Genomic DNA, 40627 nt, shown 5'->3' on the forward strand with positions numbered 1-40627 from the left:
CCATTCCGACGAGCGTCCGCCCTGGCTGTTGCGGGCGGGCCTGTATGTTTACGACGCCCTGGCGAACCGCGACGGCCTTCCGGCATCGACGACGCTCGACATCACGCATCATCCGGTCGGTAACGCGCTGAAGCGGCCGTTCGGCATTGCCTTCGCATATGCCGATTGCGTCGTCGACGATTCGCGCCTGGTGGTGCTCACGGCACTGGATGCCGCCGAACGTGGCGCCGCGATCCGGACCGGGGCGCGTTGTGTGCGGGCCGACAGGACCGATACTTGGCGGCTCGCTGTCGTCGATCGCGGTCATCGCCGCACGATCACGGCCCGCGCGCTGGCCAACACCAGCGGCGCCTGGACGTCGATGGTCGCGGAGACCGTGCTGCGGCTGCCGCAGCCGGCCATGGCGGCCGTGCAGATGAGCCAGATCATCGTGCCCAGGTTGTTCGAGTCCGACAATGTCTATGTGTTCCAGAACAACGATGGCCGGCTGATCTTTGCCAGCCCGTTCGAGCGCGACTTCACGCTGGTCGGCACTGTCACCCATGATTTCACCGGCGATCCCGCCATCGTCGCGATGCCGGGCGCCGATGTCAGCTATCTCTGCGAGGCCGTGAACCGCTATTTCCGCGAGCGCGTCGCGCCGACCGACGTGGTGCGCACGGTCACCGGCGTCAATTTGGTGCCTGCGTCGGCGCGGCGACGCGACGGCACGACGTTGTTCCACGCGCGCCGGCGCAAGGCACCGCTGCTCACGATGTTCGGCGGCGAGATCACGACCTCGCGCTTCCGCGCCGAACGGGCGGTGACGCTGATGACGCCGTTCTATCCGATGTCGCGGCCCTGGACGTCCGGCGCAGCCTTGCCGGGCGGCGATTTCGCCTGGGATCGTTTCGAGACCGAGGTCGATCTCGCGTGCCACCGCTGGCGCTTCCTATCGGAGCCGCAAGCCCGGCGCATGGTTGCCGCCTACGGCTCGCGATTGCCTGAAGTGCTGGGCGAGGCGAAGACACGCGAAGAGCTCGGCCCAAGCTTCGGCCCCGACCTGACCGGCGCCGAGGTGCGCCATCTCATGAGCAAGGAATGGGCGCGCTTTCCCGAGGACATCCTGTGGCGCCGCTCCAAGCTCGGCCTGACCATGCCTGCCGCGGACCGCGACGCGCTGGCTGCGTTCATGGCGGGGGTCACCTAAGCGAAATCACGTTTTCCTGGCATCCCGCCCGGATCGCGGGCGCCATGGCGGATCGCATGGATGATGATCTCCTGATGCCCAATCTCGTAGAAGACGAGAAACGGGTAGGGCGTTGTGGTCAACCTCCGGATATCTGGATCGTCAGTCCGGAGGCCGATCTCGGGATGCGTCAGCAGTAGGCTGATGACGTCCCGGATGCGCTTCTGGACGCGTGCAGCTCCCTTCGGAGACGTCGCGGAAATGTAGGTCAGAATAGAATCGAGATCGGCTAGCGCCGGAAGCGTGTAGCGGATCTTCACAGGCCGTGTTTGGCCCAAGTCGCGCGGACCTGCGCCTCGGTCGCGAATTCGCCTCGCGCTGCGGATTCCTTCGACGCAGCAATCGCCGCCCTCTCATCCTCGGAGAGGGTGACGGGAGAGGCTGCTTCTGCGCCGGTGAGCTGCAGCACGATCCGAGCAATGTCGTCCTGCGCGTCCGCCGGCAGACTGCGCGCAATTTCTAGGGCCTGATCCAGCAACTTGGTCATGTCTGTGACTATACATGTTTTGGCACCCGGCATGAAGTCCGATTTGGGATGATCCGTCTCGAACCGGTTGAGCAAAGGCCGATCCGCCGCTAGCGTGCGGCGGCATTGGGGTTGGCAGGGCCTATGACTGACGAATTGCCGAGAAGGGATGCCGGGGCGAAAACGGCAGGAGATGCGTATCCGGCCGCGGGCGAGCCGCTGCTGCGCATCGAGGACGTGGCCAAGACGTTCGGGACATTCCGTGCGGTCGACGGCGTGTCGCTCGAGATCAAGGCCGGCGAGTTCTTTGCGCTGCTCGGCCCCAGCGGCTGCGGCAAGACCACGCTGCTGCGCATGCTGGCGGGCTTCGAGGCCCCGGACGAAGGGCGCATCCTGCTCGGCGGCAAGGACATCGCGCAGGCGCTGCCGCATGAGCGTCCGATCAACATGATGTTCCAGAACTACGCGCTGTTTCCGCATCTGTCGGTGCGCGACAACATCGCCTTCGGTCTCAAGCGCGCCAATATGGCGCGGTCCGACATCGCAACGCGCGTCGCGGAGATGGTCGCGCTGGTCAAGCTCGAGGGGCTGGAGAAGCGCAAGCCGGACCAGCTCTCCGGCGGCCAGCGCCAGCGCGTCGCGCTGGCCCGGGCGCTGGCGCGCCGGCCGCAGCTTCTGCTACTCGACGAGCCGCTCGCAGCCCTCGACAAGAAGCTGCGCGAAAACACGCAAGGCGAGCTGATGGAGCTGCAGCGTCGGCTCGGCATGACTTTCATCATCGTCACCCACGATCAGGAAGAGGCGATGACGATGGCCAGCCGGATCGGCGTGATGAAGTCGGGCAAGCTTGCGCAGGTCGGCGCGCCGCGCGATCTCTACGAGGCGCCGCGTTCGCGCTGGATCGCGGAGTTCGTCGGCGACATCAATCTGTTCGACGCCGAGTCCAAATTGCGCGACGGACATCGCCTCGTGGTCGGCACGCGCGATGCAGGTGCGCTGGTTGTGGCCGAGCCGCGTGAACCGGTCGGCGAAGGAAAGTTCTCGGTCGCGATCCGTCCCGAGAAGGTCAAGCTGTCGCGCCGCGGCCCGGTGAGCGAGACCGGCCACGCAACGGCGATCAATCGGCTCGACGGCGTGATCGCCGACATCTGCTATCTCGGCGGCACCACCACCTACAAGGTGAAGCTTGATACCGGCGGAATGCTGCAGGCCTCGGTCGCCAACAGTGCGCGGCTCGATGTCGATGCCTATAGCCTGAACCAGCAAATCGTCGCCTGGTTCACGCCCGATGACTGCGTGGTGCTGCCGTCATGAGCGCGCGCCGGATTTTCGCGCGGCCGGCGCGCTTCGCCGCGATCGCGCCCTATGTCTGGATGGTGCTGTTCTTCCTGGTGCCGTTCGGCTTCGTGCTGAAGATCAGCCTGTCGCAGACCGCGATCGCGCAGCCGCCTTATGAGCCGGTGTTCGACCTGACGGCGGGGTGGACCGCCATTCATGCAGCCTTTGCTGCGCTCTCGATCGACAATTTCAAGCTGCTCGCCTCCGACGACATCTATGTGTTCGCCTATTTGCGCAGCCTGACCGTTGCCGCGGCGGCGACCGCATTGCTGCTGCTGATCGGCTATCCCATCGCCTATGGCATGGCGCGACTGCCAAAACGCTGGCAGGCGGTGGCGATGGTGCTGGTGATCGTGCCGTTCTGGACCTCGTTCCTGATCCGCATTTATGCCTGGATCAACATCCTTCAGCACGACGGCCTGCTCAATCAGATCCTGCTGGCGCTGCACCTGGTCAGTCGGCCGGTGGTGTGGCTCTCCACCGACACCGCGATGTATATCGGCATCGTCTATTCCTACCTGCCGTTCATGATCCTGCCGCTCTATGCCACGCTCGCCAAGATGGAGCCGGCGCTGGAGGAAGCGGCGGGGGATCTCGGTGCGCCGCCCTGGCAGGTGTTCTGGCTCGTGACCTTCCCGCTGTCGCTGCCGGGCGTCGGCGCCGGCGTGCTGCTCTGCTTCATCCCTGTTGTCGGCGAGTTCGTGATCCCGGATCTTCTCGCCGGCTCCAGCTCGCTGATGATCGGCCAGACGCTGTGGCTCGAATTCTTCACCAACAAGGATTGGCCGGTGGCCTCAGCCGCGGCGATCGTGCTGCTCGTCGTGCTGCTGCTGCCGCTTCTGCTCTATGAGCGTCTGCAGCGTCGGCAGCTTGAGGAGCGGTGAGATGCGCAAATTCTCCCGCCTGTCCCGCTTCAATATCGCCTCGCTCGCGCTGGGGCTCTCCTTTCTTTATCTGCCGATCCTCATCCTCGTCATCTATTCCTTCAACGCCTCGCGGCTGGTGACGGTGTGGGGCGGCTGGTCGCTGCGCTGGTATCGCGAGTTCTTCGCCGACCGTGCCATGATCGAGGCGTCCTGGATGAGCCTGCGCGTCGCGGTCGCCTCGGCGACGATCGCCACGCTGCTCGGCACGCTGGCCGCGGTGGCGCTGTCGCGCGGCGAGCGCTTTCGCGGCCGCACGCTGTTCTCCGGCATGCTCTATGCGCCGCTGGTGATGCCGGAGGTGATCACGGGATTGTCGCTGCTGCTGCTGTTCGTGGCGCTGGACGCCGAGCGCGGCTTCTGGACCGTGACGATCGCGCACACCACGCTGACGATGTGTTTCGTCGCCGTCGTCGTGCAGTCGCGCCTCGGCTCGCTCGACCGCTCGCTGGAGGAAGCGGCGATGGATCTCGGTTGCGCGCCTGCGCGCGCCTTCCTGTCGGTGACGCTGCCGCTGATCGCGCCTGCGATTGTCGCCGGATGGATGCTCGCCTTCACGCTCTCGCTCGACGACCTCGTGATCGCGAGCTTCACCACCGGCCCCGGCTCGGCGACGCTGCCGATCCGGATCTATTCCGAGGTGCGACTCGGTGTGAAACCGGAGATCAATGCGATCTGCACGCTGGTGATCGCCCTGATCGCGGTCGTCATCGTCCTCGCCTCGCTCGCTTCAAAACTGTCGAGCTCGCAGGGCGAGAGCGCTGCGCCTCTGTAGAAGGATATTGGTCATGATGTTCGCCTACCAAATCCTGGTCCATACCCCGCTTTGGGTGTGGATCCTGCTGGCCTATCTGGTCTGGCAGGGCATCAAGTCGATGCAGCCGCGCAAGGCGCCGATCTGGCGCGCATTGATCGTCCCCGTCGTCTTCATCGTCTGGGGTGTTTCGAGGATCGGTTTCGGACATCAGGACAGTCAATGGCCGCTGGTCGCGTGGGTCTTCGCAGCGATCGTGCTGCTGCCGCTCGGCGTGCTGACACCGCGTCCGTTCGATGTCGATCACAAGACGGGAGAGATCATCCGACCAGGCAGCGCGTTCGCGCTGATTCGCAACCTCGTCGTGTTCACCCTGCAATACACGGTGAGCGTGATCTCCGCCATCGACGCAGGCGACCGAGCGCTCGCAATCGTCGTCGGCCGCGCCATCTCGGGCGCGACCGCCGGCTATTTCTTCGGTTCCATGATCGCGCTGCTGCTCGCCTATCGCAGGAAGCGCGCCCAGGATGTCTAGGACTTCACCGCACCCGCCGTCAGCCCGCCCACCATGTAGCGGCGGAAGGCGTAATAGACCGCGGCCGGCGGCAGCGCGTAGATGAAGCCGGTGGTCATCAGCAGCTCCCAGGGCGAATCGTCTGCGGCGAGGAAGTTGCCGAGCGCGACGGGGAGCGTGATCTCGCGGTCGTTCGAGAGCAGCAGGAACGCGTAGAGATATTCGTTCCAGGCCAGCAGCACCGCATAGGTGCCGATCGCGACCAGCGAGGGCATCATCAGCGGCAGATAGACCAGGCGGAAGATCTGCAGCGTTGTCGCGCCGTCCATCACCGCGGCTTCGTCCAGCTCGACCGGGAGCTTGTCGGAAGCCTGTTTCAGCACCCAGATCGCGTAAGGCGAGGCGATCGTCACCATCGCCAGGATCAGCGCCCAGTGATTGTTGAGCAGGCCGTAATTGCCCATGGTGCGATACATCGGCACGGCGAGGAACGCCGCGGGAATGAAGTAGGTGAACAGCGCAAGGTTCAGCACTACGCGCCCGCCGGGCACTTTCAGCCGCGAAATCGAGAACGCCGCAGACGTGGCGATGAACAGCGTCAGCACCCCCACGGCGGCCGCGATCAGCGTCGAATTCCAGAACTGAACGTAGAAGTCGCGCAGGAAATAGTGCTGCTGCCTGAACACGATTTCGAAATTGTGCAGCGTCGGATGATCCGGCCACAGCTTGCCCGAGAACGCGTCTTCCTTCGGCGAGATCGCGAACAGGAACATGTGATAGATCGGAATCATCGTCCAGAGGAAGACGGGAATGCCGATCAGCAGCAGCCGCGCTTCCGTCGCGACGTCACGGAGGGAGGGAAGCTTCATCGCGACAACCGTTTCATCATGAAGTACACGAGCGGCAGGACGAACGGCATCGCGCAGACGATGGAGGCCATCGCGAGCGAGAGCTGGTCGAGCCGGAGATAGCGGATACCGAGCGTCGACAGCACGTGCGTGAGGTCGGCCGGACCACCGCCGGTGAGCAGATAGACGCTGTTGAAATCGCCCAGCGTCCAGATCATCGAGAGCAGCGTGCAGGTGACGTAGAGCGTCTGCATCGACGGCCAGGTGATGAAGCGGAATTTCTGCCACCAGTTCGCGCCGTCGACTTCGGCGGCCTCGAACAGGTCCTGCGCGATCGCAAGGCGCCCGGTGATGAGGATCAGCGTCCAGAACGGCAGCGACTTCCAGATGTGCACGCCGATCGCCATGGTCAGCGCCACGGTCGGGTCGTTCAGCCAGTTCGGGCCGTCATCGCCGGTGAAGGCGAAGATGTAGTGATTGATGATGCCCCATTCGGGGTTGAGCATGAAGCGCACCGACAGGATGGTCGGAATCGACGGCACCGCCCAGGGCAGGATGAAGATCACCGAGAGCCATTTGATCCAGGTGCGCTGCTGCGCGAAGAAGCCGGACAGGAACAGCGCGATCAGCATCTTGATGTTGATGCCGATGACCAGGAAGATCAGCGTGTTGACCGCGGCGCGCGCGAAGATCGGATCGTTGTAGAGCGCGACATAGTTCGACGGCGCCCGCGCCAGCCACAGCCCGTAGCAGACGGGATAGACGACGAAGGCGAGGAAGACGAGCAGATAGGGCGCGAGCAGCACGATGCCCCAGACCTGCGCCGTGGTCAGCCGCGACGTCAGGGGTGGGGCGGGGATCGCCTGATCGCCAGAGAGCGTAATCGCCATTCTTTTCGGACTCTTCAAAGAGAAGCCGGCCGCGAAACGCGACCGGTGTTGTTCTTACACCTCTCCCCGCAAAGCGGGGAGAGGGACCTGCAGGACTAACCCGCGACCTGCTTGATGCGCGCGATCAGTTCGTCGACCGCCTTGTCGACCGGCACCTTCTCGCTGACCACCCGGTTCATCGCCTTGGCCCACACGTTCTCGTTGTTGAGGACCGTGAACTTCCAGTTTTTGGTGAAGTCGAACGGCGCAGTGCCGCCGGTGAACTGCGCGTGCACGGCCTTGCGGTGCTTGTCAGCCTGCCAGAACGGGCTTTCCTGGCTCGCCTTGGTGACCGGGAACCAGCGGCCCAGAGCACCCTCGATATACGGACGGACGTTCTCTTCCTGGAGCAGGAAGCTGATGAACTGCTTGGCCTCGGCCTTGTTCTTGGCCGCGGTGAAGACCAGCCCGGTCTTGACGTCGGAGCGGTAGCGAATGGTCGAACCGTCAGGCGCCTTCGGGAAGGACGCCGTGATGATGTCCTGCTCATAGGCCTTCTTGCCGGCGTCGCGCTGCTCCTGAGTGAGAGCCTGATTCTGCGAATCCTCGTACCATTTCGCCGCGATCGAGATCGTGAAGTTATGGGTCATCACGATGGTCTTGTTGTGGAAGGCGACGTTGTTGTCCGGATCCTTCCAGGTCGTCGAGGACGGCGGCGTGCAGCCCTTGATGTAGGTGTCGGTGTAGTCCTTCATCGCCTTGATCAGGTTCTCGCGAACCTTGGGATCATCGACGGTGAGCTTGCCGTCATCGTCGACCAGCTTGACGTGATAGGCGTCCATGAAGGTGTAGAACGACTGGAAAGCGTCGGTGGATTCAACGCCCATCGGCTGGCCGACGGCATAGATGCGCTGGCCGGTAGCCTTGCGGATCGCCGGCTGCACCTTGTCGCACCAGAAGCTCCAATAGCCTTCCCAGTCATTCGGAATGTCGCTCTGCTTGAAGCCGGCCTTCTCCAGCATGTCGTTCCAGATCTGGACGTGCATGCTCTGCTGCTTCAGCGGGAAGCCGTAATAGGCCTTCTTCTTGGCGACGTCGTTATAGAGGATCGACGCATCCAGCGTATTCTGCACGAACCGATCCTTGATCGGCTCCATGACGTCGGTGAGGTCCTCGAGCTTGCCCTCATAGGCCCACTTGCCCTGTACCTGCACGTCGTAGCTGTCGGAATAGGCGACGTCGGGCACGGTGCCGGCATCGAGCGCCGCGACGGTCTTCGGAATCATGTCCTGGATCGCGTACTGCGACAATTCGACCTTGATGCCGGTCTTTGCTTCGAATTTCTTGATCGTCTCGGCGAGCGCTTCGTCCTCGGACTTGTAAAAGCCCTTGACCCACCAAACCGTAATCGCCTTTTGCTGCGCAAAGGCGGGCGCGGCGGCTGCAAACAGCCCAACGGCAGCGACCGCTAGTGACACTGCGCCAATAACCTTGGATCTCACGTTTTTCTCCCTCAAACGGCCGGTGTTTTAACCGGTCGGATAAAACACTAGCCCATGGCCGCTATCCGATCTAGCGGCATGTTGTCAGACCTAGGTCGAGGGGTGCCGGGCGCTCGGAGATGCTTAACGCGCGCATCGATCCAATCGCTGCATCAATTTGCCCCGATCAATTCGCCTGATGCGTTCCGGCCTCGACTGACCATCCGCGCGCGACACAGAAGCTGCCCAGGAAAGACCTGACGGCTTGTATTCGCTGTCAGCACTCGGCGCAACGCGACGGTCGGCCGGCGCACCACGCCGAGGGAGGTCAAGAACAGGGAATGGATCGCGGAACCTGGTCCGAGGGGCCGATCATGCGTCGCTGCGCGGGGAGTTCTCAGCGTTTTCCTTTCGGGCCGATCGAAGCGGCATTCGAGCTTGCCTCGGTGGAGCGGGGCTTGTCGTGTCCACTCGTCCGGGACGGTGAGCGCCACGCCTCGAGGAGCATCTTGAGAAATTGGCTGGCATGAGGTGACAGCGTCGCGCCGCGCCTGCGCACAATACCGATCGTCCGCGACACCTCCGGCTCGATCAGCCTGATGGTGCGAATGATCGGATGACCGGCGGCGGGTGTCGCGAGCCTCGGCAACACGGCGATACCCAGTCCCTCTTCGACGAGGCCGAGCGAACCGGAGAGGTGAGCGACCTCATAGGACCAATTCAGCTGCAGACCCTGTCGCGCCAGCGCATTGTCGATCAATGCGCGATTGCCGCTGTTGCGACCGACGGTGATGACCCGGTGCGAAACAATCTCTGACCAGCTGACCTGTTTGCGTGATGCCAGCGGATGGTCATGACGGCAGGCCAGGACGAAAGGATCCTCGACGAGTTTCTCAAATTCGATTTCGGCATGCGAAGCACCGATGAAATTGATGCCGAAGTCGACTTCCCCGCGCGCGACCGCCTCCAATCCCTCATTGGCACCGATGTCCAGAATCCGGATGCGAATGCGCGGATACGCTTCGGCAAACCGGCCGATCGCACGTGGCAGGAAGTAGAACACCGCCGTCGGCACTGCGGCGACCGAGACCAGGCCCGAACTTCGTGCGCCGATATCATGGATGGCGAGTACGGAGGTCTCGAACTCGTCGATGAGGCGGCGAACCTTCGGAAGGAGGTCGCGGCCGGTCATGGTGAGATTGACGTGACGTGTCGAGCGTTCGAGCAAGGGCGCACCGAGGCTTTCTTCCAGCTTCTGAATGCGTCGACTGAGCGCCGGCTGAGACAGGTTCAGCGCCTTGGCAGTCCGCACGAAGCTTCCCGTCTCGGCGACGGTGATGAACGCCTTGAGGTCGAGCAGCTCCGCATTCATGGCTGGTCTCCTATTATACCGATTAACGCATTAATTCTTCATATATTTGCATTTTACAGAAGAGTTGCAAAGGAGGATGTTCGGTGCGCGGCAAAGACGTCGTCGAACGGAACAGCTCCATGAATGATCAGATTGCCATCCCCTGTGTGGTCATGCGCGGCGGCACCTCGCGCGGGCCGTTCTTTCTGGCGAGGGATCTCCCCGCCGATCCGAGGGCGCGAGATGCGGTCCTGTTGTCGGTCATGGGGGGCGGGCACGATCTTGGAATCGATGGGATCGGCGGCGGCAATGCCGTCATCAACAAGGTCGCGATCATCGGGCCGGGGTCGGTGCCCGGCGCCGACGTCGATTATTTGTTCGCCCAGGTGCGGGTTCGCGAGGGGATCGTCGATACCTCACCCAATTGCGGAAACATGCTGGCTGCGGTGGGACCGTTCGCGATTGAAGCGGGCCTGGTGACCGCCGCCGCAGAGCGCACCCATGTGCGTATCCACAATGTCAACACCGGCAAGTTGATTGATGCGACGGTTGCCACGCCTCGAGAGCAGGTGACCTACGAGGGCGAGGCGCGGATCGACGGTGTACCGGGAACGGCTGCGCCCATCGAATTGTCATTCCCGAACGCGGCCGGCGCACGCACCGGTCGCCTCCTCCCGACGGGACGAACGGTCGATCGCATCGACGGCATCGACGTGACCTGCATCGATGCGGCCATGCCGGTCATGCTGGTCCGCGCGGCGGATCTCGGCTGCAGCGGCCGGGAGGCACCCTCGGATTTCACCGACAGCCGCTTCCGCGCACGTCTCGAGAACTTGCGCATCGAGGCCGGTCGCCTGATGGGTTTTCCAAATCCGGCGGCAATGGTGATTCCGAAACCTGTCCTGATCGCGCCCGCAAGCGAGGCGACGTTGAACGTCAGGTACTTCATGCCGCACGACTGCCATAGCGCGCTGGCGGTGACCGGCGCCGTCGCGATCGCGACGGCCTGTGTCACGCCCGGAACGGTCGCCGCAGACATGGTGGGATCGCTCGCGCCGCCGGTGCCGATCACGCTGGCCCATCCTTCCGGCCAACTCGTGGTTCGGCTGGAGCCCGGACCGGTGGCGCGGGTGCAGCGGACGGCCCGGCGAATTTTCGAAGGGCACGTCTTCGCCCGCCGAGCGCACCTGCCCCAGTCGGTGCTGGCGGCCTGACGCCGGACTGCTCTTAGAATTTCAAGAATCAGACCAAGGGAGAAACGAGAATGCAGATGCAAGCGCTGGCTGAGCCCGCGAACGCCGAGCCGCGAAAGCCATTCTACCGGATTCTCTACGTCCAGGTGCTGATCGGCCTGACGCTGGGTGTGCTCACGGGCCATCTCTGGCCTGAATTTGGTGCCGCGCTGAAGCCCCTCGGAGACGGCTTCGTCAAGCTCGTCAAGATGATGATCGCGCCGATCGTGTTCTGCACCATCGTGAGCGGCATCAACAGCATCAGCGATTCCCGGGAGGTCGGCCGCACCCTGGTGAAATCCATGGCGCTGTTCTACCTGCTGACCGTGCTCGCCTTGCTCGCAGGGCTGATCGCGGTGTTGCTGATCCAGCCTGGCACGGGCATGCATGTGTCCGTCAATACGCTGGATCCGTCGGTGGCTGCGAAATTCACCAAGCAGGCAACCGCGACCGGGTTCGCCGATTTCATGCTGCACATCATCCCGCATTCGTTCTTTGGCGCCTTCGCCGACGGCGAAGTGCTGCCGGTCCTTCTGGTCTCCATCCTGATCGCCTTTGGCCTGAGCCGTGCCGGCGACGGCGGTGCCGTCGTGACGAAGGCGATTGAATCGTTCTCACAGGTTCTGTTTGTCTCCTTCGGCTTCATCATGAAGCTCGCTCCGCTCGGCGCTTTTGGCGCCATGGCGTTCACGGTGGGCCGCTATGGCATCCGCTCGATCGGCTCACTTGGGCTGCTGATCCTGACATTCTATGTCGCCTGCTCCGTCTTCGTGGTCGTCGTGCTCGGGACGCTGGCGCGGCTCAACGGCTTCAGCCTGTGGAAGACCATCCGCTACTTCAAGGAAGAGCTGCTGATCGTGCTCGGCACGTCATCGTCGGAGCCAGCGCTGCCTGGCGCGTTGCGCAAGCTGGAGCAGCTCGGGTGCCGGAAAGGGGTGTCGGGGCTTGTGCTGCCGATGGGCTACTCCTTCAATCTGGACGGCAGCGCCATTTATCTCACCCTCGCGTCGATCTTCATCGCGCAGGCCTGCGACATCCATCTGTCCTGGGGACAGATTGCGGCGATGCTTGGACTGATGCTGCTGACGTCCAAAGGGGCGGCCGGCGTCACCGGCAGCGGCTTCGTCGCGCTTGTCGCAACTCTCACCGTCATGCCGGATTTGCCCGTGACCGGCGTAGCGCTGCTCGTCGGCATCGACCGCTTCATGTCGGAGGCGCGGGCACTGACAAGCATGATCAGCAACTGCGTCGCGGCCATCACCGTCTCGCTGTGGGAAAACGCCTGTGATCGTGAGGTGTTGGCCCGTGAACTCGGGCAGCGCGGCACTCTCGACGTCGCGGTCGGCTCCGCGATGGGGGGAGCAAAAGCGATACAGGAGAACGGGAGTTGGATTTCGACGGCGAAATCCGCCGCTTGATGCCGTCTCGGATGAACCGGTCGTCCTGTTCTAAAGCGCGATGAGATCGGGTTGAATCTTCATCGCGCTTTAGCTCTTTGTTTGAGCATGATCACGATTTATCCTGATCGCATCGCGCTTTAGTTGGACTTCGCGTTTTCCTTCGCGTTCTCAGCCGTCGGCGATCCCTCCGGCGCCTGCCGCTTGCCGCCGGTGATGCGTTGCTTCAGAAGGTCGAGGAACGGAGATGCCGCTGGCGACTGCCGGATCAGGGCTTCGGGGTCGGGGAAGATCAGCGGATCGTCCCACGGACCCTGCACCATGAAGGGCAGTTGAAAGCCTGATGTCGTGTTCAGGCTCGCCACACCCTTCATATCGTATTCGCGCGTCGGCACCGACGCGGTGCCGGTCAGCGTGATCTTCGCCGCAGGTCCCTCGATGCGGATGTCCTCGGCCGTGGCGATCCCGTCGGCGAATTTCACTGCAATGGTGAGGTTGTCGTAAGGCGTCGAGCCGTTGCGGAAATTGCCGCCGCCGGACAGCGGCCGGCGCTCGAGCCGCTTCAGGAGCTGCTCGGCATTGAAGCCGGAGATGGCGCCGTCGTGCCCGGTCACGCTGGCGGTGCCGTCGAGCGACTGCACGAGGCCAAACGGGCTCGAGCCGGAGGCGACGAGAGACACGTTGATGTTGCCGCGGCCGGACAGCTTGTTGAGGCCGAACAGTTCGGTAGCGCAGGCCTGAAGGTCGACGTCGGTGAACTGGAATTGCGCCTTGATGTCGGCAACCGTGTCAGCGCGCGAGATGCCGAACGAGCCCTTGGCGATGCCGCCATAGACCTGGGCCTCGCCGACCGAGAGCGCCAGCGTGCCGTTGCGCAAATTGGCACCGATCGCGGTGCGGCCGAGCTTGGTCGGGCCGACCGTCAGCTTCGCCGCCGAGAGGCGCATGTCGAGGTCGGTGCTCGACAATCCGTTGAGATCGAACAGCTGCCTGTTCCAATCGCGCGCGCCGCTCGCGAGCAGGCGGAAGGTGGAGATATAAGGCGTGAAGTCGAGCGCGTCGGCAGCGAGCGTCGCCTGCAGAGTCTGCCGGCCGTTATTGACATAGGTCATGACGCCTTCGGCGGCGTTGCCGTCGAGCTCGACATTGACGTTGGTCAGCGCGATTGAGGCGCCAACGACATTGGCGCGGGCCTTCAGCGCGAAGCGGCCGAAGCCCCCGCTGCCGGGCTGCGGCTGGCCGGTCCAGCGCAGCGCGTTGCGCAAGGACGGGCTGTCGATGGTGAGCGTGCCCTCCATCATCGGGCTGGTGCGATTGGCGACGCTGCCGTCAAAGGCGAGCTTGAGCGGGCTACTTGCGATCCGCGCCCTCAGGCCGGAGCGCTCGCCCGAGAGCGCCGCGACGAAATCGGCAAAGCTGATCGAGCCGTCGACGCGTTCGCCGCGCCAGTCGAACTGCCCGGTTGCGGCGAAGGAGCGCGAGATCGAGGGCCAGGCCAGCGACAGGTCGATGTCCTCAAACTTCTCGGTGGCATTGGTGGCGACGTCCAGATAGTCGAGCAGGCCATCCTGGATCCTGATCTCGGAAAATGAGACCTGGTTGTCGGCGCCGGGCTTCATCGTCCGCGCAATGGTCTGGATGAACGGTGTCCAGTTGCTCTCGCCGTCCGGCTTCAGGCTGACATGGATATGCGGCCGCAGCAGCGTCAAGTCGGCGATCTCGAACCGTTGCAGCAGCAGCGGCAGCAGCCGAAGGTTGGCGGTGAGCACGTCGACATGGAGCGCGGGATCGGCGGTGCCGCCGCCCTTGAGGCCGACGTCATGGAAGGAGATGTAGCTCGCCGGCAGCACGGAAATGTCGATGTTACCCGCCACACTGAGCTCGAGCCCGGTGACGTCGCGGATCTGCGCTTCGACCGCCTTGCGCAGCGCGTCGCGGTTGATGAGCCAGGAGGTCGCGATCAGGGCGACCAGCACGACGCCGAGCAGCGCCGCAATCGGCGTCCCGAGGCGCTTCATTCCTTGGGCCATGGTCAATGGCATGTCCTGATCGGGTTGGTCGTTTGAGCTAGCTAAGGCGGGCCGGGAAACCTGCGCGCCCCGCGCCCAAGATCCTGTCCAAGTCCTGTTATGTTAAGTGCCGCAACTTGATGGGTTTTCTTGTCGCTTTCAAGGCCGCGGACGGTTCTGCCCACGGCGTGGGCAGCTTCTAGCACCGCCTCTCAGAACGGAGAACCCCGTATCATTGACGGCTTCGGACGATTTCGCCTAATAATCGCCACCAACAAGGGCGGGCGCGACGCCTCTCAGGTTTAAGTCGAGGGTTTTGCATGAACAAGGTCTATCCCGACGCTAAGTCGGCGCTTGAGGGCGTTCTCAAGGACAACATGATGATCATGTCCGGCGGCTTCGGCCTCTGCGGCATCGCCGAATCGCTGTCGGATGCGATCCGCGACTCCGGCGTGAAGGGTCTGACGGTCGTCTCGAACAATGCCGGCGTCGACGGCATCGGACTCTCTCGTCTGCTGGAGACCCGCCAGATCAAGAAGATGATCTCGTCCTATGTCGGCGAGAACAAGCTGTTCGCCCAGCAATTCCTCGCCGGCGAGCTGGAACTCGAATTCAACCCGCAGGGCACGCTGGCCGAGCGCATCCGCGCCGGCGGCGCCGGCATCCCCGCGTTCTACACCAAGACCGGCGTCGGCACGCTGATCGCCGAAGGCAAGGAAGTAAAGGAGTTCGACGGCGAAAAGTATCTGATGGAGCGCGGCCTGTTCGCCGACCTCGCCATCGTGCACGCCTGGAAGGGCGACACCGCCGGCAACCTGATCTATCGCAAGACCGCGCGCAATTTTAACCCGATGATGGCGACCGCCGCGAAGATCACCGTGGCCGAGGTCGAGCACCTGGTTCCCGCCGGTGAACTCAACCCCGATCATATCCACACGCCCGGCATTTTCGTGAAGCGCATCGTCGAGGTCGGCACGGCCAAGAAGCGCATCGAATTCCGCAACACCCGTCCGCGGCCCGCGGCTTAACTCGCAACCCCTTAGGAGAGTCATATGGCCTGGACCCGTGAACAGATGGCCGCTCGTGCCGCCAAGGAGTTGCGCGACGGTTATTACGTCAATCTCGGCATCGGCATCCCGACGCTGGTCTCGAACTACATTCCTGATGGCGTCGACGTCAGCCTGCAGAGTGAGAACGGCATGCTCGGCATGGGCCCGTTCCCCTATGAGGACGAGGTGGACGCCGATCTGATCAATGCCGGCAAGCAGACCGTGAGCGAGCTGCCGTCGACCTCGTATTTCTCGAGCGCGGATTCCTTCGGCATGATCCGCGGCGGCCACATGGATCTGTCGATCCTCGGCGCCATGCAGGTGGCACAGAACGGCGACCTCGCCAACTGGATGATCCCCGGCAAGATGGTCAAGGGCATGGGCGGCGCGATGGACCTCGTCGCCGGCGTCAAGCGCGTCGTCGTGGTGATGGAGCATTCCGCCAAGGATGGCCCGAAGCTCTTGAAGAAATGCAATCTGCCGCTGACCGGCGAGCGCGTCGTCGACATGGTGGTGACTGACTTGGCCGTCTTCACAATCGACAAGCACGGTGACGGCGGCATGGCCCTGATCGAGCTCGCCGACGGCGTCACGCTCGACGAGGTCAAGGCCAAGACCGAAGCCGAATTCCGCGTCGCGCTGACGAACACGTAAGGTCTTCGCGAAGGGGGCGCGCATGACGATCCGGTCTGCGCGTCCCGAGGACGCCGATTTCATCGCCAGAACTATCCTGCTATCGCAGCGCGGCTACCGGCCGCGCGGCTGGTTCGATGTTGCGCTGGGTTGGCCGGAGCAGCAGTGTCGCGACTTCATCGCGCGCATCGCGACCGCGCAGGCCGTGTCAATGTGGCACTATTCAAATTTCCTCGTCGCTGAGTGCGATGGCCAAGCTGCCGCTGCGCTCTGTGCCATGCCTGCGGTAGGCACCGGCCCCGCGGCGTGGGCTGCGATCGAGGAGGTCGGCGCGGCGACCGGGCTAACCGCGCCGGAGCTGGAGGCGATCCGCCGACGCGGCGCCTATATCCGCAATTGCTGGGTCCAGGGCGGCGAAGGCGATTGGATGGTCGAGCACGTCGCGACCGATCCCGCCTATCGCGGCCGCGGCCTCGTGCAGGCATTGATCGAATCCGCGCTGGCAAAGGGAAGGGCAGCCGGCTTCCGCCGCGCGACGATATCGTTCCTGATCGGCAATGAACCGGCCGAGCGCGCTTACACCAAGGCAGGCTTTGCGTTCGCGGACGAGAAGCGCGATCCCGCTTTCGAGGCGATCATTGGTGCGCCGGGCTTTCGGATGTTCGCGCGGATGATTTGAGCAAGCCGCGCGTGCCGTGCGGCTTGAGGGCCGGGCGCGCGCCTCAATCTCGTCATTGCGAGGAGCCCTTGCGACGAAGCAATCCAGACTGTTTCTGCGTAAAGATTCTGGATTGCATCGCTGCGCTCGCAATGACGGAGTATCCGGCTACGACCGCGCCGCCCACACCTTGCTCCATCTCGTCGAAACGTTCGCCACCCACGACCGCTCCTCGCGCACCAAACGAAAACCGAGATTGGCGGGCGGCACCCCCTGGGCGCAGCCGCCGGCGCGGGCGTCGCGGATGAAGTCGGTGACATAGGCGCGGTGCGCGCCTTCGGCGACGCGTACGCCGCAATTCACCGTCGATCTGCCGGCGTTGTCTGATGCATCGACGCGCGAGCGCACGAAGCAGGTTGAGGTCCACTCCCAGACATTGCCGGCGACATCGGACACGCCACGCTCGTTGAGGCCGAACTTGCCGAACGGATAGGCTGTGGTGTCGGAAAGATCGCGTTCGGATTCGCGCTCGTAGCGGCTGATCCAGCGCTTTGCCGGATTGTCCGCGTCCGCAGGCGCGCCGTCGTCCCTGAAGCGGGAGCCTGCCGCAAAAGCCCATTCGGCGTCGCTCGGCAGGCGGTAATGGTGGCCGGTTTTGCGCGACAGCCAGCTCGCATAGGCCTGCGCATCGTGCCAGCTCACCTGCACCGCAGGCCGGTCGGGCGCAATCGCGACGCCGCGATCGAGCGCGCGGCATTCGCCATGCTGCACGCAAAGCTGGTAGTCGGCGGAGGAGACCTGCTCGCGCATGATGTGAAGCGGCCGCGTGAATTGCAGTATGCGCAGCGGCGCCTCGGCCTGCTGCCCGGCGCGGGTGAAATCGCCGGCCTCGCGATAGGCGAAGCTGCCCGCGGCAATCTCGACGATCGCAGGCTCGCCCTGCGCGTCGCGCATCGTCATTTCGGAAACGATTGGCGCAACGGCCAGCGGTCCTGCGAAGCCGGCGGCGCAGGCGAGCAGCAATTTGAGCTTGAATGCAATCAGCATGGTCGTTCCCCGAAGAGGAGGGGCCGGTGACGACCGGCCCCTGGTCGCCTCTAGTTGGTGTTGGCGGCCGGTATGTCCGCAGGTGCCTTCACCTGGGTCATCAGGTCATCGTTCCACTTGCCCTCGATCTTGAAGTGCGCGGTGGCACCGAGGTCAGCGGCTTCGATCAGATTGTGCGTGACATAGGCGTAGATGCCGGGTTGCAGGAACTTGTACATCGCAGCTCCCGCCGAGCCGCCGCGGATGAACCAGGTCTCGAGTCCGGTCTCCGGCGGGTTGGAGAATTTTCCGGTCTCCCAGACATAGTCGCCGTGGCCGCCGATCAGGTGCGGACGGCTGTCGCGGTTGGCCTGCGAATGCACGATCAGGACGTTCTCGCCGACATTCGCCGTCAGCGCGTTCTTGCCAGTGAGCGCGCCGACCTTGCCGTTGAACACGACGTGCGAGGGGATGAGCTTCTTCATCACTTCTTCGGTGTCGGTGAAGGCTTCACCCGGCGAGTCGTAGGACTTGAAATTGCCCTTCTCGTCACGCGGCACGTACAGGTCCTGCTCGCCGACATAGTAGACCTTGTCGTATTTCAGTGCGTGACCCTTGCCGTCGTTGAGTCCGTCGCGCGGCAGCACCATCACGGCGCCGTTCATGCCGGAGACGACGTGCCAGGGAATCATCGGGCCGCCCGGCGCGCAGTGATAGACGAACACGCCGGTCCGCGTGGCCTTCCAGCGCAACACGACCTGCTCGCCGGGATTGATCAAAGTGAGCGCGGCGCCGCCGAGCGCGCCGGTGGCGGAGTGGAAGTCGATATTGTGCGGCATGGAGTTGGTGGCGGGATTGACCAGCGTCACTTCGACATAGTCGCCCTCATGCACCACCATCAGTGGGCCCGGCATCGAGCCGTTGAATGTCATGGCCTGGAAGTTGGTGCCCTTCTCGTCGATGACGACCTTCTTCTCCTCGATGGTGAGGGTGAACTCCATGATCTTGGGGCTCTGCCTGGTCGCCTGCTCGTGCGCATGCACGAAGGGCGGGGCAACCAGCTCTACCTTCTGCCGGGGCAGGTTGAGATCGCTGGCGGCGAAGGCGGGAGTTGCCAGCATCAGGGCGGTCGCGGCGGCGCTGATCAATGCGGCTCTGCGGGTAAACATCGGAAGCATCCTTCATCTGAAAAGCGTTTGATGACGGATGCAGTGTGCGCCTGTTGCGGCAAGCGTGTTTGTGCTGCGACAAGCTTTTGCCGGATTCGGCTCCGGTGAATCCCTTAACGGAGCCGAACCGCGTAGCCGGATGCATGGATTAGAGAAGCTCGATTGCGATCCAGACGGTGCCCCAGACCGCGAGCGACAGCGCGGCGAGCACGGCAGCTATGATGACCAGCATGGGCACGAGACGATTTGCGCCAGCGGCGGGCGCGACGGGGACGGGACGGAAATCGTCGAAGCGCGGGATGTGGCCGCGGATACCGGCGAGCCAGAGAACGAGATCGAGCGCAAACGACGCCATGGCCAGTCTCCCAGGAGTGATGATCAAATGCCACAATGACTGCGATCCAGCGCCGTGACTTTGAGCGAGCGCAAGGTGGCCTCGTGGAAAACGGGTCATTCTTTACCATCCAGGTTTGCCGCGACCGCGTGCAGCATCAATTTACCGATGGGTAAGACATGAGGACCGACCTCGCGGCGAGCTATGGCGAAGAGCGATTGCCGCGCTACACGAGCTACCCGACCGCGCCGCACTTCTCGGCGGAGATCGGTGCCGACACCTACGCGCGATGGCTGTCCGAGCTTCCCTCGGGCGCCAGTGCATCGCTGTATCTGCACGTGCCGTTCTGCCGCGAGATGTGCTGGTACTGCGGTTGCCATACCCAGATCGTCCGCCGCGACGAGCTCGTCGCGGCCTATCAACGGACACTCCTCGGCGAGGTCGCCCTGGTCGCCGATACCATCGGCCGCCGCATCAAGGTTGAGCACATTCATTTCGGCGGTGGTACGCCGACGATCATGGCACCGGAGGCCTTCGCGGAATTGATGGCGGCGATGCGCCACGCCTTCTTCGTGCTGCCCTCGGCCGAGATCGCGGTCGAGATCGACCCGCGGACGCTGACGTCAGAGATGGTCGAGGCCATGCGGCTCTCCGGCGTCAACCGCGTCAGCCTCGGCGTGCAGAGTTTCGATCCCGTCGTGCAGCGCGCGATCAACCGTGTGCAGAGTTATGAGCAGACCGCCTCCGTCGTCAACATGCTCCGGCAGGCCGGTATCGGGGGAATCAATTTCGATCTGATCTACGGCCTGCCGCACCAGACCATCGCATCCTGCCTGGATACGGTGCGTCGCGCGCTCGCGCTCGCCCCCGACCGCTTTTCGGTGTTCGGCTATGCACATGTGCCGGGCTTCAAGAGGCACCAGCGCATGATCAACGAGACCCATTTGCCTGACGGCCTCGCACGCCACGACCAGGCCTGCGCCATCGCCAACGCGCTGAACGAGGCCGGCTATGTGCAGATCGGCCTCGACCATTTCGCGAAACCTGGCGATGCCATGGCCGTGGCCTACGAGCAGGGGACGCTGCGGCGCAACTTCCAAGGCTATACCACCGACCAGGGCGAGGTGCTGCTCGGCTTCGGCGCCAGCGCCATCGGACATCTGCCACAGGGTTACGTCCAGAACGAGGTGCAGATCGGCGCCTATCAGCAGAGCATCGCCAGCGGTCGCCTCGCCACCGCGAAGGGCTATGGACTCAACGACGACGACCGGCTGCGTGCTGACATCATCGAGCGCATCATGTGCGAGTTCGGCGCCGATCTCGGCGACATCTGCGCGCGCCATGGCGCTGAGCCAAAGGCGATGCTGCGATCGGCGTCGCGTTTGAAGTCGCTGATCTCGGACGGCGTGGTGAGAATGGATGGCGACCGTCTCGCGGTCGCGAACGATTCGCGCTTTCTGGTCCGCAGCGTCGCCGCCGCATTCGATGCCTACCTGGATCCGGGCAGGCAGCTGCACAGCCGGGCGGTGTAGCCCCGTCATTCCGGGGGCGCGCGCCGCGCGAACCCGGAATCCATCGTGCCGCGCGTGACGTAGGGGAATGGATTCCGGGCTCGCGCCAAGTGGCGCGCCCCGGAATGACGAGTTGAGGAACTGGCGACAGCTTGCGCTTCCACAAAGAAACTGAGCCCCGCCCCGCTATCGTCTGTTCGGAATGGAGTTGTTCATGTCTTTCCGATCCGACGATCTGGTCGATGACATCATGCGCAACGCGCCGCGCACGATCCGCGTGTTCCTCGCCTTCAGGATGGCCTGTGTCGGCTGTCCGATCGCGACCTTCCACACCGTGGACGACGCCTGCCGGGAGCATGGCATCGACCGCGACAAATTCCTGACCGCGCTGAGCGATTGTGTGCCGGCCTGAGCTGGGTCGAAATCTGCGCCGGGGCGCACGTCAAGCCGCGCCGCTGTCCGGGCTCCGCTCCGCCAGCACGACGATCTTGTGCGGATCGCGCAGGATGATGCGTTGCCGACTGCTCTCGACCAGACCTTGGCTCTCCCAGCCGCTGAGGATGCGGCTGACCGTGTGCAGCGTGGTGCCGGTCATCTGTGCAATGTCCTGGCGGCTGATCGGGAAGTCGATCTCGATGCCGCGGTCGAGCTTCTTGCCGGATTGATTGGCGAGTCGCAGCAGCGCATGCGCGACGCGCTGCTCGACCTGCTGGGTCGACATTTCCAGGATGCGGGTGTGGCTCTCTTGCAGTCGCTTGCCGACGGTCTGCATCGTGTTGGCGGCCAGCGCGGGAAACCGTGCGACCAGACGCGGCCAGGCGGTCGTGGGCCAGACCAGGACGACGCTGTCCTCGACCGCGAGCGCGGTTGCCGGATAGTGCGCAGCTCCGATCGCCATCGCCAGCCCAAACGTCTCGCCGGGCGCGACATAGCGCACCACGATCTGTTCGCCGGTCGGCGTCGTCTTGGCCGCGCGGACATGGCCGTGCAGCAGCAGGAAGAACGATTGTGCGTCTGCGCCCTGCTCGAAAATGGCGGTGTTCCTGGGATAGCGCACGGAGCGGGCCTCGCGCAGGATCTCGTCGAGCTCATCAGGCTTGACACCGGCAAACAGCGGCAAGTGCGCAACCAGTGACGTGTCGACCTTGGCCATTCTGCCTCCTTGACATCAGGAGTGTGATGGCACCTGCAATCCTCTGGCAGTTTGCGATAGCGCAAAAACGCGCCAGCTGCGCAGCAGTATTTTTCCAGACACACGGTCTGAATCTGCTGGAGTTGTTCTCATGGCTGGTGCTCGATCCCGTCATTTTCAGGGCTTTCCGCTGTTTGCGAACAGCTTTCGGCCGTTCTTCCTGCTCGCCGCCATTCAGGCCGCACTATCGATCCTGATCTGGCTGCCGATGTTCTATGGCGAGCTGTCGGTGACGTCGGCCTTCGCGCCCCGCGACTGGCACGTCCATGAGCTGCTCTACGGCTTCCTGCCGGCCGTCATCACCGGCTTCCTGTTCACGGCGATCCCGAACTGGACCGGGCGGCTGCCGATCCAGGGCGCGTCGCTGGGCGCGTTGCTGGTGGTGTGGCTCGCGGGGCGTGCCGCGGTGGCGCTATCGGCCGAGATCGGCTGGCGGTTTGCGCTGGCCGTCGATGCGGCCTTCCTGACGCTGGTCGTCGCGGCTGCAACGCGCGAGATCATCGCGGGCGGCAATTGGCGCAATCTGCCGGTCGTGGGGCTCGTGCTGGTGCTGCTGTCGGGCAACGTCGCCTTCCATCTCGAAGCGCATTTTGACGGCGCGGCGGATATCAGCATCCGGATCGGCGTCGGTGTGGTCGTGCTGCTGATCTCGCTGATCGGCGGTCGCATCATTCCGAGCTTCACCCGAAACTGGCTGGTCAAGTTCAATCCCGGCCGCGTGCCGGTGCCGTTCGGACGGTTCGACGGCGTGGTGATCGGATTGAGCGCGCTGGCGCTGATCGCCTGGATCGCGGCACCACTGAATGCGGTCACTGGTGTCGCGCTGGCGCTTGTCGGCATGCTGCATCTGATACGGCTTGCGCGCTGGGCGGGTGATCGCACCACGCGTGAGCGGCTGCTTGTGATCCTGCATGTCGGCTACGCCTTCGTTCCGCTTGGCTTCATCCTCAACGCCCTGGCCGGCTTCGGCGTGCTGCCGCCGAGCGCCGGCATTCACGCCTGGATGGTGGGGGCGGCCGGAATCATGACACTCGCAGTGATGACGCGCGCGAGCCTCGGCCATACCGGGCAGGCACTGACGGCGTCGCCGGCAACACAAATCATCTATATTGCCATCATCGTCGCGGCACTGACGCGGATTGCTGCCGTGGTGCTGCCCGCACATGGCGATGTGTTGCTGCACCTCGCGGCCTGCGGCTGGATCGTCGCCTTCCTCGGCTTTGCCGTCGCGTTCGGCCCGCTGCTGACAGGCAGTCCTCGGCGGGCACTCGCCATCATGGGCGCGGCCGCCCCGGCACGCTGAGATCTAGCTTGCTGACGCCGATGTGGCGTCGGCCGCTTTTGGGAGTGGCCGCACGCCCTTGCGCCACTCCGTGATGGTGCAGCCGAAGCGGCCGCGAAACCAGCGTGCCATGGCGCTCTGCGCGGAGAAGCCCAGTTGCGCGGCGATATCCGCCAGCGGCCGGCCGGAGTCCTCGATCAGCTTGATCACGAGGTCGGCGCGTTGCGCATCGAGGATGGCCGAGAAGCTGGTGCCTGATGCGGCGAGGTGGCGGTGGATGGTGCGGCGGGTGCAGGCCAGATGCTCGGCGACGCGTTCGACCGTGCAGTCGCCGCTCGCGAGCAGGCCGCGTACGACCTCGTCGACTTTCTCCTCCCAGCCTGCGGGCCGGCTTTCCATCGCCTCGATTCGCTTGCGCAAGTAGCTGGCGATGAGGGGATGCGCGCTCGGGATCCGGCGCTCCATGTCGTGCGCCGACATCACGATCGCGTCCTCGTCCGCGTTGAAGATCACGCGGCAGCCGAAGAAGTCGCGGTAGCGCTTGCGGTCCTGCGGCGGCGGGTAGTGCAGATGCACTTCCTGCGGCCGCCAATCGCTGCCGAACAGCGACTGGATGATGCGGTGGATGCTGCCGAGCGCCATGTCGATCGATTGGCGCGGCGCGGTCGGCTGCCGCCCACGCAGATGCAAGATGATCGTCACGGTCTGCTTGTCCTTGACGATTTCGAGCTTCATGCCGTCGTGATGGATAGGAATGAAGCGGGAGAGAGCCTCGATCGCCTCGCCGACTGTCGCCTGTTCGCGCACGATCAGGCCGACCGCGCCGAAATTGGTCAGGCCGCCGCGCTCGGCCAGCCGCAAGCCAAAATCTTCAGCACCGGATTCCGCTGCCGATATCTCGAGCAGGCGACGCAGGGCCGGGACCGCAATGGGTGTATCGGGCTCGTCCAGGATGGCCAGCGGCAACCTGACCTTGCGCATCATCTGCCAGGGGTCGAGCCCGACCGACCGGGCCACGTCCGGGTAACAGCTCAAACCTGCGCTGCGAATGAGGTCGGTCATGCGACCATGTCCTGTCAGCCATTCCGCGGATGTCCCCAAATGTAAAGTTTCTGTCCCGATCCGTCAAATCCGGGAACCGGGTGCACCATACATAAGGGGAAAGCCAAGCACCGGCGCGAATGCCGTGCTGATGACGGCCGGGCGCGACGAGCCCCTTGGCGTCGCTGGCCATTTGACCAAGACATTGCTGGATCGGGATTATGCCGGGGAACATGTTTTCCAAGGGTGAAGTATTCGTCATTGAAACCGACGCTGCCTCTCGCGAACAATTGTCCAACGCGCTTCAGCAGAGCGCCTATGACGTGATCTGCTTCGCCGATGGCGCATCGCTGCTGTCGGAGGCTAAGGCGCGGATGCCGGCCTGCGTGCTGCTGGAGATGCCGGCCGATCGCTCCGCCCTCGACGTGCTCAAGCGTCTGCGCGAAGAAAACTGCATGGCGCCGGTGCTGGTGACCGCGGCGAACGGCAGCATCGCCATGGCGGTCGATGCCATCAAGAGCGGCGCGGCCGATTTCATCGAAAAACCGTTCCGCACCCACGATATCGTCGGCAGGATCGACGCCGCGATCGACGAATTTGCCCAGCCGGAATCGACCAGACATCGCTGGTTGCCGGGTTGCGAAGCTCTGACCGCGCGTGAGAACGACGTGCTCACGCATCTTGCCGCCGGCCTCACCAACAAGGAGATCGCCCGCCGTATGCATCTGAGCGCGCGTACGGTCGAGGGCTATCGGGCCAACATTTTGAAGAAGGCGGCCGCCCGCAACGTGACGGACCTGCTTCGCCGCATCTTCGGCCAAGGTTCGCCCAGCCAGGTCTGACGGGCGAGGTTCGCCTTTCGGACGAATTTGTGCCGCTGCGTGGTGACGCGCTCCGCGGCCATGGTGCCGCCGCGGCGGCGCCCCACGGAAACCCCAATCGAACCGGTTCCTTCCCTGCCGCGTCCAACCATGTTGGCGTGGCATTTGATCGCGCGTCCGGCTGGCGACGCGGCGATATCGGCAGGGAGAATTGTGATGCGCATCACCGCAAGATGTTTGGCGACGACGAGACTGGTCCTGGTGACCACAGCGCTCGCCTCGCCCTCATGGGCCGCCGATGTGGACGCCACATCGGCCATCGACACCGTCACCGTCTATCCTGATGGCGCCACCGTCACGCGCGTGATCGCGCTCGACCTCGCCTCAGGGGATTCGACGCTGGTCGTCAAGGACTTCCCGCTCTCGCTCGATCCGTCTTCGCTCCGCGTCGAGGGCGAGGCGGGTGCCAAGCTCACGATCGGCACGATCGATGCGCGGCCGCCGCGGGCGGCACCACCGGTGAATCTGCCCGAACTCGACAAGCGCATCGAGGCGCTCAAGGACGAGCGCGCCGATCTGCAAGGCACAATCGATGCGGCGGCCGCCCGGCGCAAATTCGCGCAGCGCTTTGCCGAAGCCTCTCCCGCCGGCCTTGGCGAGAAAGGCGAGGCGCGCCCGATCACTGAATGGCGCGCGGCCTTCACCGCGGTCGCCGAGGAAGTCGCGGCCGCCGAAACGGCGATCCGCGATGCCACGCGAAAACAGCGCGAGATCGATCGCCAGATCGCGCAGCTTGAGGCCGACCGGTCTGCCAAGCCGCCGGGCAAGCTCGAGGTGCGCATCGACGTCGCCTCGGCCGCCGCGACGAAAGCGACGCTGCGCGTGGCCTATACTGTGCGCAATGCACGCTGGCTCCCGCTCTATGACGCCCGGCTCGACACCGGCGCCAAGGATCGCAAGCCGCAACTCGAGCTGGTCCGCCGTGCCGAGGTCACGCAGTCGACCGGTGAAGACTGGTCGAATGTCGCGCTCGGCGTTTCCACGGTCCGGATCGCCCGCGGCGGCAGCGCGCCGGAGCTGGGTTCGCTGGTGGCGCAATATCCGCAGGTGCCGAAGCCGCTGGCGGCGGGTTCGGTCTCCGATCTAGCGCGGCCGGCCCCAATGGCGCGTCAGATGCAGTCTCCATCCTTCGCGAGCAAGGTTGCAGAGGCGGCCGAACCGCGCGAGCGGGTCGACGAGCAACAGGCAGTCGCCGAGATCGGCGATTTCCAGGCCACCTTCAAGATCCCCGGCCGCGTCAGTCTCGGTGCTGCCGAGGGCGCCAAGAGCCTGCGCATCGCCTCGATGAGCGTGGCGGCCGACCTCGCGGTACGCGCCGCGCCGGTGCAGGACCCCACCGCCTTCCTCGAAGCCAGCTTCAAGCAGACCGACGATACGACGCTGCTGCCTGGCAAGGTTGCGATCTACCGTGACGGCATCTTCGTCGGCCGCGGCAAGCTCGCAGCCTCGGCCAAGGACGACATCGTCCGGCTCGGCTTCGGCGCGGACGACAAGGTCAAGATCGAGCGCGCCGTGCTCAAGCGCAACGAAGGCTCAGCCGGCTTGATCGTGACGACCTCGAAGACCGACGAGCGCGCCTTCAAGACCACCATCCGCAACGGTCACGACTTCCCGATCCATGTCGCGATCGAGGATCAGCTGCCGGTCAGCGAGAATGACGAGATCTTGGTCGAGATGCTGCCCACGACCACGCCGCCCACCGCGAAAGACATCCGTGACAAGCGCGGCGTGTTGGAATGGTCGTTCGACGCCAAGTCCGGCGAGATCAGGGACATCAACTTCGCCTGGCGCGTCCGCTGGCCGAAGGACAAGACCATGGTGATCGTGCCGTCGGGCTAGCGGCCGCGCCACGAAGGAGATGTGCTCCCTCTCCCGCTTGCGGGGGAGGGAGAGGACCGAGGAGAGGAAAAATTATTCCTTCACCGCGCCGGTCAGCGACGAGACGTAATAATCCACGAACAGCGAGTAGAAGATCGCAACCGGCAGCGAGCCGAGCAGCGAGCCCGCCATCAGCGCGCCCCATTGATAGACGTCGCCGGTGACGAGCTCGGTCAGGATCGCGACCGGCACGGTCTTGTTGGCTCCGCTCTGGATGAAGGCAAGCGCGTAGATGAACTCGTTCCAGGACAGCGTGAAGGAGAAGATGCCGGCCGAGATCAGGCCGGGCACCGCGAGCGGCAGCGTGATCCAGCGCAGGATCTGCAGCCGCGTCGCACCGTCGACCAGCGCGCACTCCTCGAGCTCGTACGGGATCGACTTGAAATAGCCGATCAAAAGCCAGGTGCAGAACGGCACCAGGAAGGTCGGATAGACCAGGATCAGCGCGAGCGGGGAATCGAACAGACCGAATTGCACCACCACGGTTGCGAGCGGGATGAACAGGATCGACGGCGGGACGAGATAGGCGAGGTAAATGCCAAGGCCGACATAGGGGCTGCCGCGGAAGCGCAGGCGCTCGATCGCGTAGGCGGCAAGTGTGCTCGCGACCAGCGACAGCGTGGTCGAGCCGATCGCGACCATCATCGTCGTCCACAGCCAGCGCGGATAGGCAGTGTCGAACAAAAGATGCTTGATATGCGCCAATGTCGGCGAGGAGATCCAGAACGGGTTGTGCTCCCGGTAGTTCATCAGCTCCGCGTTCGGCTTGAACGAGGTGATCGCCATCCAGTAGAACGGAAACAGCAGGATCAGCACGAAGCAGCCGAGCGGCAGATAGATCATCATCAGCCGCCGCAGCCCGGAATCCCAGGCCATGGTGTCGGGCGCTGTTTGGGCGACGGAGGCTTGTGCGACAGCGTCAGTCATTGGCCTCTCCCTGCTGCCATTTGCGCCGCGCCAGGCCGAAATAGGAAAACAGCGTCGCGAACACCAGGAACGGGATCATCGACACCGCGATCGCCGCTCCTTCGCCGAGCTCGCCGCCGGCGATGCCGCGCTGGAACGCCAGCGTCGCCAGCAGGTGGGTCGAGTTGACCGGTCCGCCGCGGGTGATGGCGTAGACCAGCTGGAAATCCGTAAAGGTGAAGATGATCGAGAAGGTCATGACGATGGCGAGAATCGGCATCATCATCGGGAAGGTGATGTAGCGGAAGCGCTGCCATGAACTGGCGCCGTCGAGCATCGCGGCCTCATAGAGCGATGGCGAGATGGTCTGCAGGCCCGCCAGCAGCGAGATCGCGACAAAGGGAATGCCGCGCCAGATATTGGCGGCGATCAGCGAGAACCGCGCCGGCCAGGGCGAGCCGAGGAAGTCGACATTGCTCGTGCGCCAGTGCAGCACGTCGACCAGCAGATAGGAGATGATCGAGAATTGCGGATCGTAGATCCACCAGAACGCCAGCGCCGAGAGCACTGTCGGCACGATCCAGGGCAGTAGCACGATGGCGCGCAACAGGCTCTTAAACGGAAAATGATTGTTGAGCAGCAGCGCGAGCCAGAAGCCGAGCGCGAACTTCCCGAATGTCGCTATCCCCGTATAGAGCACGCTGTAGAACACCGCGTTCCACCACAGGGGATCGGTGAACAGATACTGGAAGTTCTCCAGGCCGATGAACTCGCCCTTGCGGCCGATCGTGGTGTCGGTAAAGGCGAGCCAGATGCCGAGCCCAAGCGGATAGGTCAGGAACACCGCAAGCAGCCCGATCGCGGGCGCGAGGCACATCACGATCAGGAACGGCTTGTAGTCGAACAGCCGGACGAGCCAGTTCGGCTGCCGGTGCACCAGCGCGGGAGAGGAGAGGGTGGTCACGGACATCAGTGTGTTGTCCTGTCTGTGAAGGTCACCACATCCGTCATTGCGAGCGAAGCGAAGCAATCCAGTCTATCGCTGCGGTGAAGTCTGACTTGCATCGTCGCAAGTGCTCCTCGCAATGACGGCCTATCGGCCGTCATTTCTGCCGCCGGAAGTAGCGCTTGCAACGCTGCTCCGCCTCCGCAGCCGCGGCTTCAGGCGTCGCAGCGCCGGTTGCGACCGAGGCGAACATCTGCACTGTGACATAGTCCGCGCGAACAGCACCGGTGGCGGTCGAAATCGGACCCTTATAGCCGGCGTAATAGTTGCTGTTCATCGTCTCCTTGAAGATCGCGACCTTGGGGTCGCCCTTCCACACCGCCGCATCGGCATAGGCTGCCAGCGGCTGCGACCAGTAGCCGCTGTTGGCGTTGAGCCACGGTTCGTACTGGTCCTTTTCCAGCATGTATTGCAGGAAGGCCTTGGCGGCGTTGGGATACGGGCTGTGCTTGAACACCATGGCATTCAGCGTCAGTCCGGACATCGGCGAGACCGGTGCAAGCCCCTTCGGCAGCGGCTGATGTTCGGAGTCCTCGGCGATGGCCGCGGTCGCCGGATCGTTCTTCAGCGAGAAGTACAGCGAGACGCCGTTGGAAGTCAGCGCGATTTCCTGCGAAGAATACGCGCGGTTGTTACTGACGTCATTCCAGGACGACGTGCCCGCGATGAAGGTTGGATAGAGCTCCTTCACGTAGTTCAGCGCCGCGATGGTTTCCTTGCTGTTGATGGTGACGTTGCCCTCTTCGTCCAGCAGTGCGGCGTTGTGCGCCCACATCATCCAGTCCGCAAAACCGTTGCCGTCGCCGACGGCATTGCCCAGCGCAAAGCCGGCGGGCTTGCCGGCCTTCTGCAGCTTCTTGCAGAGGTCCAGGAATCCGGGAAGGTCGTCCGGTGCCTTGTCGAATCCGACGGATTTGAGAACGGACTTGCGATAGATCAGCGGCCCGCCGGAGGCTCCAAAGGGGAGTCCAATCCAGGAATCGCTCTTGGCCTTCTTGCCGTAGATCTTCGCCAGGTTCTGCCAGCCGCCATACTTCTTGCCGAGATAATCGGCGACGTCGGTCAGTTCGATCAGCTTGTCGATATAGATGTGCGGTGCGTCGGAGAAGCCCATGATGACGTCGGGGCCGGCGCCGGAATTGGCCGTGACCGCGGTCTGCTGGTTGATGTCCTCCCAGCCGACGAAATCGACCTTGACCTCGACCCCGGTCTCCTTGGTGAACTTGGCCGCATTGGCGCGGAACACGTCCTCGTCGGCCTGCACGAAACGCACCGGCCGCAGCATGCGCAAGCTTGCGCCCTTCTCGATCTCGCGCTTGGGCGCCGCAACGTCGGCGGCCTTGATATTTGACGTTTGCGCCGCAGCACCGGTGGCGGCGAACGTCGCAGCGGACAGGCCCAGCGCCAAGGCATCACGACGTGTGATGTCGTTCCTCATCAGTTCCTCCCTATGATGTCTCCCTTCCCGGCGTTGATCGCCGGTGAAGGGCCATGCGGTTTCCCTGCGCGTTTGCCGCGCGGGACCGCCTTAGCTGTTCGGGCCGCGGTCCATGCTGACGGGCTGCCAGCGGCGGAGCGCGGTGTCTTGCAGCACCGACGGGTTGACACAGCTTACCGGCCACATGCCCTGCAGCACCAGTGACAATTCGTAGCCCACCCGGCGCTTGCGCGCCTCGTCGAACCGTGCCGAGGCCGAGGCGACATGGGCGGTCAGCGTCACGTTCTCCATGCCCAGGATCGGGTTGTTGTGCGAGGGCGGTTCCTTCTCCAGCACGTCGAGCGCGGCATGGGCGATCCAGCCCTCCTGCAGCGCCTTGATCAGGCTTTCCTCGTCGACTGTGGCACCGCGCCCGGTGTTGATGAAGATCGCGCTCTTCTTCATCTGCCGAAAATGCTTCTCGGTCAGCATGTGATGCACTTCGGGCCGGGCGGGGGCGTGCATCGAGACGAAGTCGGATTGCGACAGCACCTCGTTCAGCGTCGCCGGGATGACGCCGTGGTCCCACATCAGGGTTTCCTGGATGAAGGGATCGTAGGCCATCATGCGCAGGCCGAATGGAGCTGCGCGCTTGGCGACCGCACGCGCGACGCGTCCGAACGAGATGAAGCCGAGCGTCTGGCCCATCAGCCGCGGAATCTTCAGCAGCGCCGGCCGCCCCTCGGTCCATCGCCCTGAGCGCACCATCTTGTCCTGCTCGACCAGGCGGCGGAAGCCTGACAGCAATAGCATCATGGCGTGGTCGGCGACTTCCTCGATGAAGGTGTCGGGAATGTTGGTGACGGGAATGCCGCGTGCAGTTGCTGCCTTCACATCGACGCTGTCGACGCCGACCGAGCCGAGCGTGATGACCTTGCAGTCCTGCAAGCTGTCGATGATGTTTTTGGTGATCGGGATGCCCTTGGCGTAGATCGCGTCGGCATTCTTCGCGGCGGCGATGAACTCGGCCTCATTGGCCGGCGCCTCGACGATCTCGGCATCGATCGGATCGAGCGCCTCGCGCTCGTACGAATAGTCGCTGCCGGCGACCGTGAAGCTCGCGCCCTTCGGCGTCACCACCCTGTATTTCGGCATTTCCAGCTCCGATTTTGTTTGTCGGTTCTTGTTGCGACCCGCCGTCGGACGGGCCTTTACGTCTTTTACGCGAAATCGGCGTGAGTGCGTACAATTCCCGGTTGTCGCTGCGGCGATTATTTGGCGTTTTCCGCGGCAGCGTCCGGGCTTCTACGGAGACCTGTAAGGAACTTGCTAAGGGGTCCCCCACTAACAGTTAATTCAATTTCGAACGATCGACTCGCGTGCATCCCTTTTTCCGGAGCCTATCCCGTGAAGTTAAGCAATCTGAAGATCGCCCCCAAGCTTGGCATCCTTGTCGGCGTCACCTTGTTCGGCCTTTGCATCGCCGGGTTTCTCGCCGGCTATCTGATGAAGTACGAGATGGTGAATGCGCGCATCGACCAGGCCAAGGCGATCGTCGATTTGGGGCGCAACTATGCAGCCGCGCTGAAGAAGCGCGTCGATGCCGGCGAGCTGATGAAGGATGCCGCCATGGCCGAGCTTCGCCGCTACGGCAATGCGATGACCTACGACAACGGTGCGGGCTATCTGTTCGGCACGACCTATGACGGCATCACCCAGCTCGCGCCCGATCCGAAGCAGATCGGGCTGAACCGCATGGACGTCGTGACCAACGGCCGCAGGCTGTCGCAGGAGTTGATGGATGGCGTCAAGGCCAACGGCTCGATCCTGCTCTACTATGAATATGTGAAGCCCGGTCAGGAAACGCCGATCCGCAAGATCGGTTATGCGGTCGCCATTCCCGGCTTCGACATGTATCTCGGCACCGGCGCCTATCTCGACGACATCGACGCCAAGATGGGCCCGGTCTACTGGATGCTCGGCCTTGCCATGCTTGGCATCCTCATCGTCGCCGGCAGCGTCGCCTGGCTGCTCGGCCGCAGCATCAGCCGCCCGCTCGCGCTGCTCGGTGCCCGCATGAAGGATCTCGCCGACGGCAAACTTGACGGCGACATCCCCGGCGTTGGTCGCGGCGATGAGGTCGGCGCGATGGCCTCGACCGTCCAGATCTTCAAGGACAACGCGGTCCGCATCCGCGAGATTGAGAAGAGCGAAGCGGACGCCAAGGAGCGCGCCGCGGTGGATCGTCGCCGCGCGATGGAAGATATCGCCAACGACTTCGAGCGCAGCGTCAACGGCATCGTCCGCTCGGTCTCCTCGGCCGCGGCCGGCATGCAGTCGACGGCGCAGTCGATGACTGCGACCGCCAGCGACGCCTCTTCGCGCGCAGCGACCGTCGGCGCCGCCTCGCAAAAAGCCTCCGGCAATGTCGGCACGGTCGCCGCGGCTGCCGAGGAGCTGTCGAGCTCGGTGACGGAGATCTCCCGCCAGGTGACGCGCTCGACCGAAGTTGCGAGCCGCGCCGTCAGCGATGCCGAACGCACCAACGCCACGGTGCAGGAGCTATCGACCGGCGCCGAGAAGATCGGCGAGGTGGTCAAGCTCATCCATTCGATCGCGGCGCAGACCAATCTGCTCGCGCTCAACGCCACCATCGAGGCGGCGCGTGCCGGCGAGTCCGGCCGCGGCTTCGCCGTCGTCGCCTCCGAGGTCAAGGCCCTGGCCAACCAGACCGCCAAGGCGACCGAGGAAATCTCCGCCCAGGTCGCGGCGATGCAGACCTCGACCAGCGATGCGGTCGCGGCCATCGGCGGCATCACGCAGACGATTGCCGAGATGAGCGAGATCACCGCCGGCATCTCGGCCTCGATCGAGCAGCAGGGCGAGGCGACCCGCGAGATCGCCCGCAACATCCAGTCGGTCGCGGCCGGCTCGGCCGAGATCAACGCCCATATCGGCAGCGTCACTTCCGCCGCGGAAGCGACCGGCACCGCCGCCGGCGACGTACTGACCAACGCCCGCGAGCTGGATCACCAGTCCGGCGCGCTGCGCGGCGCGGTGGACGGCTTCCTCGCCAAGGTCCGCGCGGCATAAGATCTTGCGCTGAATTCGTAGGGTGGGCAAAGACGCGAAAGCGTCGTGCCCACCTTTTCTTTTTGAGTTCACGATGATGTTCAGGTGGGCACGCTTCCGCCTTCGCTCTGCGAGCTACGGTGGACAAGTCGCTTTGCCCACCCTGCGAGAGCCTTCTCTTGGCGCGGAATTACTTCACCGCCGTGAGGCGATGACGACGCCGGCGAGCACCAGTGCGTAGCCGATCAGGTGAAATGGCTGGAGCCTTTCGCCGAGCAGCAGGATCGCCATCGCCGAGCCGAATACCGGCACCAGATGGAAGAACGGCGCGGCGCGATTCGGTCCGATCAATGCGACGCCGCGGTTGAAGAAGAGATAGGCGAGCGTCGAGGGGAAGATCAGGATCCAGCCGAGCGTCAGCAGCGTCACGGTGTCGAACTGCAGCACCCTGCCGCTCCATCCCTCCCAGATCGCCGTCGGCAGCAGCATGAAGGCGCCGCAGCAGGTGGTGAAGGACAGGAAGGAGAGTTGATGAACCTTCGGCCGTCGCGGGATGAAGGCGGAGTAGAGTCCGAACGCCACCAGCGAGGAGGCGAACATGATGTCGCCCCGGTTGAACGAGATGCTCGCCAGCGCCGCCAGGTCGCCGCGCAGGATGATGATGAGGACGCCGGCCAGCGAGATCGCGATGCCGGCGAACTGCCCGGCCGTCAGCCGCACGCCAAACAACACCAGCGACCACAGCGCCACGAACAGGGGACCCGCCGACTGGATCAGCAGCGCGTTCAGCGCCTCGGTATATTGCAGCGCCCAGTACGAGATCGCGTTGTTGAAGGCAAAGCCCACCAGCGACAGGAACAGCATCAGCGGCAGGCTTTTGCGCAACGCCGGCCAGTCGCGCTTCAGATGCGGCCAGGAGAACGGCAGCAGGATCAGGAACACGCCGAACCAGCGGATCGTCGTCACCGTCAGTGGCGGCACATGCGCGCCGACATGGCGCGCGATCACGATGTTGCCGGCCCAGAACAGCGAGCTCAGGCTGAGCAGCAGATAAGGCTGGTTGTTGAGCCAGCTGGCCGGATTCGAGGCCGCTGGCGCGGGCGATGCAATCGTCATTGGCGTTGCGTACGACCTTGCGCCGGATGGTCGTCATGACACAAGTCCCGTCGCCGCAATGCTACAATGCAGGCAAACCTTACGGAGGTGCCATTGGCGGTTAATATGTTGAACATCGAGGGCCTGGAACGGCTCGACCGGCATGCGCCGGTGGTGATGCTGAACTTGATGCGTTTCCACGCCCGTTCGCGCGACGGCGACGGATCCGGCTGGGATGCGTATTTGCGCTACAGCGCGATCACCGTGCCGATGATCAAGGCGCGCGGCGGCACGCTGCTGTGGACCGGCGAGGCCAGGGCGATCGCGCTCGGCCCGCACCAGGGCAATGCGTGGGATTTCGTCGCGCTGGTGTTCTATCCGTCGGTCGCAGCCTTCCTCGACATGATGACGTCGGAGGCTTACGAGCTCGATGCCGACCCGCATCGCCTCAACGGCTGCGCCGAGCACGTCATCATCGCGACCAGCGAGGCCTACAGCAAGTTCAGGGCAAGCTAGCTCGCTTGCTTCCGCGATGCCACGAAAACGCCCGACAGCACCAGCGCGAAGCCGATGAAGTGAAAGGCCTGCGGCAGTTCGCCGAGGAAGACCATGGCCATGATCGAGCCGAACACCGGCACGACATGGAAGAACGGTGCGGCGCGATTGGCGCCGATCAGGCGGACGCCGCGGTTGAAGCAGAGATAGGCGAGTGTCGAGGGAAACACCGAGACGTAGAACAGGGTGAGCAGGTTCGGCCCGTCGAGCTTCATGACCGGGCGCGCCGATATTTCCCAGATCTCCAGCGGAATGAGACACGCGGCACCGGCCCCGAAGGTGAAGGCGAGGAACGACAGGCCGTGGATCGGCGGTCGCTTCAACGTCAGCACCGAATAGAGCGCGAAGATGATCAGCGCGACGATGAAGATCAGGTCGCCCTTGTTGAAGGCGATGTTCGACAGCGTGGTGAGATCGCCGTGCAGCAGGATGATCAGCACGCCGCACATCGAGAGAGCTACGCCGAAGGCCTGCGCGCCCGTGAGCCTGATTCCGAGGATGACCAGCGACCACAGCGCCACGATCAGGGGCGCGGCCGACTGCAGCAGAAGTGTATTGAGCGCCTGGGTATGCTCCAGCGCCCAATATTGCAGGGTATTGAAGGCGCCGATGCCGGTGATCGACAACGTGATCATCAGGCCGAGCTTGCTGCGGATGGCCGGCCAATCCCGGGCGAGGTGCTTCCAGGCGAACGGCAGCACCAGCAGGAAGGCGAACAGCCAGCGCAGGAACGACAGCGTCACCGGCGGGATGTGGCCGGCGGCGAGCCGCCCCACCACCGCATTGCCGGCCCAGCACATCGCGGTGATGCTGAGCAGGAGATAAGGCTGATTGGCGATCCAGCTATGGCCCGATGATTCGGCGCTGGTGGTCTGGCCGGTGGCGGTCATTGTAATTGTTATGGCCCCGCGTCATGCACCGAGGCTTCCGGCCCGGCGTTCGGGCCGGCTGATCGCCCGGCACCTCTCAAAGACACGGAAATGCGCCCGATATCAATGCCGCGCGGCGCATCGCCATCATGCGCAGGGCGGTGCAACAGGAACCTCAGCCGGTCGGTCCCGTGCGGATCGCGAATGGCTTCAAAAGTTCGGCGCAGGCGAGATAGACGACGACGAGAAACGCGATGCCGGCCATCATGATCGGCGGCGGCGCGACGAAGCCGAACCAGGTCCCGAGCGGCGTGAACGGCAGGGCTATCGCGGCGAACAGGGCGATCAGCGAGGAGGCCGCAAGCACCGGATCGGGCCAGTTGTGCCAGGGCCGTCCATAGGTGCGGATAACGAAGATCACCAGGATCTGCGTCGCCATGGATTCGACGAACCAGGCTGTGCGGAACTCGTCCGGCGAGGCCTTGAACAAATAAAGCAGCGCGCCAAAGGTGAGAAAGTCGAACACCGACGACAGCGGCCCCATGATCGCGGCAAAGCGCACCAAGCGCGACATGCTCCACACCTGCGGCTTCGCGGTTGCCTGCGCCGAGACGCGGTCGAAGGGAATGCCGAGCTCGGAGAGATCGTAGAGCAGGTTGTTGAGCAGGATCTGCGTCGGCAGCATCGGCAGGAACGGCAGTGCGATCGAGGCCGCCGCCATCGACAGCATGTTGCCGAAGTTCGAGCTCGCGCCCATGCGGACATACTTGAGGATGTTGGCGAAGGTGCGCCGGCCTTCCTCGACGCCGTCGGCGACGACTTCGAGATCCGACGCCAGCAGGATCATGTCGGCAGCGGCCTGCGCCACTCCGGTGGCGCCGTCGACCGACAGGCCGACATCGGCAACCTTCAGGGCCGGTGCGTCGTTGATGCCGTCGCCAAGGAAGCCGACCACCTCGCGGCCGGCCTGGAGCGCCTTCACGATGCGCGATTTCTGGTCCGGTGCGAGCCGGCCGAACGCATCGGCCGAGCGCACCTGCACGGCAAGCGCCTCGTCGCTGAGCTCGGCGATGTCGGCTCCCGACAGCACGCGCTCGGCGTTGAGCCCGACCAGGGCGGCGAGCCGCTTCACCACAACGGGATCGTCCCCCGACAGGATCTTCAGCCTCACGCCGCCCGCTGCGAGCCGGGCGATCGCGGCCGCGGCCGTCGGCTTCGGCGGATCGGCGAAGGCGCAGAGACCTTCGAAGACGAGGTCGGTCTCGTCGTCGGTCTCGACCTCACGCAGCGCGCCGCTCCACGCCCGCGACGCGATGGCCACGGTGCGCAGGCCCTCGGTGGCAAGCGCGTGGACATGGGCCATTGCCGCCTCGCGCGCATGTTGGTCCATCGCGCACAATTCCAGCACGGCCTCCGGCGCGCCTTTGACGATCAGTCGCGCGCCTTCGGGGCCGGTGGCGAGCACCGATCCCAGCCGGCGCGAGAAATCGAAAGCCTGCCGTCCGGCGAGTGTCCAGCCTTGGCAAGGCTCCGGCCGGCCGGCGACGAGGGCGGCATCGAGCGCGCCACGGTCGCCGCCGAGCGAGGCCGCAATGGCGCCGAGCCGCGCGGCGCGCGCATCGTCCTTGCCGGCGGCATCGAGGCTTCTGGCGAGCGTGATCTCGGCCGATGTCAGCGTGCCCGTCTTGTCCGTGCACAGCACGGTCATGGCGCCGAGGTCGTGAATGGCGGCGAGCCGCTTCACGATCACCTTGCGGCCGGCCATGCGCAGCGCACCGCGCGACAGCGTCACCGTCGTGATCATCGGCAGCAGTTCCGGCGTCAGCCCGACCGCAAGCGCAACGGCGAACAGCAGCGAATCGAGCACGGGACGGCCGAACACGACGCGGATGGTGAGCACGACCAGCACCAGCGCCAGCGTGGCGCGCGCGATCACGAGGCCGAATTCGCGCAAGTCCCGTTCGAAGGGAGAGGGCGCCTGCGCCTCGGCGAGCGCGGAGGCCGCCGCGCCGAACACGGTGTCGCGGCCGGTCCTGACCACGAGCGCGATCGCCTCGCCGGTTTGGGCGACGGCGCCGCGGAACAGCGCGTTCGAGGTGTCGTCGGGGCCGGCGCATGGCCCGGCGCGTTTCTGCACCGGATAGGGCTCGCCGGTGAGCGCGGCTTCACCCGCGGTGAAGGCGGTGCTCTCAAGGATCAGCGCGTCAGCCGGGATGATGTCGCCGGCGCGGACGCGCAGCAGATCGCCGGGCACGAGGCGCTCGACATCGATATCGACAAATGCGCCGTCGCGGCTGACCTCGGCCTTCAGGGCCACCGAGCGCCGGAGAATCTCGGCGGCGCGGACCGCGTGTCCCTCCTGGATGGTATCGAGGCCGATCGAGAGCGCGAGGATCAGGACGATGATGAGCCCGCCGATCTCGTCGCCGGTCAGCATCGAGATGATGCCGGCCACCAGAAGGATCAGCGCCAACGGTTCGAGCAACCGGCGCAGGATCGCGCGCGCCGCGCCCTCGATCCGCGGCGGTGCGTCGGTGTTCGGTCCGAAACGGTCGAGGCGTTCGTCGGCCGCCGCCGCGGACAGACCGTGCAAGGAGCAGCCGAGCTGCGCGCTGAGCGCCTCGGCCGAGAGGCGCCAGAAATGGCTGGCCTGGTTGCTTGATGGCTGGGTCACGGCGTGTCTGAAAAAGGGGCCTGCTGACCGGGGAAGGTAAGCTGCGGAGGTGACATCAGTCCCCTTGGCACGACCAGGCGCCGGCATGATTGATACCGGTCAATCCGTCGCCCGCGCGGGCCGCCCGATACGGCCGTGAAGGTTGCTGGATTTTAAGGGGATATCAAAGGCTTGGGACACGCCTTGGGCCCGAAAAAAGCCCCGTTCTTGCTTGCCTAGAGGGGCCGCTTCCTTTATCCGGTGGAGCTGCCTCGCGTGCGAACGGCCTTCGGCCGGGAATTGGGCTGGGCGCATCTAAAATTCTCGAAGGATTACCCGCGAATGGCCAATGTTGTCGTCGTCGGCGCCCAGTGGGGCGACGAAGGAAAGGGCAAGATCGTCGACTGGTTGTCGGAGCAGGCGGATATCGTCGTCCGCTTCCAGGGCGGCCATAACGCCGGGCATACGCTGGTCATCAACGGCGCGACCTACAAGCTCGCGCTGCTGCCCTCCGGCGTGCTGCGAGAGGGCAAGCTGTCGGTCATCGGCAACGGCGTGGTGTTCGATCCCGCCGCCTTCCTCGACGAGATCACCAAGCTCAGGGCGCAGGGCGTGGCTGTCAGCCCGGACAATCTGCGCGTCGCCGAGAACGTCACCCTGATCCTGCCGCTGCATCGCGAGCTCGATGCGCTGCGCGAATCCTCCAACGCGGCGACCGCGATCGGCACCACGCGCCGTGGCATCGGCCCGGCCTACGAGGACAAGGTCGGCCGTCGCGCCATCCGCCTGATGGATCTTGCCGACCTCAACACCCTGCCGCACAAGATTGACCGGCTGCTGGCGCACCACAATGCCTTGCGCCGAGGGCTCAACCTGCCTGAGTTCGACGGCAAGGAGATCCTGAAAGAGCTGAGCGCGCTGGCGCCGCAACTGCTGCCCTATGCAGAGACGGTGTGGCGCCTGCTCGACATCGAGCGGCGCGCCGGCAAGCGCATGCTGTTCGAGGGCGCGCAAGGCGCGTTGCTCGACGTCGACCACGGCACGTATCCTTATGTCACCTCGTCCAACACCGTCGCAGCGCAGGCCGCGACCGGCGCTGGCCTTGGACCGGGCGCGGTCGGCTATGTGCTGGGTCTCTGCAAGGCCTACACGACCCGCGTCGGTCAGGGCCCGTTCCCGACCGAGCAGGACAACGCGATCGGCCGCAAGATCGGCGAGCGCGGCCGCGAGTTCGGCACCAACACCGGCCGTCCGCGCCGCTGCGGCTGGTTCGACGCGGTCCTCGTCCGTCAAGCCGTCCGCACCTGCGGCATCAACGGGCTGGCGCTCACAAAACTCGACATTCTCGACGGCTTCGACACGATCGATGTCTGCGTCGGTTACAAGCTCGACGGCAAGGAGATCGACTATTTTCCGGCCGGTGAAGGCGCGCAGGCCCGGGTCGAGCCGATCTATGAGACCATCGAGGGCTGGAAGGAGCCGACCGCCAATGCGCGGTCCTGGGCCGACCTGCCGGCCCAGGCCATCAAATATGTCCGCCGGATCGAGGAATTGGTGGGGTGCCCGGTCGCACTGCTTTCCACCAGCCCCGAACGCGAGGATACTATCCTCGTGCAAAACCCGTTTGAGGCTTAACGATCTCTTACCAGGACGCGGGTATAGTTGAGTTGAAATGGCTGATTACTATCCGCTGATCGCCCGCGCTATTGCCGCCCTGGACCCCAACGCTCCCGGCGAAAGCCGGCGCGCGCTGTATGAACGGGCGCGCACGGCGCTGATCGCGCAGCTGCGCAGCGTGCAGCCGCCGCTGTCCGAATCCGAGATCACCCGCGAACGCCTGTCGCTGGAAGAGGCCGTCCGCAAGGTCGAATCCGAGGCCGCGCAGCGCGCCCGCGAGGCCTCGCGCCCCGGCGGTGGTGCCCGCGCTGGCGGTGGCAGCGGCGATGCGTTCCGCCGGGCCAGCGCCCGTGCGACCGAAACCAACCAGCCG

37 protein-coding genes and 1 pseudogene (1 of these 38 cut by a window edge) are annotated in these 40627 nt (G+C 64.4%); 19 read left to right on the forward strand and 19 right to left on the reverse strand.

Annotation, left to right across the window (positions count from 1 at the left end; translation table 11 throughout):
* A protein-coding gene (locus XH80_RS43480) for a glycerol-3-phosphate dehydrogenase (RefSeq protein ID WP_271603910.1) crosses the window boundary here: on the forward strand, window positions 1–1189 show its 3' portion. It extends 272 nt beyond the left edge of the window; 1189 of the gene's 1461 nt are visible here — the last part of the coding sequence; its start codon lies beyond the left edge, outside the window; its stop codon occupies window positions 1187–1189.
* Here the strand turns inward: XH80_RS43480 and XH80_RS43485 are convergent.
* The gene (locus XH80_RS43485; protein WP_271603911.1) at window positions 1186–1488 is read right to left on the reverse strand and encodes a type II toxin-antitoxin system RelE/ParE family toxin; all 303 of its coding nucleotides are present in this window, start codon (window positions 1486–1488) and stop codon (window positions 1186–1188) included. The two genes, XH80_RS43480 and XH80_RS43485, sit on opposite strands and share 4 nt — an antisense overlap.
* Window positions 1485–1715 (reverse strand): hypothetical protein, encoded by a 231-nt coding sequence (locus XH80_RS43490; RefSeq protein WP_271603912.1) that lies wholly within the window; start codon window positions 1713–1715, stop codon window positions 1485–1487. Before XH80_RS43490 ends, XH80_RS43485 begins: the two co-directional genes overlap by 4 nt.
* 123 nt (window positions 1716–1838) lie before the next feature.
* Between XH80_RS43490 and XH80_RS43495 the strand changes: the two genes are divergently transcribed.
* The 4 genes from XH80_RS43495 to XH80_RS43510 are packed head-to-tail and all read left to right on the forward strand — an operon-like array spanning window position 1839 to window position 5244.
* Window positions 1839–3008 carry an ABC transporter ATP-binding protein gene (locus XH80_RS43495; RefSeq protein ID WP_271603913.1) on the forward strand — a complete coding sequence of 390 codons (1170 nt, stop codon included), beginning with the start codon at window positions 1839–1841 and terminating at the stop codon, window positions 3006–3008.
* Entirely contained in the window at window positions 3005–3916 is a 912-nt protein-coding gene (locus tag XH80_RS43500; protein ID WP_271603914.1) for an ABC transporter permease, read from the forward strand. The genes XH80_RS43495 and XH80_RS43500 overlap by 4 nt, the downstream gene beginning before the upstream one ends.
* Before the next feature lies 1 nt (window position 3917).
* Window positions 3918–4730, forward strand: coding sequence for an ABC transporter permease (locus XH80_RS43505; RefSeq protein ID WP_271603915.1), 813 nt, complete (start codon window positions 3918–3920; stop codon window positions 4728–4730).
* A 13-nt stretch (window positions 4731–4743) separates the two neighbouring features.
* Window positions 4744–5244 (forward strand): DUF6622 family protein, encoded by a 501-nt coding sequence (locus XH80_RS43510; protein ID WP_271603916.1) that lies wholly within the window; start codon window positions 4744–4746, stop codon window positions 5242–5244.
* Here XH80_RS43510 and XH80_RS43515 read toward each other — a convergent pair.
* The 4 genes from XH80_RS43515 to XH80_RS43530 form a co-directional block, all read right to left on the reverse strand.
* Window positions 5241–6092, reverse strand: coding sequence for a carbohydrate ABC transporter permease (locus XH80_RS43515; protein WP_271603917.1), 852 nt, complete (start codon window positions 6090–6092; stop codon window positions 5241–5243). The genes XH80_RS43510 and XH80_RS43515 overlap by 4 nt on opposite strands.
* On the reverse strand, window positions 6089–6961 hold the full coding sequence (locus XH80_RS43520) for a carbohydrate ABC transporter permease (protein WP_220003275.1): 873 nt from the start codon (window positions 6959–6961) through the stop codon (window positions 6089–6091). The genes XH80_RS43515 and XH80_RS43520 overlap by 4 nt, the downstream gene beginning before the upstream one ends.
* 95 nt (window positions 6962–7056) lie before the next feature.
* A complete protein-coding gene (locus XH80_RS43525; protein ID WP_271603918.1) occupies window positions 7057–8442 on the reverse strand; it encodes an ABC transporter substrate-binding protein in 1386 nt (461 codons plus the stop codon).
* A gap of 376 nt (window positions 8443–8818) precedes the next feature.
* On the reverse strand, window positions 8819–9793 hold the full coding sequence (locus XH80_RS43530; protein WP_271603919.1) for a LysR family transcriptional regulator: 975 nt from the start codon (window positions 9791–9793) through the stop codon (window positions 8819–8821).
* 119 nt (window positions 9794–9912) lie between these two features.
* On the opposite strand from XH80_RS43530, the gene XH80_RS43535 reads away from it, so the two are divergent.
* Window positions 9913–10986, forward strand: a complete 1074-nt coding sequence (locus XH80_RS43535; protein ID WP_271603971.1) for a 4-oxalomesaconate tautomerase — start codon at window positions 9913–9915, stop codon at window positions 10984–10986.
* A gap of 50 nt (window positions 10987–11036) precedes the next feature.
* Window positions 11037–12422: a C4-dicarboxylate transporter DctA gene (dctA, locus tag XH80_RS43540; RefSeq protein WP_271603920.1), complete on the forward strand. Its 1386-nt coding sequence runs from the start codon at window positions 11037–11039 to the stop codon at window positions 12420–12422.
* A 119-nt stretch (window positions 12423–12541) separates the two neighbouring features.
* On the opposite strand, the gene XH80_RS43545 is transcribed toward dctA, so the two are convergent.
* The gene (locus XH80_RS43545) at window positions 12542–14431 is read right to left on the reverse strand and encodes an AsmA family protein (protein ID WP_271603972.1); all 1890 of its coding nucleotides are present in this window, start codon (window positions 14429–14431) and stop codon (window positions 12542–12544) included.
* A 299-nt stretch (window positions 14432–14730) separates the two neighbouring features.
* Here XH80_RS43545 and XH80_RS43550 point away from each other — a divergent pair, with 299 nt between their 5' ends.
* The 3 genes from XH80_RS43550 to XH80_RS43560 are packed head-to-tail and all read left to right on the forward strand — an operon-like array spanning window position 14731 to window position 16771.
* The gene (locus XH80_RS43550; RefSeq protein WP_057757346.1) at window positions 14731–15438 is read left to right on the forward strand and encodes a CoA transferase subunit A; all 708 of its coding nucleotides are present in this window, start codon (window positions 14731–14733) and stop codon (window positions 15436–15438) included.
* Between the two features lie 24 nt (window positions 15439–15462).
* Entirely contained in the window at window positions 15463–16113 is a 651-nt protein-coding gene (locus XH80_RS43555) for a 3-oxoacid CoA-transferase subunit B (protein WP_057757348.1), read from the forward strand.
* A gap of 22 nt (window positions 16114–16135) precedes the next feature.
* Window positions 16136–16771, forward strand: a complete 636-nt coding sequence (locus tag XH80_RS43560) for a GNAT family N-acetyltransferase (RefSeq protein WP_271603921.1) — start codon at window positions 16136–16138, stop codon at window positions 16769–16771.
* 147 nt (window positions 16772–16918) lie between these two features.
* On the opposite strand, the gene XH80_RS43565 is transcribed toward XH80_RS43560, so the two are convergent.
* The 3 genes from XH80_RS43565 to XH80_RS43575 all read right to left on the reverse strand — a co-directional run bounded on the left by XH80_RS43565 (window position 16919) and on the right by XH80_RS43575 (window position 19300).
* Window positions 16919–17797, reverse strand: coding sequence for an SUMF1/EgtB/PvdO family nonheme iron enzyme (locus XH80_RS43565; protein WP_271603922.1), 879 nt, complete (start codon window positions 17795–17797; stop codon window positions 16919–16921).
* 50 nt (window positions 17798–17847) lie between these two features.
* Window positions 17848–18945 carry a copper-containing nitrite reductase gene (gene nirK / locus XH80_RS43570; RefSeq protein ID WP_271603923.1) on the reverse strand — a complete coding sequence of 366 codons (1098 nt, stop codon included), beginning with the start codon at window positions 18943–18945 and terminating at the stop codon, window positions 17848–17850.
* Between the two features lie 148 nt (window positions 18946–19093).
* Window positions 19094–19300, reverse strand: a complete 207-nt coding sequence (locus XH80_RS43575; RefSeq protein WP_271603924.1) for a hypothetical protein — start codon at window positions 19298–19300, stop codon at window positions 19094–19096.
* A 158-nt stretch (window positions 19301–19458) separates the two neighbouring features.
* On the opposite strand from XH80_RS43575, the gene hemN reads away from it, so the two are divergent.
* Both hemN and XH80_RS43585 read left to right on the forward strand, forming a co-directional pair.
* On the forward strand, window positions 19459–20811 hold the full coding sequence (gene hemN, locus XH80_RS43580; RefSeq protein ID WP_271603925.1) for an oxygen-independent coproporphyrinogen III oxidase: 1353 nt from the start codon (window positions 19459–19461) through the stop codon (window positions 20809–20811).
* A gap of 193 nt (window positions 20812–21004) precedes the next feature.
* Window positions 21005–21202 carry a DUF1858 domain-containing protein gene (locus tag XH80_RS43585; RefSeq protein WP_271603926.1) on the forward strand — a complete coding sequence of 66 codons (198 nt, stop codon included), beginning with the start codon at window positions 21005–21007 and terminating at the stop codon, window positions 21200–21202.
* 30 nt (window positions 21203–21232) lie between these two features.
* Here XH80_RS43585 and XH80_RS43590 read toward each other — a convergent pair whose 3' ends face one another.
* The gene (locus XH80_RS43590; protein WP_271603927.1) at window positions 21233–21943 is read right to left on the reverse strand and encodes a Crp/Fnr family transcriptional regulator; all 711 of its coding nucleotides are present in this window, start codon (window positions 21941–21943) and stop codon (window positions 21233–21235) included.
* A gap of 130 nt (window positions 21944–22073) precedes the next feature.
* On the opposite strand from XH80_RS43590, the gene XH80_RS43595 reads away from it, so the two are divergent.
* The gene (locus XH80_RS43595) at window positions 22074–23285 is read left to right on the forward strand and encodes an NnrS family protein (RefSeq protein WP_271603928.1); all 1212 of its coding nucleotides are present in this window, start codon (window positions 22074–22076) and stop codon (window positions 23283–23285) included.
* Between the two features lie 3 nt (window positions 23286–23288).
* On the opposite strand, the gene XH80_RS43600 is transcribed toward XH80_RS43595, so the two are convergent.
* Complete coding sequence (locus XH80_RS43600) at window positions 23289–24326, reverse strand: AraC family transcriptional regulator (protein WP_271603929.1); 1038 nt, start codon at window positions 24324–24326, stop codon at window positions 23289–23291.
* A gap of 200 nt (window positions 24327–24526) precedes the next feature.
* On the opposite strand from XH80_RS43600, the gene XH80_RS43605 reads away from it, so the two are divergent.
* Window positions 24527–25147 carry a response regulator transcription factor gene (locus XH80_RS43605; protein ID WP_271603930.1) on the forward strand — a complete coding sequence of 207 codons (621 nt, stop codon included), beginning with the start codon at window positions 24527–24529 and terminating at the stop codon, window positions 25145–25147.
* 195 nt (window positions 25148–25342) lie between these two features.
* Complete coding sequence (locus XH80_RS43610) at window positions 25343–27025, forward strand: mucoidy inhibitor MuiA family protein (protein WP_271603931.1); 1683 nt, start codon at window positions 25343–25345, stop codon at window positions 27023–27025.
* 72 nt (window positions 27026–27097) lie between these two features.
* On the opposite strand, the gene XH80_RS43615 is transcribed toward XH80_RS43610, so the two are convergent.
* From XH80_RS43615 to XH80_RS43630, 4 genes are all read right to left on the reverse strand, one after another.
* Window positions 27098–27991, reverse strand: coding sequence for a carbohydrate ABC transporter permease (locus XH80_RS43615; protein WP_271603932.1), 894 nt, complete (start codon window positions 27989–27991; stop codon window positions 27098–27100).
* Entirely contained in the window at window positions 27984–28940 is a 957-nt protein-coding gene (locus tag XH80_RS43620; protein WP_271603933.1) for a carbohydrate ABC transporter permease, read from the reverse strand. The genes XH80_RS43615 and XH80_RS43620 overlap by 8 nt, the downstream gene beginning before the upstream one ends.
* 133 nt (window positions 28941–29073) lie before the next feature.
* Window positions 29074–30414 (reverse strand): ABC transporter substrate-binding protein, encoded by a 1341-nt coding sequence (locus XH80_RS43625; protein ID WP_271603934.1) that lies wholly within the window; start codon window positions 30412–30414, stop codon window positions 29074–29076.
* 90 nt (window positions 30415–30504) lie between these two features.
* The gene (locus XH80_RS43630; RefSeq protein ID WP_271603935.1) at window positions 30505–31548 is read right to left on the reverse strand and encodes a C-terminal binding protein; all 1044 of its coding nucleotides are present in this window, start codon (window positions 31546–31548) and stop codon (window positions 30505–30507) included.
* Window positions 31549–31800: 252 nt separating this feature from the next.
* On the opposite strand from XH80_RS43630, the gene XH80_RS43635 reads away from it, so the two are divergent.
* Window positions 31801–33486, forward strand: coding sequence for a methyl-accepting chemotaxis protein (locus XH80_RS43635; RefSeq protein WP_271603936.1), 1686 nt, complete (start codon window positions 31801–31803; stop codon window positions 33484–33486).
* Between the two features lie 174 nt (window positions 33487–33660).
* Here the strand turns inward: XH80_RS43635 and XH80_RS43640 are convergent, their stop codons facing one another.
* Window positions 33661–34581 carry a DMT family transporter gene (locus tag XH80_RS43640; protein WP_271603937.1) on the reverse strand — a complete coding sequence of 307 codons (921 nt, stop codon included), beginning with the start codon at window positions 34579–34581 and terminating at the stop codon, window positions 33661–33663.
* A 105-nt stretch (window positions 34582–34686) separates the two neighbouring features.
* On the opposite strand from XH80_RS43640, the gene XH80_RS43645 reads away from it, so the two are divergent.
* Window positions 34687–35076, forward strand: coding sequence for a DUF1330 domain-containing protein (locus tag XH80_RS43645; RefSeq protein WP_271603938.1), 390 nt, complete (start codon window positions 34687–34689; stop codon window positions 35074–35076).
* Here the strand turns inward: XH80_RS43645 and XH80_RS43650 are convergent.
* Together XH80_RS43650 and mgtA are read right to left on the reverse strand one after the other, a co-directional pair.
* Entirely contained in the window at window positions 35073–36005 is a 933-nt protein-coding gene (locus XH80_RS43650) for a DMT family transporter (protein WP_271603939.1), read from the reverse strand. The genes XH80_RS43645 and XH80_RS43650 overlap by 4 nt on opposite strands.
* A gap of 154 nt (window positions 36006–36159) precedes the next feature.
* Window positions 36160–38658: a magnesium-translocating P-type ATPase gene (mgtA, locus tag XH80_RS43655; protein ID WP_271603940.1), complete on the reverse strand. Its 2499-nt coding sequence runs from the start codon at window positions 38656–38658 to the stop codon at window positions 36160–36162.
* Window positions 38659–38979: 321 nt separating this feature from the next.
* Between mgtA and XH80_RS43660 the strand changes: the two genes are divergently transcribed.
* Together XH80_RS43660 and XH80_RS43665 are read left to right on the forward strand one after the other, a co-directional pair.
* On the forward strand, window positions 38980–40272 hold the full coding sequence (locus XH80_RS43660) for an adenylosuccinate synthase (RefSeq protein WP_271603941.1): 1293 nt from the start codon (window positions 38980–38982) through the stop codon (window positions 40270–40272).
* 37 nt (window positions 40273–40309) lie between these two features.
* Window positions 40310–40627: pseudogene (locus tag XH80_RS43665) on the forward strand (hypothetical protein); the annotation flags it as partial.

The sequence above is a fragment of the Bradyrhizobium sp. CCBAU 45384 genome, assembly GCF_028128665.1.
In the GTDB taxonomy this organism is placed as follows: domain Bacteria; phylum Pseudomonadota; class Alphaproteobacteria; order Rhizobiales; family Xanthobacteraceae; genus Bradyrhizobium; species Bradyrhizobium manausense.

Bases quoted from the DNA above. Each gene is read 5' to 3' on its own strand.
- XH80_RS43590 (WP_271603927.1), bottom strand. From the start codon at position 21,943: ATGGCCAAGGTCGACACGTCACTGGTTGCGCACTTGCCGCTGTTTGCC.
- XH80_RS43645 (WP_271603938.1), top strand. From the start codon at position 34,687: ATGTTGAACATCGAGGGCCTGGAACGGCTCGACCGGCATGCGCCGGTG.
- XH80_RS43545 (WP_271603972.1), bottom strand. From the start codon at position 14,431: ATGGCCCAAGGAATGAAGCGCCTCGGGACGCCGATTGCGGCGCTGCTC.
- XH80_RS43600 (WP_271603929.1), bottom strand. From the start codon at position 24,326: ATGACCGACCTCATTCGCAGCGCAGGTTTGAGCTGTTACCCGGACGTG.
- XH80_RS43490 (WP_271603912.1), bottom strand. From the start codon at position 1,715: ATGACCAAGTTGCTGGATCAGGCCCTAGAAATTGCGCGCAGTCTGCCG.
- XH80_RS43510 (WP_271603916.1), top strand. From the start codon at position 4,744: ATGATGTTCGCCTACCAAATCCTGGTCCATACCCCGCTTTGGGTGTGG.
- XH80_RS43500 (WP_271603914.1), top strand. From the start codon at position 3,005: ATGAGCGCGCGCCGGATTTTCGCGCGGCCGGCGCGCTTCGCCGCGATC.
- XH80_RS43605 (WP_271603930.1), top strand. From the start codon at position 24,527: ATGCCGGGGAACATGTTTTCCAAGGGTGAAGTATTCGTCATTGAAACC.
- XH80_RS43610 (WP_271603931.1), top strand. From the start codon at position 25,343: ATGCGCATCACCGCAAGATGTTTGGCGACGACGAGACTGGTCCTGGTG.
- XH80_RS43565 (WP_271603922.1), bottom strand. From the start codon at position 17,797: ATGCTGATTGCATTCAAGCTCAAATTGCTGCTCGCCTGCGCCGCCGGC.
- XH80_RS43530 (WP_271603919.1), bottom strand. From the start codon at position 9,793: ATGAATGCGGAGCTGCTCGACCTCAAGGCGTTCATCACCGTCGCCGAG.
- XH80_RS43620 (WP_271603933.1), bottom strand. From the start codon at position 28,940: ATGTCCGTGACCACCCTCTCCTCTCCCGCGCTGGTGCACCGGCAGCCG.
- XH80_RS43555 (WP_057757348.1), top strand. From the start codon at position 15,463: ATGGCCTGGACCCGTGAACAGATGGCCGCTCGTGCCGCCAAGGAGTTG.
- nirK (WP_271603923.1), bottom strand. From the start codon at position 18,945: ATGTTTACCCGCAGAGCCGCATTGATCAGCGCCGCCGCGACCGCCCTG.
- XH80_RS43560 (WP_271603921.1), top strand. From the start codon at position 16,136: ATGACGATCCGGTCTGCGCGTCCCGAGGACGCCGATTTCATCGCCAGA.
- XH80_RS43515 (WP_271603917.1), bottom strand. From the start codon at position 6,092: ATGAAGCTTCCCTCCCTCCGTGACGTCGCGACGGAAGCGCGGCTGCTG.
- XH80_RS43505 (WP_271603915.1), top strand. From the start codon at position 3,918: ATGCGCAAATTCTCCCGCCTGTCCCGCTTCAATATCGCCTCGCTCGCG.
- XH80_RS43520 (WP_220003275.1), bottom strand. From the start codon at position 6,961: ATGGCGATTACGCTCTCTGGCGATCAGGCGATCCCCGCCCCACCCCTG.
- XH80_RS43535 (WP_271603971.1), top strand. From the start codon at position 9,913: ATGAATGATCAGATTGCCATCCCCTGTGTGGTCATGCGCGGCGGCACC.
- XH80_RS43660 (WP_271603941.1), top strand. From the start codon at position 38,980: ATGGCCAATGTTGTCGTCGTCGGCGCCCAGTGGGGCGACGAAGGAAAG.
- XH80_RS43640 (WP_271603937.1), bottom strand. From the start codon at position 34,581: ATGACGATTGCATCGCCCGCGCCAGCGGCCTCGAATCCGGCCAGCTGG.
- XH80_RS43595 (WP_271603928.1), top strand. From the start codon at position 22,074: ATGGCTGGTGCTCGATCCCGTCATTTTCAGGGCTTTCCGCTGTTTGCG.
- XH80_RS43625 (WP_271603934.1), bottom strand. From the start codon at position 30,414: ATGAGGAACGACATCACACGTCGTGATGCCTTGGCGCTGGGCCTGTCC.
- XH80_RS43630 (WP_271603935.1), bottom strand. From the start codon at position 31,548: ATGCCGAAATACAGGGTGGTGACGCCGAAGGGCGCGAGCTTCACGGTC.
- XH80_RS43575 (WP_271603924.1), bottom strand. From the start codon at position 19,300: ATGGCGTCGTTTGCGCTCGATCTCGTTCTCTGGCTCGCCGGTATCCGC.
- hemN (WP_271603925.1), top strand. From the start codon at position 19,459: ATGAGGACCGACCTCGCGGCGAGCTATGGCGAAGAGCGATTGCCGCGC.
- XH80_RS43550 (WP_057757346.1), top strand. From the start codon at position 14,731: ATGAACAAGGTCTATCCCGACGCTAAGTCGGCGCTTGAGGGCGTTCTC.
- XH80_RS43495 (WP_271603913.1), top strand. From the start codon at position 1,839: ATGACTGACGAATTGCCGAGAAGGGATGCCGGGGCGAAAACGGCAGGA.
- dctA (WP_271603920.1), top strand. From the start codon at position 11,037: ATGCAGATGCAAGCGCTGGCTGAGCCCGCGAACGCCGAGCCGCGAAAG.
- XH80_RS43585 (WP_271603926.1), top strand. From the start codon at position 21,005: ATGTCTTTCCGATCCGACGATCTGGTCGATGACATCATGCGCAACGCG.
- XH80_RS43615 (WP_271603932.1), bottom strand. From the start codon at position 27,991: ATGACTGACGCTGTCGCACAAGCCTCCGTCGCCCAAACAGCGCCCGAC.
- XH80_RS43650 (WP_271603939.1), bottom strand. From the start codon at position 36,005: ATGACCGCCACCGGCCAGACCACCAGCGCCGAATCATCGGGCCATAGC.